The sequence below is a fragment of the Arthrobacter endolithicus genome, from assembly GCF_026627425.1.
Taxonomy (GTDB): domain Bacteria; phylum Actinomycetota; class Actinomycetes; order Actinomycetales; family Micrococcaceae; genus Arthrobacter_M.
In genome coordinates this window covers 1-57,671 of the sequence record NZ_JAPNLH010000007.1, presented here as the reverse complement: position 1 = coordinate 57,671, position 57,671 = coordinate 1, and the positions used below count along the sequence as shown (strand labels likewise).

The 57,671-nt window shown below is 63.9% G+C and carries 49 protein-coding genes, 1 tRNA gene, 2 pseudogenes and 2 riboswitches (1 of these 54 running past the window's edge); of the genes and pseudogenes, 25 read left to right on the top strand and 27 right to left on the bottom strand.

Annotated features, from left to right (window positions below; genetic code table 11):
• Both OS914_RS07980 and OS914_RS07975 read right to left on the bottom strand, forming a co-directional pair.
• Window positions 1-148, bottom strand: partial view of an aromatic ring-hydroxylating oxygenase subunit alpha gene (locus OS914_RS07980; RefSeq protein WP_267545532.1) — the start only. It extends 995 nt beyond the left edge of the window; 148 of the gene's 1,143 nt are visible here — the first part of the coding sequence; the start codon lies at window positions 146-148; the stop codon falls past the left edge of the window.
• 67 nt (window positions 149-215) lie between these two features.
• Window positions 216-1,481, bottom strand: coding sequence for an NAD(P)/FAD-dependent oxidoreductase (locus OS914_RS07975; protein ID WP_267545531.1), 1,266 nt, complete (start codon window positions 1,479-1,481; stop codon window positions 216-218).
• 298 nt (window positions 1,482-1,779) lie between these two features.
• On the opposite strand from OS914_RS07975, the gene OS914_RS07970 reads away from it, so the two are divergent.
• The 8 genes from OS914_RS07970 (at window position 1,780) to OS914_RS07935 (ending at window position 13,475) form a co-directional block, all read left to right on the top strand.
• Window positions 1,780-2,130 carry a bifunctional 3-phenylpropionate/cinnamic acid dioxygenase ferredoxin subunit gene (locus tag OS914_RS07970; RefSeq protein WP_267545530.1) on the top strand — a complete coding sequence of 117 codons (351 nt, stop codon included), beginning with the start codon at window positions 1,780-1,782 and terminating at the stop codon, window positions 2,128-2,130.
• A 75-nt stretch (window positions 2,131-2,205) separates the two neighbouring features.
• The gene (gene purU / locus OS914_RS07965; RefSeq protein ID WP_267545529.1) at window positions 2,206-3,177 is read left to right on the top strand and encodes a formyltetrahydrofolate deformylase; all 972 of its coding nucleotides are present in this window, start codon (window positions 2,206-2,208) and stop codon (window positions 3,175-3,177) included.
• 94 nt (window positions 3,178-3,271) lie between these two features.
• Window positions 3,272-5,788 (top strand): GcvT family protein, encoded by a 2,517-nt coding sequence (locus OS914_RS07960; protein ID WP_267545528.1) that lies wholly within the window; start codon window positions 3,272-3,274, stop codon window positions 5,786-5,788.
• A gap of 78 nt (window positions 5,789-5,866) precedes the next feature.
• Window positions 5,867-7,684 (top strand): choline dehydrogenase, encoded by a 1,818-nt coding sequence (gene betA, locus OS914_RS07955; RefSeq protein ID WP_267545527.1) that lies wholly within the window; start codon window positions 5,867-5,869, stop codon window positions 7,682-7,684.
• Entirely contained in the window at window positions 7,681-9,210 is a 1,530-nt protein-coding gene (locus OS914_RS07950; protein ID WP_267545526.1) for an aldehyde dehydrogenase family protein, read from the top strand. Before betA ends, OS914_RS07950 begins: the two co-directional genes overlap by 4 nt.
• On the top strand, window positions 9,207-10,376 hold the full coding sequence (locus OS914_RS07945) for a quaternary amine ABC transporter ATP-binding protein (RefSeq protein WP_267545525.1): 1,170 nt from the start codon (window positions 9,207-9,209) through the stop codon (window positions 10,374-10,376). The genes OS914_RS07950 and OS914_RS07945 overlap by 4 nt, the downstream gene beginning before the upstream one ends.
• Complete coding sequence (locus OS914_RS07940; protein WP_267545524.1) at window positions 10,376-12,400, top strand: ABC transporter permease; 2,025 nt, start codon at window positions 10,376-10,378, stop codon at window positions 12,398-12,400. Before OS914_RS07945 ends, OS914_RS07940 begins: the two co-directional genes overlap by 1 nt.
• Window positions 12,401-12,500: 100 nt before the next feature.
• Window positions 12,501-13,475 (top strand): ABC transporter substrate-binding protein, encoded by a 975-nt coding sequence (locus tag OS914_RS07935; protein WP_267545523.1) that lies wholly within the window; start codon window positions 12,501-12,503, stop codon window positions 13,473-13,475.
• A 98-nt stretch (window positions 13,476-13,573) separates the two neighbouring features.
• On the opposite strand, the pseudogene OS914_RS07930 reads toward OS914_RS07935, so the two are convergent.
• Both OS914_RS07930 and OS914_RS07925 read right to left on the bottom strand, forming a co-directional pair.
• Window positions 13,574-13,732 (bottom strand): annotated as a pseudogene (locus OS914_RS07930) (nucleoside deaminase); the annotation flags it as partial.
• Window positions 13,733-13,809: 77 nt separating this feature from the next.
• Window positions 13,810-15,315, bottom strand: a complete 1,506-nt coding sequence (locus OS914_RS07925; RefSeq protein WP_267545522.1) for a PucR family transcriptional regulator — start codon at window positions 15,313-15,315, stop codon at window positions 13,810-13,812.
• Between the two features lie 164 nt (window positions 15,316-15,479).
• On the opposite strand from OS914_RS07925, the gene OS914_RS07920 reads away from it, so the two are divergent.
• From OS914_RS07920 to OS914_RS07895, 6 genes are all read left to right on the top strand, one after another.
• A complete protein-coding gene (locus OS914_RS07920) occupies window positions 15,480-17,012 on the top strand; it encodes a purine-cytosine permease family protein (RefSeq protein WP_267545521.1) in 1,533 nt (510 codons plus the stop codon).
• An 81-nt stretch (window positions 17,013-17,093) separates the two neighbouring features.
• Entirely contained in the window at window positions 17,094-17,891 is a 798-nt protein-coding gene (locus tag OS914_RS07915) for a creatininase (RefSeq protein WP_267545520.1), read from the top strand.
• 267 nt (window positions 17,892-18,158) lie between these two features.
• Window positions 18,159-19,469 carry an MFS transporter gene (locus OS914_RS07910; RefSeq protein WP_267545519.1) on the top strand — a complete coding sequence of 437 codons (1,311 nt, stop codon included), beginning with the start codon at window positions 18,159-18,161 and terminating at the stop codon, window positions 19,467-19,469.
• Window positions 19,470-19,525: 56 nt separating this feature from the next.
• The gene (locus OS914_RS07905; protein ID WP_267545518.1) at window positions 19,526-20,782 is read left to right on the top strand and encodes an aminopeptidase P family protein; all 1,257 of its coding nucleotides are present in this window, start codon (window positions 19,526-19,528) and stop codon (window positions 20,780-20,782) included.
• A gap of 132 nt (window positions 20,783-20,914) precedes the next feature.
• Window positions 20,915-21,718 carry an IclR family transcriptional regulator gene (locus tag OS914_RS07900; protein ID WP_267545517.1) on the top strand — a complete coding sequence of 268 codons (804 nt, stop codon included), beginning with the start codon at window positions 20,915-20,917 and terminating at the stop codon, window positions 21,716-21,718.
• A gap of 61 nt (window positions 21,719-21,779) precedes the next feature.
• Window positions 21,780-22,190 carry a cupin domain-containing protein gene (locus tag OS914_RS07895; protein ID WP_267545516.1) on the top strand — a complete coding sequence of 137 codons (411 nt, stop codon included), beginning with the start codon at window positions 21,780-21,782 and terminating at the stop codon, window positions 22,188-22,190.
• 54 nt (window positions 22,191-22,244) lie between these two features.
• Here the strand turns inward: OS914_RS07895 and OS914_RS07890 are convergent, their stop codons facing one another.
• From OS914_RS07890 to OS914_RS07870, 5 genes are all read right to left on the bottom strand, one after another.
• Window positions 22,245-23,387: an LOG family protein gene (locus tag OS914_RS07890; RefSeq protein ID WP_267545650.1), complete on the bottom strand. Its 1,143-nt coding sequence runs from the start codon at window positions 23,385-23,387 to the stop codon at window positions 22,245-22,247.
• A 175-nt stretch (window positions 23,388-23,562) separates the two neighbouring features.
• Window positions 23,563-24,465, bottom strand: coding sequence for a succinate--CoA ligase subunit alpha (gene sucD, locus OS914_RS07885; RefSeq protein ID WP_267545515.1), 903 nt, complete (start codon window positions 24,463-24,465; stop codon window positions 23,563-23,565).
• Window positions 24,466-24,477: 12 nt separating this feature from the next.
• A complete protein-coding gene (gene sucC / locus OS914_RS07880) occupies window positions 24,478-25,647 on the bottom strand; it encodes an ADP-forming succinate--CoA ligase subunit beta (protein ID WP_267545514.1) in 1,170 nt (389 codons plus the stop codon).
• A 205-nt stretch (window positions 25,648-25,852) separates the two neighbouring features.
• Window positions 25,853-28,267 carry a DNA helicase PcrA gene (gene pcrA / locus OS914_RS07875; RefSeq protein ID WP_267545513.1) on the bottom strand — a complete coding sequence of 805 codons (2,415 nt, stop codon included), beginning with the start codon at window positions 28,265-28,267 and terminating at the stop codon, window positions 25,853-25,855.
• A gap of 49 nt (window positions 28,268-28,316) precedes the next feature.
• Entirely contained in the window at window positions 28,317-29,252 is a 936-nt protein-coding gene (locus OS914_RS07870; RefSeq protein WP_267545512.1) for an inositol monophosphatase family protein, read from the bottom strand.
• 49 nt (window positions 29,253-29,301) lie between these two features.
• On the opposite strand from OS914_RS07870, the gene OS914_RS07865 reads away from it, so the two are divergent.
• Window positions 29,302-30,003: a hypothetical protein gene (locus OS914_RS07865; protein ID WP_267545511.1), complete on the top strand. Its 702-nt coding sequence runs from the start codon at window positions 29,302-29,304 to the stop codon at window positions 30,001-30,003.
• 6 nt (window positions 30,004-30,009) lie between these two features.
• On the opposite strand, the gene OS914_RS07860 is transcribed toward OS914_RS07865, so the two are convergent.
• Window positions 30,010-30,792, bottom strand: coding sequence for a DUF998 domain-containing protein (locus OS914_RS07860; RefSeq protein ID WP_267545510.1), 783 nt, complete (start codon window positions 30,790-30,792; stop codon window positions 30,010-30,012).
• Window positions 30,793-30,883: 91 nt separating this feature from the next.
• Here OS914_RS07860 and OS914_RS07855 point away from each other — a divergent pair.
• Window positions 30,884-30,957, top strand: a tRNA-Arg gene (locus OS914_RS07855).
• Window positions 30,958-30,967: 10 nt separating this feature from the next.
• Window positions 30,968-31,399, top strand: coding sequence for a DUF6314 family protein (locus tag OS914_RS07850; protein WP_267545509.1), 432 nt, complete (start codon window positions 30,968-30,970; stop codon window positions 31,397-31,399).
• A gap of 114 nt (window positions 31,400-31,513) precedes the next feature.
• Here the strand turns inward: OS914_RS07850 and OS914_RS07845 are convergent, their stop codons facing one another.
• The gene (locus OS914_RS07845; RefSeq protein ID WP_267545508.1) at window positions 31,514-33,412 is read right to left on the bottom strand and encodes an ABC transporter ATP-binding protein; all 1,899 of its coding nucleotides are present in this window, start codon (window positions 33,410-33,412) and stop codon (window positions 31,514-31,516) included.
• 210 nt (window positions 33,413-33,622) lie between these two features.
• Between OS914_RS07845 and OS914_RS07840 the strand changes: the two genes are divergently transcribed.
• The 3 genes from OS914_RS07840 to OS914_RS07830 are packed head-to-tail and all read left to right on the top strand — an operon-like array spanning window position 33,623 to window position 35,977.
• The gene (locus OS914_RS07840) at window positions 33,623-34,432 is read left to right on the top strand and encodes an amino acid ABC transporter substrate-binding protein (protein ID WP_267545507.1); all 810 of its coding nucleotides are present in this window, start codon (window positions 33,623-33,625) and stop codon (window positions 34,430-34,432) included.
• 20 nt (window positions 34,433-34,452) lie between these two features.
• A complete protein-coding gene (locus OS914_RS07835; RefSeq protein WP_267545506.1) occupies window positions 34,453-35,118 on the top strand; it encodes an amino acid ABC transporter permease in 666 nt (221 codons plus the stop codon).
• Entirely contained in the window at window positions 35,105-35,977 is an 873-nt protein-coding gene (locus tag OS914_RS07830) for an amino acid ABC transporter ATP-binding protein (protein ID WP_267545505.1), read from the top strand. Before OS914_RS07835 ends, OS914_RS07830 begins: the two co-directional genes overlap by 14 nt.
• Window positions 35,978-36,005: 28 nt before the next feature.
• Here OS914_RS07830 and OS914_RS07825 read toward each other — a convergent pair whose 3' ends face one another.
• The 11 genes and pseudogenes from OS914_RS07825 to OS914_RS07775 all read right to left on the bottom strand — a co-directional run bounded on the left by OS914_RS07825 (window position 36,006) and on the right by OS914_RS07775 (window position 47,247).
• A complete protein-coding gene (locus OS914_RS07825; RefSeq protein ID WP_267545504.1) occupies window positions 36,006-39,119 on the bottom strand; it encodes an alpha-mannosidase in 3,114 nt (1,037 codons plus the stop codon).
• 10 nt (window positions 39,120-39,129) lie between these two features.
• Entirely contained in the window at window positions 39,130-40,062 is a 933-nt protein-coding gene (gene fdhD / locus OS914_RS07820) for a formate dehydrogenase accessory sulfurtransferase FdhD (protein ID WP_267545503.1), read from the bottom strand.
• Between the two features lie 16 nt (window positions 40,063-40,078).
• Window positions 40,079-41,353, bottom strand: coding sequence for a molybdopterin molybdotransferase MoeA (locus tag OS914_RS07815; protein WP_267545502.1), 1,275 nt, complete (start codon window positions 41,351-41,353; stop codon window positions 40,079-40,081).
• Window positions 41,353-41,631, bottom strand: coding sequence for a DUF6457 domain-containing protein (locus OS914_RS07810; RefSeq protein WP_267545501.1), 279 nt, complete (start codon window positions 41,629-41,631; stop codon window positions 41,353-41,355). The genes OS914_RS07815 and OS914_RS07810 overlap by 1 nt, the downstream gene beginning before the upstream one ends.
• A 101-nt stretch (window positions 41,632-41,732) precedes the next feature.
• On the bottom strand, window positions 41,733-42,509 hold the full coding sequence (gene mobA, locus OS914_RS07805) for a molybdenum cofactor guanylyltransferase (protein WP_267545500.1): 777 nt from the start codon (window positions 42,507-42,509) through the stop codon (window positions 41,733-41,735).
• On the bottom strand, window positions 42,502-42,900 hold the full coding sequence (locus OS914_RS07800) for a VOC family protein (RefSeq protein WP_324290632.1): 399 nt from the start codon (window positions 42,898-42,900) through the stop codon (window positions 42,502-42,504). Before OS914_RS07800 ends, mobA begins: the two co-directional genes overlap by 8 nt.
• Before the next feature lie 31 nt (window positions 42,901-42,931).
• The gene (locus OS914_RS07795) at window positions 42,932-43,432 is read right to left on the bottom strand and encodes an HNH endonuclease (protein WP_267545498.1); all 501 of its coding nucleotides are present in this window, start codon (window positions 43,430-43,432) and stop codon (window positions 42,932-42,934) included.
• 198 nt (window positions 43,433-43,630) lie between these two features.
• Complete coding sequence (locus OS914_RS07790; protein ID WP_267545497.1) at window positions 43,631-44,524, bottom strand: NlpC/P60 family protein; 894 nt, start codon at window positions 44,522-44,524, stop codon at window positions 43,631-43,633.
• A gap of 146 nt (window positions 44,525-44,670) precedes the next feature.
• Window positions 44,671-45,501, bottom strand: a complete 831-nt coding sequence (locus OS914_RS07785; RefSeq protein ID WP_267545496.1) for a C40 family peptidase — start codon at window positions 45,499-45,501, stop codon at window positions 44,671-44,673.
• A 4-nt stretch (window positions 45,502-45,505) separates the two neighbouring features.
• A riboswitch (cyclic di-AMP (ydaO/yuaA leader) is annotated at window positions 45,506-45,692 on the bottom strand.
• Window positions 45,693-45,828: 136 nt separating this feature from the next.
• A pseudogene (locus OS914_RS07780) lies at window positions 45,829-46,077 on the bottom strand (M23 family metallopeptidase); the annotation flags it as partial.
• Window positions 46,078-46,236: 159 nt separating this feature from the next.
• A riboswitch (cyclic di-AMP (ydaO/yuaA leader) is annotated at window positions 46,237-46,449 on the bottom strand.
• A 102-nt stretch (window positions 46,450-46,551) separates the two neighbouring features.
• Complete coding sequence (locus tag OS914_RS07775; RefSeq protein WP_267545495.1) at window positions 46,552-47,247, bottom strand: iron-dependent transcriptional repressor DtxR; 696 nt, start codon at window positions 47,245-47,247, stop codon at window positions 46,552-46,554.
• A gap of 168 nt (window positions 47,248-47,415) precedes the next feature.
• Between OS914_RS07775 and serC the strand changes: the two genes are divergently transcribed.
• On the top strand, window positions 47,416-48,543 hold the full coding sequence (serC, locus tag OS914_RS07770) for a phosphoserine transaminase (protein ID WP_267545494.1): 1,128 nt from the start codon (window positions 47,416-47,418) through the stop codon (window positions 48,541-48,543).
• Between the two features lie 42 nt (window positions 48,544-48,585).
• Here serC and OS914_RS07765 read toward each other — a convergent pair whose 3' ends face one another.
• Window positions 48,586-49,131, bottom strand: coding sequence for a DUF3027 domain-containing protein (locus OS914_RS07765; RefSeq protein WP_420713894.1), 546 nt, complete (start codon window positions 49,129-49,131; stop codon window positions 48,586-48,588).
• Window positions 49,131-49,511 carry a cold-shock protein gene (locus OS914_RS07760; RefSeq protein ID WP_267545493.1) on the bottom strand — a complete coding sequence of 127 codons (381 nt, stop codon included), beginning with the start codon at window positions 49,509-49,511 and terminating at the stop codon, window positions 49,131-49,133. Before OS914_RS07760 ends, OS914_RS07765 begins: the two co-directional genes overlap by 1 nt.
• Window positions 49,512-49,724: 213 nt before the next feature.
• Between OS914_RS07760 and OS914_RS07755 the strand changes: the two genes are divergently transcribed.
• The 4 genes from OS914_RS07755 (at window position 49,725) to OS914_RS07740 (ending at window position 55,118) form a co-directional block, all read left to right on the top strand.
• On the top strand, window positions 49,725-49,979 hold the full coding sequence (locus OS914_RS07755; RefSeq protein ID WP_267545492.1) for a hypothetical protein: 255 nt from the start codon (window positions 49,725-49,727) through the stop codon (window positions 49,977-49,979).
• A gap of 99 nt (window positions 49,980-50,078) precedes the next feature.
• Entirely contained in the window at window positions 50,079-52,511 is a 2,433-nt protein-coding gene (locus tag OS914_RS07750) for a helicase-associated domain-containing protein (RefSeq protein WP_267545491.1), read from the top strand.
• Window positions 52,511-54,157 carry a DNA repair helicase XPB gene (locus OS914_RS07745; protein WP_267545490.1) on the top strand — a complete coding sequence of 549 codons (1,647 nt, stop codon included), beginning with the start codon at window positions 52,511-52,513 and terminating at the stop codon, window positions 54,155-54,157. Before OS914_RS07750 ends, OS914_RS07745 begins: the two co-directional genes overlap by 1 nt.
• A gap of 70 nt (window positions 54,158-54,227) precedes the next feature.
• Window positions 54,228-55,118 carry a methyltransferase domain-containing protein gene (locus OS914_RS07740; RefSeq protein ID WP_267545489.1) on the top strand — a complete coding sequence of 297 codons (891 nt, stop codon included), beginning with the start codon at window positions 54,228-54,230 and terminating at the stop codon, window positions 55,116-55,118.
• Window positions 55,119-55,167: 49 nt separating this feature from the next.
• Here OS914_RS07740 and OS914_RS07735 read toward each other — a convergent pair whose 3' ends face one another.
• The 3 genes from OS914_RS07735 to OS914_RS07725 all read right to left on the bottom strand — a co-directional run bounded on the left by OS914_RS07735 (window position 55,168) and on the right by OS914_RS07725 (window position 57,504).
• Window positions 55,168-56,037 (bottom strand): sugar phosphate isomerase/epimerase family protein, encoded by an 870-nt coding sequence (locus OS914_RS07735; protein WP_267545488.1) that lies wholly within the window; start codon window positions 56,035-56,037, stop codon window positions 55,168-55,170.
• Between the two features lie 50 nt (window positions 56,038-56,087).
• Window positions 56,088-57,059 (bottom strand): Gfo/Idh/MocA family protein, encoded by a 972-nt coding sequence (locus tag OS914_RS07730; protein WP_267545487.1) that lies wholly within the window; start codon window positions 57,057-57,059, stop codon window positions 56,088-56,090.
• A gap of 76 nt (window positions 57,060-57,135) precedes the next feature.
• Window positions 57,136-57,504 carry a VOC family protein gene (locus OS914_RS07725; RefSeq protein WP_267545486.1) on the bottom strand — a complete coding sequence of 123 codons (369 nt, stop codon included), beginning with the start codon at window positions 57,502-57,504 and terminating at the stop codon, window positions 57,136-57,138.
• Between the last annotated feature and the right edge of the window lie 167 nt (window positions 57,505-57,671).

Here is a 57,671-nt window from a genome sequence, read left to right as displayed (position 1 = left end):
CCGGTTTGGCCAGGTCAGCGGACAGCACGGCGCAAAACCACATCTTCTCAAAGATCTGTTCCTGCTCCGCACGGAAGATGTCCTCGTCCACGTAGGTGCGTCCCGGCAGGGTGGGGATCAGGGATGGAGAAATTACTTCGGAGGTCATTCTTTTACTCCTCAACAGCGGTGGTGGACAAAAGCGGTGGCGGGAGGGCAACAGCCGTGCCGGACGGCTAGCAGACCGGGCTCAGCGACGTCGCGTCGGTTTCCTTACCGGGCAGCACGCGTTTTTTCGGGGTAGCACCGGTGAGGGCCTTGCGCCATCTGGTAAATAGGCGGGGCTGATTCACGCCCAAAATGGCGACCGCCTTCCCGGCACGGTAATAGACAGCCAGGAAATTATGTTCGGCGGGGTCACCGGCTTCAATTTCCACGCTGTCGGCGTCGCTCGCGCTGCCGGTGAACTGGAGCCTCGCACCGTATTGATCAGACCAGAAGTACGGCAGATCCAGCGCGCCGGACCCAGTGGCCGGCGGTGCACCATGAGCCGTCGCGGCATCAGCCAGCAGGGCAGCCACGGCGCGGCCGGGCCGCTCCATGGCTCCGGTCCAATGTTCGTCCCGCACGTAAGCTCCCGATCGGTCGTCAAACCAGGCGGAGCAGTCGCCCACGGCAAAGACGCCGCGGACACCGGTCCGGCCGGCCGCATCGCACCGGATCCCGTCAGTCAGATCCAGCCCGGAACCTGTGAGCCAATCGGTATTCGGCATCGAGCCCAAGCCAAGGACAACGACGTCGGCCCGGACCGTGCGTCCGTCGGCCAGCCGAACGGCGCTGGCCGTCCTGGCCTTCCCGGCCATTGCGTCTTCGCAAACAAAAGATGCAACCCGGGCGCTGCCGATCAGTCTGACACCATTGTCCTCGTGCAGCCGGCCGATCAAGGCGCCCATTTGTAGGCCGAGCGGACTGCTGAGTGGGAACGCCCCGGACCCGATCAAGGTCACCTCCATCCCGATGCCTCTGGCCGTCGCGGCGACCTCGGCTCCGACGAAGCCGGCACCGACCACCACAAGGCGGCGGCCCGGGGCAAGCTGCTTCTCCAGACGCTCAGCATCTTCAAGGGTCCGCAGGGTGTGGACGTTCCCGAGTCCCACCGCAGCCGGCAGCATCCGCGCCCGGGCGCCGGTGGCAATAATGGCCGAGTCATAGGCAACCGTGCGGCCGTCACGGCAGGAGATGACGCGTCGCCGCGTATCCAGCCCGGTTGCGGCGACACCAAGGAACCATTCTGCTTCCAGCGCCTCATCGTCCGATTCCAGCGCGAGGTCCACGGCAGTGATCCGTCCGGTGAGAAAGTTCTTGGACAGCGGCGGCCTGTCATAAGGCCGCCGCCCTTCGTCCCCGATGATCACCAGGCGGCCGCGGTATCCCTGCGCTCTGAGGGCCCGAGTGGCCGAGATGCCCGCCAGCGAGGCTCCCACAACAGCGATAGTGGTCATGCGCTTTCCCTCCTCAGGGAACAAAAACGTGACTCAGGGATAATCCTCGAAGCTACGATTATTGCGTCTTGCGCAACGAAGATCGTCATGTGGAACAGAATGGGCGCTGAAATATGGGTTGTCAAGGGGTCGCTCCGGATGCCCCGACCCCTTGACAAGCGATGTGAGATGAATCACGATGTTCCGTAATGCGAGTTACGTTGCAGAGTGCGAAACGACAGACCTCGGCGAAACGACCTGCGGGGATGCGGTTTGCACGGATAGCTCAAAGAATTATTGAGGAAGCAGAGGTTCGCCCATGCATGCAGCATGTCCACTCAGCGCTCTTGGCCCCGGCGATGCCCTGCGGCTGGAGACGACCCCACCCATTGCCGTCTTCCACACGGAGGATGGAGAACTTTTTGCCATCGATGACACGTGCACGCATCAGGATGCCTCCCTGGCGGACGGCTGGGTGGAAGGCTGCGAGGTCGAGTGTCCGCTGCACGCGTCCCGCTTCAATCTGCGTACCGGTGCCGCAGACGCTCCTCCGGCCAAGTTGCCTGTCCGTGTTCATGCCGTGTCGGTGATAGACGGGACCATCATGGTCGCCGAGTCCGGTGAGGTGCCAAACCTGCCGCCGGGATTGAGCCTCCACGGCCACGCTTGATGCCACCGCACCCACCCACACGCAACGCTTTGCCCGTCCGGAACGTCTGTTGAGAACGTAATTTGGGAGTTGATCATGACAAGAGCGCAGGTCCTGATGCAGGAAGCACCGGCAGAGTTCGGGGCAGCCGTCGGCTCCCCGACCAGTTCCGCAATCCACGTCCTGACCCTGAGCTGCCCGGAGCGGCCGGGCATCGTTCATGCCGTGACGAGTTTCCTGGCTGAGGGTGGTTTCGACATCGTCGAACACCAGCAGCTGGATGATCATGTCTCCGGCACTCTGTTCCTGCGCACAGCCTTCCGTTATGAGGCGCTGCACGGGGACAAAGCCGAGCCGGGACCGCCCGCCGTGGGGATGGCGGCCCCGGCCCTGACCGCGTCGGATCTCACCCAACGCTTCGCAGCGACCGCGGAAAAATTCTCCATGACGTATCAGATCAGCGACGGGCGCAGGGAGCGGCTGCTGGTCATGGTCTCCAAATTTGGGCACTGCCTCAATGACCTCATCTACCGGTGGCGCTCCGGCTGTCTGAGTGCGGACATTGTGGCGGTCGTTTCCAACCATGAGGATCTCCGCCCGATGGCCGAGGCCGCAGGGCTGCCCTTCATCCATATTCCCGTCACGGCAGAGACGAAGTCCGCCGCGGAGCACCGGCTGCTGGAAGTCATTGCGGATTACCGGATCGATCTGGTGGTTCTGGCGCGTTACATGCAGGTCCTCTCGGACAGGCTCTGCGGGGAGCTGGCTGGCCGGGCGATCAACATCCACCACTCCTTCCTGCCGGGATTTAAAGGGGCTAAACCGTACCATCAGGCCTACGAACGGGGGGTGAAGCTGGTGGGCGCGACCGCGCACTATGTCACCGCGGACCTTGACGAGGGCCCGATCATCGAGCAGGAAGTTATCCGGGTGGACCACTGCCTGGATCCGGAATCGATGGTCGCCGTCGGCCGCGACGCCGAAGCCCTCGCACTTTCCCGCGCGGTGGAATGGCACTCCTCGCGCCGCGTGCTGCTCAACAAAACCCGCACCGTCGTCTTCCAATAGCCGGCCGCAATCAAGCCCGCGCCCGCCTCGCCTGTCCCTCAACCATTCCTGCGCCTGCCGGTCTGCGCAGCCTAAGCCCCTTGGAGATTATTCAATGACCACCTCACCCCGCGTCGTGATTATTGGCGCCGGCATTGTCGGAGCGAACCTGGCCGATGAGCTGGCCAGCCGCGGCTGGACCAATACGACCGTCGTCGAACAGGGTCCCCTGCACCTTGCGGGCGGCTCCAGCTCGCATGCACCGGGACTGGTTTTCCAAACAAATGCGTCCAAGACCATGAGCACGTTTGCCGGCTATACAGTGGAGAAGCTGCTTTCGCTGCGCGCCGACGGTATGAGCTGCTTTAACCAGGTGGGCGGTCTTGAGCTGGCGACCACCGAGGCCAGGCTGGCCGAGCTGCACCGCAAACTTGGCTATGCGACCTCCTGGGGCATCGAGGCGCGCGTCATGGATGCGGACGAATGCGAAAAACACTATCCGCTCCTTGGCCGGGACCAGATCTTGGGCGGGCTCTATGTGCCCACCGACGGGCTGGCCTCCTCGGCACGGTCCGTCCGCCTGCTGATCGAGCGGTCCGCCGCAGCCGGGGTGACCTTCGTCGGTTCAACGCCCGTTCTTGCCATTGAGCAGCGCGGCGGCAAGGTCACCGGCGTCCGCACCCCGGATGCTCTGATTCCCGCCGACATCGTTGTTTCCTGCGCCGGCTTTTGGGGACCGAAGATCGGCGACATGGTCGGTATGGCTGTGCCGCTGCTCCCGCTGGCCCACCAATATGTGACGACGACGGCGCTGCCGGAGCTGGCGGGCAGGAACGAGCTGCCCGAGGGCGCACAGCTGCCGATTCTGCGGTATCAGGACAGGGACCTTTATTACCGCGAACACGGCGACCGGATCGGCATCGGTTCCTACGCCCACCGTCCCATGCCGGCGGATCTGGACCGGCTCCCGCGCGTCGGCCCGGCCGAGATGAATGAACGCCTCATGCCCTCGCGGCTGGACTTCACCGAAGAGGATTTCCTGCCCTCTTGGGCGGACAGCCAGTCGCTAATGCCGGCCCTGCAGGGGGCGGCAATCGCCGACGGCTTCAACGGCATCTTCTCGTTCACTCCCGACGGCGGCCCACTGGTGGGAGCCTGCGCGCAGGTGGAGGGCTTCTACTTGGCCGAGGCCGTCTGGGTCACCCATTCGGCAGGTGTGGCACGGGCCGTGGCGGAACTGCTGGTCGAAGGCCAGTCCCGTACCCCGTTGCACGAATGCGAGGTTTCGCGCTTCGAGGAAGTGCAGACTGCCGAAAGCTACGTCGGTGAAACCTCGCAGCAGAACTTCGTGGAGATCTACGACATTCTGCACCCGTTGCAGCCCCGGGTCTCCCCCCGGGAATTGAGGGTGAGCCCGTTCAACGTCCGGCAGAAGGAACTCGGGGCCTTCTTCCTGGAATCCGCCGGCTGGGAGCGTCCACACTGGTTCGAGGCCAACCGCGGTCTACTCACCGAGCTGCCGGTCGAATGGCAGCCGCCAGAGCGCGAGCCATGGGCCGCCCAATTCTCCTCCCCCATTTCCGCCGCCGAAGCGTGGAAGACGCGCACCGCCGTCGCCCTTTACGATATGACCCCGCTTAAACGTCTGGTCATTTCGGGGCCCGGGGCGCTGGCGCTGCTGCAGCGGCTGAGCACCGGCCAGATCGCCAAGAAAACAGGAGCTGTGACCTACTGCCTGCTGCTGGCCAACGACGGCGGTATCCGCAGCGACATCACGATCGCCCGGCTCGACGAGGACACCTTCCAAGTCGGCGTAAACGGCAACATCGACCTCGATTACTTCAGCACCGAGGCGCGGAAACAGACCGCCGCGGACGTGGCCCAATGGGTCCAAGTCCGGGACAGCACGGGCTCCACCTGCTGTATCGGGCTCTGGGGGCCTCTGGCGCGGACGGTGATGTCGAAGGTCAGTGCGGACGACTTCAGCAACGACGCGCTGCGCTACTTCCGCACTAAACACGTGCGCATCGGCGGCGTCCCGGTGACCGCGATGCGGCTCTCCTACGTTGGCGAGCTGGGCTGGGAGCTGTACACGACGGCGGAGAACGGGCTCCGGCTCTGGGACGTGCTCTTCGAAGCGGGGCAGGAGCATGGCATCATCGCGGCCGGCCGCGGAGCCTTCAACAGCCTGCGGCTGGAAAAGGGCTACCGGCTCTGGGGCACCGACGTCACACCCGAGCACGATCCGTACCAGTCCGGTCTTGGCTTCTCCGTCAGCAAAGCCAAAACCGGAGAGGACGACGGCGGCAAGGCCGTCGATTTTGTCGGCACCGCAGCGCTGGCGCGCCGCCGGGAAAAACCCGCGGCCCAGGAGCTGCGCTGCCTGACGGTCGACGACGGCACGTCGATCGTGCTGGGCAAGGAACCGGTATATGTCCACGGCGAACCCGTTGGGTATGTCACCAGTGCCGCCTACGGCTACTCCATCGGCAAACCGATTGCCTATGCGTGGCTGCCCGCAGCGACCGCCGTGGGGGACGCGGTCGAGATCGAATACTTCGGCCGCCGGATCCGGGCCACGGTCACCGCCGAACCACTGGTGGACCCGGGCATGGAACGCCTCCGCGGCTGACACGGCAACCGAGCAACCGGCTCCGCACATCACCACATCCGGCCCGATTATTTTATCCCGTACGAGGAGACCCGCATCATGACGGACAAGAGCTACGACAGTGTTGAGGACGACGGTGTTCAGGACGACGATGTTGAGGATAACGGCGTGGTTAAAACCAACGCTGTGAAGCATGACGGTGTTAGCTATGACTTTGTGATTGTCGGCGGCGGCAGCGCCGGTTCGGTGCTGGCCGACCGGCTCAGCGCCAACGGCACCCGAACGGTCCTGGTCCTGGAGGCCGGTCGCAGTGATTACCCCTGGGACCTGTTCATCCAAATGCCGGCGGCGCTTACCTTTCCCAGCGGAAACCGGTTCTATGACTGGCGCTACCAATCAGACCCCGAACCGCGCATGGCCGGACGGAGGGTCGCGCATGCGCGGGGGAAGGTGCTGGGCGGGTCAAGCTCGATCAACGGCATGATCTTCCAGCGCGGCAATCCTTTGGACTACGAGCGCTGGGCCGCGGATCCCGGGATGGAGAGCTGGAATTACGCGCATTGCCTGCCCTATTTCAAGAAGATGGAGAACGCCCTGGCTGCGGCCGGGGACGACGAGCTGCGCGGACACGATGGGCCACTGGTGCTTGAACGCGGGCCGGCCCGGAACCCGCTGTTCCAGGCCTTCTTCCAAGCAGCCCGGCAGGCTGGCTACCCACGGACCAATGATGTTAATGGGTACCGGCAGGAAGGGTTTGGCCCCTTTGACCGAAATGTGCACAAAGGACAGCGGCTCTCCGCATCCCGGGCCTATCTTCGCCCGAACCGCCGCCGAGACAACCTCAATGTGCTCACCCGCGCGTTCGTCACGAAAATCAACTTCACCGGCACGGTTGCCACGTCGGTCAGCTACCGCAGGAACGGGCGGCGACACACCGTGCACGGCGCGGAAATCATCCTGTGCGGCGGTGCCATCAACACACCGGCGCTGCTGCAGCTTTCCGGCGTGGGCGATGCTGCGCACCTACGGCAGCTGGGCATCGCGTCCGTGGCGGACCTGCCCGGCGTGGGCGAAAACCTGCAGGACCATTTAGAGGTCTACATCCAGCATGCCTGTACCCAGCCTGTGTCCCAGCAGCCGAGTCTAAGCCTGTGGCGCTACCCGTTCATTGGTCTACAGTGGCTACTGGGCCGCACCGGACCGGCCGCTACCAACCACTTTGAGGGCGGAGGTTTTGTCCGCTCCAACGAGGACGTCGCCTACCCAAACCTGATGTTCCACTTCCTGCCCGTCGCGGTGCGCTACGACGGGCAGAAAGCCGCCGCCAAACACGGCTACCAGGTGCACATCGGACCGATGTATTCCGATTCCCGCGGCAGCGTGAAAATCCAATCCACGGATCCGCGCCGCCATCCGTCGTTGAAGTTCAACTACCTCTCCACCGCCCAGGACAGGCGCGAATGGGTTGAGGCGGTGCGCATTTCCCGGGACATTCTGGGCCAGGCCGCCATGGGAGCGTTTGACGGCGGCGAGCTCTCCCCCGGACCGAAGGTACAGACCGACGACGAGATCCTCCGGTGGGTGGCACGGGATGCCGAGACCGCGCTGCACCCCTCCTGCACCGCCAAAATGGGACCGGCATCCGACCCAATGGCGGTCGTAAATCCGCTGACCATGCGGGTTCACGGCACCGGCGGCCTGCGGGTGGTCGATGCGTCCGCGATGCCCTATGTGACCAACGGCAATATCTACGCTCCCGTCATGATGCTCGCCGAGAAGGCGGCCGACCTGATCCTTGAGAAGACTCCGCTGCCGGCCCAGGCCGCAGACTTCTACCGACACCCCGGGCACGGACCCGCACCGGCGGAAACAGCATCGGCGGAAACGGCTGCCACCCTCGACAGGACGAAATCATGAGCGCGGCGCAGTCCGTGGACCTCGGGGTCCAGCTGGCCCGCGGCATCTACGCCGGCGGAGCGTGGCTGCCCTCCGCTGACGGCGGCGTTCGGCTCATCAGCTGTCCCGCGGATGGCACAGCCGTTGCAACAGTGGCCGAGGGCAGCACGGCCGACGCCGAAGCAGCCATCGCCAGCGCCCGACACAGCTTTGACGACGGCCGCTGGCCGGCGACGCCCGAAAAGGAACGCGGACGAATCCTGGCGTGTGCGGCGGATCTGCTCGGGCGGGACAAGTCTGCCTATGCCAGGGCGGAGGCCTTGGATACCGGCAAGCGCTATGCCGAGGCCGAATTCGACATCGACGACGTCATTTCCTGCTTCCGGTACTACAGCGGCATCGCCGGCACGGACGCCGGCCGCGTGATCGACACGGGCCAGCCCGGGGCCATCAGCAGGATCGTGCATGCGCCCATCGGCGTCTGCGGCCTGATCACACCTTGGAACTATCCGCTGCTGCAGACCTCCTGGAAAGTGGCACCGGCCCTGTTGGCGGGGAACACGTTCGTGCTCAAACCCAGTGAGCTGACGCCGTCGACCGCAATCCTGCTGATGGAGACACTGGCGGAGGCAGGAGTTCCTGCCGGCGTGGCCAACCTGGTGACCGGCTCCGGACCGGTGGTCGGCGCCGTGCTGGGCACCGATCCTCGGGTGGACATGGTCTCATTCACCGGCGGCCTGGCAACGGGCAAGCTTTTGATGGCAGCCGCGGCCGACACCGTGAAGCGCGTGGCGCTCGAGCTCGGCGGCAAGAACCCGAACGTTGTCTTTGCCGACGCCGATCTGGACGCCGCTGTCGACCACGCGCTGACGGCCGTTTTCCTGCATTCGGGCCAGGTCTGCTCCGCTGGTGCACGGCTGATCATTGAAGAGTCGATCCACGCCGACTTTGTAACCGAGGTCACCCGGCGGGCACGGCTGATCCGTCTCGGCGGTCCGTTTGATGACAACGCCCAGACCGGTCCGCTGATCTCCATCGCCCATCGGGCCAAGGTGCACTCCTATGTTCAGGACGGCCTGGCCGAAGGCGCCCGCTTGCTCTGCGGCGGATTCATTCCGGACGACCCGGACCTGATGGGCGGAAGCTACTACCCGCCGACCATTCTCGATGGCTGCCACAGCACCATGCGCGTGGTGCAGGATGAGTCCTTTGGCCCGGTACTGACGGTGGAGACCTTCAGCACCGAGCAGCAGGCCATCAGCCTGGCCAACGACACCATCTACGGGCTCGCGGGTGCGGTCTGGACCAAGGATGGTGCGCGCGCCCAGCGTGTGGCGTCCGCACTGCGGCACGGAACTGTGTGGATCAACGATTATCACCCCTACGTTCCGCAAGCGGAATGGGGCGGCTTCGGCCAATCGGGGAACGGACGGGAACTGGGAGTTGCCGGCCTCGCGGAATACCGGGAAATAAAACACATCTGGCAAAACATTGACCCGGGTCCCGGCAACTGGTTCGACCCATCGACGGCAGGAGCACAGCGATGAACAGCCCCGTTATTTCGGTCCGCAATCTGTGGAAAGTCTTCGGTTCCGGAGGTGAAAAGGTTCCCGGAGACGCCGGGCTGTCCGGACAAAGCTCCGCTGAGCTGCTCGAACGCACCGGCTGCGTGACGGCCGTGCGGAACATGAATTTCGACGTTGCCAAAGGCGAAGTGTTCGTAGTGATGGGGCTTTCCGGATCGGGGAAGTCAACGCTGATCCGCTGCCTCACCCGGTTGATCGAGCCAACATCCGGGCAGGTACTGGTAGACGGCAGGGATGTGCTTCAGGCCGGTACTTCGGAACTGCGCGAGCTGCGCCGGCGCAAGATCTCCATGGTGTTCCAGCATTTCGGCCTGCTCCCGCACCGCACAGTGCTGGACAACGTCTCCTATGGCCTGCAGATCCGGGGTACGGCAAAAAACGAGCGGTACAACACGTCCCAGGAGATCATTGACCTCGTGGGCCTCACGGGCTACGAACAGCACTATCCCGACCAGCTCTCCGGCGGCATGCAGCAGCGCGTCGGATTGGGACGGGCCTTGGCCGGCGACCCGGACACCATCCTCTTCGACGAACCCTTTTCAGCCCTGGATCCGCTGATCCGCCGCGATATGCAGGCCGAGGTGATCCGGCTACACAAGGAAATGGGAAAGACCATGGTCTTTGTCACACACGACCTGTCCGAGGCGCTCAAGCTCGGTGACCGGATCCTGATCATGCGCGACGGCGAGATGGTCCAGGTGGGCTCCGGTGACGAACTCGTGGGTTCCCCGGCAGACAGCTACATTGCTGACTTCGTCTCCGAGGTACCGCGGGCCGACGTCCTGACGCTCAAATGGATCACCAAGACGGTGGCGCCCAGCACCGCCCATGATGCTCCCGTCTTATCCGTTGGGACGTTGATCAGGGATGCCATTCCCGTGGTGATGAGCACCACCTCGCCGGTGTTGGTGTCCAATGGCGACGGAACAATTCTGGGCCAGATAGACCGGGACGCAATCCTGTCGGTTATCCACGGCTCCGGCAGCCGTACGTCCGACGGCCCGGCGTCCGGCAACCGTACTTCCGTCGACGCCGCCTCCCCCGCCCCGGGCAGCCACCACGATGAGGCCGTCCCCATTAAGGAACTACCCCGGGAAAAGGTCTCCGGCCAGGAAGCAGTGGTCTGATGGCTACCCTGCTGCGGGACCGCCCGATCGCGGCGGGCAGGGCCACCGGTGGCCCCGCGAGCGCCCACCGGTTCAGCCGCCGTACCCGGCTGCTGTTGGCGGCCGCAGTCCTGTGGCTGCTCGGGTTTTTGTTGCTGCGGGGATCCGGCACGCTGGCACTGCCCGCCTCGGAGCTGACGGACCTGCACCGGAGCCTTAACCTCTTCAATGGCTGGATCGCGGAGAACCGCGACGGAAATCCCGTCTTCATGTACATCCTCACCCCCCTGCGCAGCGCCGTCGGGCTGGTCGCCGGCTTCTTCATGGCCATCTTTGCGGCCAGTCCCACCGGCGAAGTCATCCCCGTCCTGGGTTGGCTGGGTACCGTCGCCGTGCTGACCTGGATCGCGTTCGCGATCGGCAACGTTAAGGTCGCGCTGCTGACCGCCGTCGTCTTCACGTTTTTCGGGGTCCAGGGATTGTTCATCGATGCGGCCAACACCTTTGCCCTGGTGCTCACAGCCGTACTGTTGACTTTGATCGTCGGGATTCCATTGGGGGTGCTGGCCGGGACCAGCAACCGGGTGCAGAAGGTCCTCACGCCGGTGCTGGACTTCATGCAGACGATGCCCACGTTTGTGTACCTGGCGCCGCTGGCACTGATCTTTCTGATCGGCCCCGCGTCTGCGGTCATCGCCACCGTCATCTACGCCGCTCCGCCGGTCATCCGGCTTTCCTCCCACGGCATCCGCAGCATCCCCGAGAACACCAGGGAGGCCTCCGATTCGCTCGGCACCACCGGCTGGCAGCGGCTGTACACCGTGCAGCTGCCGATGGCACGCCGGACTATTGTGATGGGCATCAACCAAAGCACGATGGCCGCCTTGTCCATGGTGACCATTGCGGCCCTGATCGCCGCCCCGGGACTGGGTCAGGTCGTCGTCGTCGCCCTGCAGTCCCTGGACGTGGGAACTGCCGTCAACGCCGGGCTCGCCATCGTCCTGATGGCCATCGTATTGGACCGCGTCACCACGGCGGCCAGCCAGCGGGCCGAGCCAAGTGCCCGGCGGGCGAGAAGGCTCTCCGGGCGGGCCCGGTACATCGTCCTGGCAGGCACGCTGCTGCTGACCCTCGGGATCGTGCAGGTTTCCCGCAGCGTACTGTGGGCAGCCGTCTTCCCTGCGCGCCTGAACATGGGGGCGGCCATCAGCGACGGCGTCACCGCCGCCAGCGGCTGGCTGCAGACGAATCTGTACTTCCTGACCCATTCCTTTCGTGAGTCGGTGACGGTTGGCATTTTGAACCCGTTCCAATCGCTGTTGACCGAGACGCCGTTTTATCTCCTGGTGGTCGTGATTGCCATCGCCGCCTACGCCATTGCCGGTTGGAAGCTGGCAGCTGTGACCACCTTCTGCCTGGCTGTGATCGTCTCCCTGGGCCTATGGAACGATGCCATGGTCACGCTCGCCAGCACCCTGCTGGCGACCGTGATCGTGATGCTGCTGGGCGTGGTCTTCGGCGTGGCGATGGGACGGTCGCGTCGGATAGATGCGGCCATGCGGCCGATGCTCGACGCCGGTCAGACCATGCCGGCGTTTGTTTATCTGGTTCCCTTCCTCGGATTGTTCGGTGCCACCCGCTTCACGGCCATCGTTGCCGCCATCATTTACGCCGCTCCGGTGGCCATTAAGATCACCGCCGACGGCATTGCCGCCATTTCGCCCACGGTGGTGGAGGCGGCCGTTTCCAGCGGCTCCACCCCGTGGCAGGTCATCAGCAAAGTCCAGCTCCCGATGGCTCGGAAAACGCTTGCACTGGCCGCCAACCAGGGTCTGATGTATGTCCTGGCGATGGTGGTCATTGGCGCCCTGGTCGGCGCCGGCGGTCTGGGCTATGACGTGGTCGCGGGCTTCGTCCAGAGCTCGGTCTTCGGGAAGGGCCTGGCGGCGGGACTGGCCATCGTCTTCCTCGGTATCCTGCTGGACCGCATAACCCAAGCCGCCGCTTCGACCCCGGGCAGGAAGCCGGGTGCCCGAAGGACCTGACCCCAGGCATTCCGACCCCAGCATTCCCCCCGGATGCCGACCCCAGTTTCCACCGATGGCATTTCCGGCAGTACCGCCCCCACCGTAAAGAGAGAGAACAATGTCCAGAACCGCAGGGCTCCTCAAACGCAGTCTCCCCGCCGCCGCCGCGACAGTCGGGGCGCTCATGCTGCTCACCGGCTGCGGCAGCGCAGCAGTGAATCAGGCGGCGCCCGGCGCCGCGGCCAAAACCGACTGCGGGACGGTCAACGTCGCTTTGAACGCCTGGGTCGGCTACACCGCCGATGCCGCGGTGTACAACTACGTGGCCACCAACAAGCTCGGCTGCACGGTGGTGGAAAAGAACCTGAACGAGCAGATCTCCTGGCAGGGATTCGCCTCCGGCCAGGTGGACGTCATCATGGAAAACTGGGGTCATGATGATCTGGCGAAACAGTACATTACCGATCAAAAGGTCGCCGTCGACGCCGGCCTGACCGGGAACGTGGGCCACATCGGCTGGTACGTACCGCCGTGGATGGCGGCAAAGTATCCCGATATCACGGACGGCAAAAACCTAAACAAGTACGCGGACCTGTTTAAAACGTCCGAGTCCGGGGGCAAGGGGCAGGTCCTTGACGGCGATCCGGCCTTCGTGACCAACGACGAAGCGCTGGTGAAGAACCTCAACCTGAACTACAAGGTGGTCTTCTCCGGCTCCGAAGCTGCGCTCATCCAGTCCTTCCGGACCGCGGAAGCGAACAAGACGCCGCTGCTGGGTTATTTCTACGACCCTCAGTGGTTCCTCTCGGAAGTTCCACTGGTCAAGGTAGAACTCCCGGCCTGGACTCCCGGTTGCGACGCCGACCCGGAGAAGGTCGCGTGCGACTACCCGGAGTACAAGCTGAACAAGATCATCTCCCAGAAGCTCGCCGACAGCGGCTCGCCGGCAGCGAAGCTGGCCACGGCCTTCACCTGGACCAACGAAGACCAGAATTCCGTGGCCAAGGATATTCAAGGTGGCATGAAACCTGACGCGGCCGCCAAGAAGTGGGTCGATGCGCACGGCAGCGTCGTGGACGGCTGGTTGAAATAGATCGGTATATCCGAGTGACGTGTGGGTCCACCCGGCGACGGGGCGGACCCTCGCGTCGCCGGCATCGTACGGGGTAAAACGCCACCATCCGCTCGGCTTTAGTCAGCGATGTCCTCGGCCCAAAGTTCCGGATGGTCGCGTTGGAAGCTGCGCATCATGTCGATGCAGCGCTCATCGTCCAGGACCACCACCTCCACTCCGCGGGCGCACGGTGCGAGCGTGGACTACAGCACCGTATCGCGGTAGCTTTTTTGCCTCAAATGCCGGATCGGTCATCTGCCTTCTCCTTGCTCGTGATGCGCAACATTTTTCGTCCAGCAGTCACGCCATGCCGTCAGCGCAGTCGTGAAGCGTGCACGTGATGCGGGAGGGCTGCGGCTAGCCGAACGGCCAGATGCAATCCAGCCATCTTGCCCGTGCCGCGAGGATCTCCGCCCAGCAACTCGAATATCCTGGTGAGCCGATTGTGCATGGACTGGCGCTCCAGAAACAGCATCCGGGCCGCTTCCGCCGTATTACAGCCGGTTACGAGCCACTGGTCGAGGGTTTCCAGGAGCCTGGTACCCCGGCGTTTATCGTACTCGAGTAGTTCGCCGACCAATTCCTGGGTCAGGTGGGCCACAGTCAACGCCGGCAGCGCACCGGCGGCCAGCCGCTCCACCACAAAGTTTTCGCTGTCCCACAGGTTATTGCCGACCTTGGACGCCGGACCTAGGGAATGCGCAAGCTTGGCCTCGCTCAAGGACCAATGCGCCAAGGTGGCATCGACGACCGTTGGGCCCATGACCCCAGTGACGGCAATTTCGGCGAGCTCCTTCTCCAATGTCTCCAGTATGCTGAACCGTCGCTGCCGGGTCCCTGCGTTTCCCAACGGGATCAGGGCATAGACGTTTCCGCCCTCCTGATAGGTCCGCACACCGGGGCAGCACCGACGCACCGCGCGTTCCGCGCTCCCCTGGATATTGGCCAGACCTATCCTCCGGAACTCCATCATCAGCACGGACTGGTCGGTGGGGAATCCGGCTATCGCGCAAAACTCCTTCACCTGCGCCGCCCCGGAACCATCCAACACCGCCCGCATCAGGGTCGTGTCCGCGACCTGGGACAGCGTCGGCTGGTAACGCTGCGACAGGGCCAGAGCCAGCGTTCCGCTGAGCCGCTCACCGATGGTCCGGAGCACGGCAGCGTCGCTGCTGGCCCGGCGGTGGATGGCCAGTTTCGCAGTCGCGATGCCACCGATGAAGATTTCCACCTCAGTGAGTTCGGCCTGTTCCATCGGCTCACCAGCCGTTTCCAGAACGGCTCCGTGCAGATCCATCAGCACCACCTGCGTCTTCAGCGATTTCGCCAGGAGGTCCATCAGCGTCGACAAGGTGGCGCCGGAGGCCAGCGCTTCCATCAACTGCTGGGCTATGGAGTCGGCTGTCTGCAGGGCGGCAATCTGCTTCGAGACGATGCGTCGGTTAATGTCTTCGGCCACGTCCACGAACGGGACAACTGATTGAAACTCGATGAGGGGCAGGGATGATTCTTCGGCGGCCTGAACCAGTTCCGGCGAAAGCTTACGGCTTAATCCGGCCGTTTCGATGACAAGGGCGCTGATGTGCCGCTCGGCCAGTCGGCGGATGTAGTCCTGCTGTGCAGCTGGCTTAAGTCCCAAGAGAGCTGCTCCTCCCGTCAGCAGAAGCTCTTCCCCGCGCAGGAGCGGGGCGATTTGCAGCACCTCACTTGAATGGACCCAGCGGACCGAGTTCACCGCGATCATCTCCTTGCCAGCGCGGATACGCGGGCGGCCCGCGCGCACGAGTTCGTTGTCCAGCACCTCAGCCAGAGGAAGCATCACTCATTCCCTTCGTTAGCCGCAGGCGGCTTGAAAACAGCCCGGCGATGGACACTGTGTCAAGTTCCATCGGAGGCAATGTGGACACTTGTAACATATCATGTGGTGTCGATCACACGTAAACTTCTGCAGGGACCTTCAATCAGCGGCGGAAAGAGTAACCAGTGAAACAAAGATCGGCGACTAAATCTGAAGACGCCACCCAGGAAGTAGAAGACATTCTCCAGCCAGTGCCGGAATCGGCGCGGACTACAAAACTCTCGGGTCAGTTCTGGATCTGGGCAGGTGCCAATGTGGCCCCCATCAACTGGATCCTCGGCGCACTGGGAATCCAATTGGGGCTCGGCCTTTCCGATACGCTCTTCGTGCTCATTGTCGGAAACCTGATCGGCATGCTGGGTTTCGGCTTCTTCGTCATCTTGGGCCAGAAAACCGGTGCCACAGGGATGTTGCTCTCCAGAGGCGCCTTCGGGCGCCGGGGCGCCTACCTGCCAGCGGCAATCCAAGCCACGATTGCCATCGGATGGGCGGCTGTGAATACCTGGATCATCCTGGACCTGGTCATGGCCCTCTTCGCACTGATCGGTTGGGTGGACCCGGCGGCTTCAAATTTCGGCTGGCGCATCGGCACAGCCGGCGTCATCATGAGCATCCAGGTCATTATCTGCTACCGCGGTTACCACGCCATCGCCAAGTTTGAGCGCTGGACGATGCCGCCCACGATCGTGGTCCTCATCGCCATGTCCATCCTCGCGTGGACACACTTGAACATCGATTGGTCCTACGCAGGCCCGGCAGGAGAAGTCCTCACCGGAATGCCCCGCATCGCCGCGATGTCCGGCGTCATGACCGCCATCGGGATCGGCTGGGGAATTGGCTGGTTCACCTACGCACCGGACTATTCGCGGTTTGTGAGCAAGAAAATACGACCGTCGAAACTGTTTACTGTCAGTGTGCTGGGCCAGTTCCTGCCGGTCGTTTGGCTCGGCATCCTGGGCGCCAGCCTCGCCACCAAGAACGGAAGCGCGGACCCGGGGGCTCTCATCGTGGAGAATTTCGGCACGTTTGCCATTCCTGTCATCCTGCTGGTCATCCATGGTCCGATCGCCACCAACATCATCAACATGTACACCTTCGGTGTCGCGGTGCAGGCGCTCGATGTCAAGGTGTCCCGCAAGAAACTGTCCATCCTGGTCGGCGTCCTTTCTATGCTCGCCGTAATCGGCTTCATGTTTGCCCGCAACTTCGGTGAATTGCTGGACACTTGGCTGATCGCGATAGTGGCGTGGGTTGCCACCTGGGGGGGCATTATGGCCGTGCACTATTTCGTCTTTGAACGCCGGCACAAGAACTTCAGCTATCTGTTCCTCCCCCCGGAGAAAACCCACCTCAAGGCGTTCAATCCGGTCGCATTCATCGCATTCTTCGCCGGGATCGTGATGACCTGGATGTGCATGTACGGCGCGATCCCCGCCCTACAGGGACCCATCGCCACAGCCTTGGGCGGAATCGATTTTTCCTGGTTGGCCGGCACCATCACCTCCGCGGGCCTATATTTCGCGCTCGGCTACCCTCGCTTCCGCAGGCGCATCCGGGCAGGTGTGCCCTTAGGCGTCCGCCTCGACCTACAGGACGATGCCGTGCTGGCAGAGCATGGCGATGCCTGCGCGGAGAAAATCCCGGAACCCGTGGCCTGAGCCCGCACCTCCGCTGCGGCGGCCATTTCACCCGCCGCAGCGTTCGTTTTTTGCACGCCGCACCCACCAAGGAGCACCACCATGGGCACGTCAGTATTTCTGGAAGACCTGGACGCCTTCGCCTACCGCAAGGCTTTGGCGTCCGGGGAGGCAATTGTCCTCATCCCTGTCGGGTCGCTGGAGCAGCACGGGCCGCATTTGCCGCTGGGGACGGACACAATCCTGTCCACGCATTTCGCGCAGGCGGTGGCCACGCGACTGGGGGCGCTCGTTGCCCAGCCCATCGCCTACGGCTACAAGTCCCAGCAAAAGTCCGGTGGCGGCAACCACCTCTGCGGCACCACCAGCCTCGATGGTGCCTCGCTTATTAGCGTGGCGCGCAACCTGGTTAAGTCCTTTTTGAACCAGGGGGTCCGGCACGTGGTTTTCGTGAACGGGCACTTCGAGAACTACCAGTTCCTCTATGAGGGGATCGACTTAGCCTTGGAGGAACTCGGGATCGGACCGGGCGCGAAGCCAAGCGTGCTGCTGCTGTCCTACTGGGACTTTGTCGCCCCGGACACGCTGGCTCAGGTCTACCCCGACGGCTTCCCCGGGTGGGAGATCGAGCATGGCGGGGTTCTGGAGACCTCGCTCATGCTCTACCTAGAGCCGGCCAGAGTGGCCATGGACCGTCTTGTCGATGGTCCGGCCGCGGTGCTGCCGCGGTTTGACCGACTCCCCGTGGTGCCGGACCGCACGCCCGCCACTGGCTGCCTGTCCTCAGCAGCCGGGTCGAGTGCGGCCAAGGGTGAACTGCTCCATGACCAGGTGGTTGACGATCTGGCCATGGACCTGGCCAGCGAACTGGTTCTCGAGCCCGCAGGTGTGCCGGCCTAGCGGCGCCCTTTCCTGTCCGCGGCGCAAATATCCGCCCTGCGACGTCGGTGCCGCAACCAGATACTTCCGGCCGCGGCGCGGTTTTCGTAGGCAATCGGCAAACGCAAGCCGTGATCCCTTGACAGTGATCCGCACCACACATAGTCTGGTGCAACAGCGTTGCATTCAATGCAACCCCAAAACCTTTTGGTGGACTTCATGACTAATCACAAATCCTCAAGTGTCGGGCGGTCGGCAACTGTGTCTGCCGCGGGCGGGTCGACGAGCGTGACTGAACCAACTACCCCGCAGGCACCCCACACCATAGATCCAGGCATTCGCCGCCGGGTCATTGGTGCCAGTTTCATCGGCAACTTCGTCGAATGGTTCGACTACGCCGTCTATGGCTACCTGGCCGTCACCATCGCCGGGGCATTTTTCCCCGAGGCGGACAAGCAAACAGGTCTGCTGCTGACCTTCGGACTGTTCGCGGTATCCTTCTTCGTTCGCCCCTTGGGAGGATTCGTTTGGGGTCACATTGGCGACAAGGTGGGCCGCAAGAACGCCCTGTCGCTGTCTATCCTGATCATGTCCGCCGCCACGTTCGCGATCGCCCTCATCCCGGGCTACAACGCCATCGGCATCTGGGCGCCCATTACCCTGTTGGTAGTGCGCGTTGTGCAGGGCTTCTCCGCCGCAGGCGAATATGCCGGAGCCTCGGCCTTTCTGGTCGAATACGCTCCGCCGAACCGTCGCGGCCTGTACGCCGCGGTGGTCCCGGCCAGCACTGCCGCGGGCCTGCTCCTGGGCTCCTTGCTTGCCGCGGTCCTATCTCTGACCCTCAGCCCGGATCAAATGAACGGATGGGGATGGCGGCTACCGTTCCTGCTGGCCGCCCCGATGGGCCTGATCGGCCGCTACATCCGCGTCAAGCTCGAGGACACCCCTGCATTCCGGGCCTTGGAGAATGAAGATGATGTTATCAAAGCCCCGGTCATGTCACTTTTCAAGAACCACTGGAGGTCCCTGTTGCTGGCCGTGGGCGCTGTGCTGCTCAACGCCGTGGGGTTCTATGTGATTCTCAGCTACATGCCCACCTACCTCAGCACGGAACTGCACTTCGGGGCGACGGAATCCTTCCTGGCCACTACGATCGCCCTGCTGACCTACATTGGCTTCATCTTCCTCACCGGCCTCGCCTCGGACCGCTTCGGCCGCAAACGGGTGCTCATCACCGCTTCGATACTCTTCGTTGTTCTCACCGTCCCGCTTTTCATGCTCCTGGACACCGGAAGCTTCGCTGTGATCCTCGTCGTGCAGATCGTGCTCGGCGCCATGCTGACGCTCAATGACGGCACCCTTCCGAGCTTCCTGGCCGAGTTGTTCCCGACCAGGGTCCGCTACAGCGGCTTTGCAGTGAGCTTCAACCTCTCCAACGCCATCTTTGGCGGCACTGCCCCGTTTGTGGCAACGGCGCTGATCGCCATGTCCGGATCCAAACTGGCACCGGGCTGGTACCTGATGGCGGCAGCCGTCGTCTCGCTGATCGCGGTGGCCTGTGCCAAGGAAACTTCCAAGGCCCCTCTTCAGGCGAAGTAGCCACACCTCCCGATTCTCCCCTCAGTTTCACAACGCACTATCTATAAGGAGCAACAATGAGCATCAGCACTCCCGTCAACGCCACCTCGGTATCCGAGCTGGAACGCCTCAAGGTCCTGCACAACGGCGAGAAGGTGCAGTTGACCTTTTCCAACGCCGAAATGGAGCGGCGGATTGCCGGTCTTCGGGAAATCATGGCAGCGAAGGAGCTCGATGCCGTTGTCCTGACCAGCTACCACAGCATCAAGTACTACTCGGACTTCCTCTTCACCTACTTCGGCCGCTCCTACGCCATGGTGGTCACTGCTGACGACACCGTCACCGTGACGGCGAACATCGATGCGGGCATGCCGTGGCGGCGCAGTTACGGCGACAACGTGGTCTACACGGACTGGCGCCGGGACAATTACATATTTGCGATCCAGGAGGCCCTTCGCACCCGCGGTGTTAACGTCCGCCGGCTCGGCGTCGAGGACGACTCCCTGCCGTTGGATATCCGCAACAAGATCCAGGCCGCCTTCGGCGGTGCCACCCTGGTGGACGTGGCACAGGCCGCCATGCGCCAGCGCATGATCAAGTCCGCGGAAGAAATCGCCGTGATCAAGCACGGTGCCCGCATCGGTGATCTGGGCGGCGAAGCCATCCGCAACGCCATCAAGGTCGGCATTACCGAGTATGAGGTCGCCCTGATCGGCACTGAAGCCATGGTGCATGAAATTGCCCGCACGTTCCCCGACTCCGAGATCCGCGATACCTGGGTCTGGTTCCAGTCCGGCATCAACACCGACGGTGCCCACAACTGGGCCACCACGCGCAAGCTGCAGGAACACGACATCCTGTCCCTGAACTGTTTCCCGATGACCAGCGGCTACTACACCGCGCTGGAGCGCACCCTGTTCCTGGGCGAGCCCGATGCACGCTCTTTGGAACTGTGGAACGTCAACGTCGAAGTCCACAAGCGTGGACTGGAACTGATCAAGCCCGGCGCCGTTTGTAAAGATATTGCCGCCGAGCTCAATGAGATCTACGTGGACCGCGGCCTGCTCGCCAACCGGACCTTCGGTTATGGGCACTCCTTCGGCGTCCTGAGCCACTACTACGGACGCGAAGCGGGCCTGGAACTGCGTGAAGACATCGATACGGTGCTTGAACCGGGCATGGTGGTTTCGATGGAACCGATGATCACCGTGTTGGACGGCCAGGCAGGCGCCGGCGGCTACCGCGAACACGACATTCTGGTGGTCGGCACGGACGGCGCGGAGAACATCACCAAATTCCCGTTCGGTCCTGAGCACAACATTGTGGGAGCCTAAGACAGGAAACTAGGCGCAGGCCGGTCTGGACAGCAGCGCAGTCCGGACGGCAGCGCAGCACGAATCGACCGGTACATGCGGCGCCACGTTTCGGTGGCGCCGCATTCGGCCGGTAAATTCAAAGGGGAAGTCATGACTACCACCGCAATCCGGGATTCCGCCGAAGGCGAAGGCCGTGGAAGCTCCGTCATTGTCAACGCGATTGCGGTCCTGCGATGCTTTTCCACGGAGGAACCACTGCTGGGCGTCACGGAGATCGCCTCCCGGGTCGGCCTGCACAAGAGTACGGTTTCACGCATCATGGCAACCTTTGAGGCCGAAAACCTGGTGCGTCAAGATCCAGAAACACGTCGCTACACTTTAGGACTGGGCCTGATCGCGGTCGCGGGCCCTCTGTTGGCAGACCTGGAGGAGCGGCGCGTCGCCTACCCCGTGCTGCAGGAATTGACCGAACGGACCGGTGAAACCAGTGCGCTGATGGTCTGGGATAACGATGAATCCATGTGCGTGGAGCAAATTGCCAGCCGCCATCAGGTCAAGCACACCACTCCCTTGGGCACCCGTTACCACGATTGTTTCAGCTCATCAATCCAGGTCTTTCTGGCGCACGAACCCGTTGAACGGGCGCGCAGCCTGCTCACCAACGGGACTATTACCTTCCCGGGAATGGATGACGAGGCCCTGGAGGCCTACCTGATCCGGCTCAAGGAGACGTCCGCCCGAGGCTACGCCACCAACTATGGAGAGACGTCCGTGGACGAAGCCAGTGTGGCCGCCCCGGTTTTTGATCACCGCGGGAATGTCGTCGCCGCGGTGTTGATACCCGCCCCGAGATTCCGCGTCTCGATCGAAACGCTGCATATCCTCGCCGCCGCCTGCACAGATGCCGCAACTAAAATCACTACCCGGCTCGGCGGCGTCGTTCTCCGCGGTTGAAAATTCACACCCGCCCACATGGTCGGGCTGCCGGCCACAATCGAAAGGGCCCTAACACCACATGATTGAACATTCCGGCGAACATGCCTTTGACTACCGGCTGCACGGCGGCTCTCCGGTCCGCATGCAGTGGCTTTTCTTCGACCAGTCGAACCTTGGGATTGCCGTCCAAACCTGGGAGCTCCCGCCCGGCGGCTGCGAAGGAATGCATGCCCACACGGACGACGATATGGCACTCGAAGAAATCTATATTGTCACCGAAGGAACCGGGCAGATGGAGGTCAGTGGTGAGACATTCGACATCTCTGCTGGGGACTCGGTATTGGCCAAAGTGGGTGCCAGCCATGACCTGCGCAACACCGGTACCGGTCCACTGAAACTCGTGGTCGTTTGGGGAGCGCCCGGAGCCTCGGATTTTTCGGGTTTTGGCTCAGCGCAGCTGGCCCGACAAGTGAGGCAAACCACACCATAGCTGACTGCATGGTAACTCCTTACCGGAGGCCAGCGAGAGCACTGGGTCCGGAATTTACCGGACGCGGCCGGCGCGCCGTCTCAGGACCGCCAGCGCGTCATCCGGCGTTTCGACCAGATGCAGGTGGCCTTCCATGGGCCGCCCCTTGGCCAGCAGCTGGAGCAGTGGCCAGACGGGAAGGGTGTTTTCCCAGTACTCCTGGCCGACCAAGATCATCGGTGCCACCGCTTCTGGCGCGGCATAGTAGTTTTCACAAGCGTCCTGGAAAATTTCCTGCACGGTTCCGGCGGCCCCCGGAAGGAAAACAATGCCACCCGTGCAGCGGCTGAGCAGCACCGCCTCCCTGATCGAATTGGCAAAAAACTTCGCTATACCGGTGGCAAAAACGTTGGGCGGCTCGTGACCGTAAAACCACGTCGGAATGCCCAAGTTGGCCGTTCCGGAAGGATAACGATCGACGACGGCGAGGGCAGCAGCTGCCCACGCCGAGACCGATGGACGGAACCCCGGGACCGCCGCCAGGGACTCCAGCGCACCGTCCAGATCGCCGACGACGTGCGCGGAGAGGTACGCGCCCAGATTCGCCGCCTCCATGGCGCCCGGTCCGCCGCCGGTGGTGACCACAAATCCCGACAGCGCCAGCAGCCTGCCAAGGCGGGCGGCGTCGTCGTACTCCTTGCTGCCGCGAACTGCCGCGTGCCCACCCATCACGCCGACCAGTTTCCGCCCGGCCGACGGCCCGCTGTGCGCGGATGAATGGTCCGGCACGCTGTTGCCGAGGAGTCCATCGAGCGCATCGCCGATCGCATGGTCGTGCATTGCCGTGGCAAGGGTGGCATCCAGCCCGGGATGCGCACCGGACCGTAAGGTCCACTGATAGATGCGGGCATCCAGCGTCTGCTCATAGGTGCTGGTCTTCACACCGGCATACAGTTCCGCTCCGGTGTAGAGGCGGCCCCGGTACGAGTCGAAGGGAATTCCGGGAAGGAAGGGAAAAATCAAGGCACCGCGTGAGCGAAGATCCGACTCCGCGCCGGCGGCGAAGCTGCAGCCGAGAAACACCGCACCGGCCGCGTCCATTCGGGCCAGGACCGGGGTGCGGCCACGCAGATCGAGGGACTGCAGGTGCCAGCCGTGCATACTCGTGGCACCTGCTTCCACCAGTTTGTCGAATCGAAGCAGGTCGGCAACTTCCATGCTGCGGGGTTTGGACGAGATCGGAGCATTCACCGGTACAGCCTACTGGCAGTCCGCGGGGATCGTGGCCGTGCCGACCATGTCCTGACCCTGCAACGCGAAACCCCCGCCGTCCGGCCGGAAACGGCGGACAACGGGGGTTGGCGTGCGGTGGCCGCGCTCGGCCCGGGGTAAATCAGAGGGCGGCGTAAACCTCGCGCAGCAGGGCGGCCGTCTCGGAGGGCGTTTTGCCGACCTTGACTCCGGCAGCTTCGAGAGCTTCCTTTTTGGCCTGCGCCGTGCCCGCGGAGCCGGAGACGATGGCGCCGGCATGGCCCATGGTCTTGCCCTCGGGCGCAGTGAACCCGGCAACGTAGCCCACAACCGGCTTGGTCACGTGGGCCTTGATGTACTCGGCAGCGCGCTCTTCTGCATCGCCGCCGATTTCACCGATCATCACGATGGCCTTGGTGTCCGGATCCGCCTCGAAGGCGGCCAAGGCATCGATGTGCGTGGTCCCGATGACTGGGTCTCCGCCGATGCCGATGGCGGAGGAGAAGCCCAGGTCACGCAGTTCGAACATCATCTGATAGGTCAGGGTGCCGGACTTGGAGACCAGGCCGATCGGTCCCTTGCCGGTGATGTTGTTCGGCGTGATGCCAACCAGAGCCTCCCCGGGGGTGATGATGCCGGGGCAGTTCGGCCCGATAATGCGGGTGACCTGATTCCCGGAAGCGTCAACCTTGGACTGGGCCAGTGCCCAGAACTCAGCCGAGTCCTGGACGGGCACGCCTTCGGTGATGACAACGACGAGCGGCACGGATGCCTCGATGGCCTCCACGACCGCGTCCTTGGTGAAAGCCGGGGGAACGAACACGATGGAGACGTCGGCGCCCGTTTGGGCGACGGCTTCTGCGACCGTGCCGTAGACGGGCAGCTCAACAGCGCCATGCCTGACGGTGGTGCCGGCCTTGCGTGCGTTCACGCCGCCTACAACCTGGGTCCCGGCTTTGAGCATCAGGGCGGTGTGCTTGGTGCCTTCGCCGCCGGTGATGCCCTGGACGATGACCTTGGAATCTTTGTTCAAGAAGATAGACATGTCTGCAAACCTCTACTTCGAAGCGTTGGCGAGCTCGGCAGCCTTGTCGGCGCCCTCGTCCATCGTGGCGGCCAGGGTGACCAACGGGTGGTTGGCCTCGTTGAGGATGCGGCGGCCTTCCTCGACGTTGTTGCCGTCGAGGCGGACTACCAGCGGCTTGTTCGCGGCGGAGCCCAGCTCGGCCAGTGCACCAACGATGCCCTTGGCGACGGCGTCGCAGGCGGTGATACCGCCAAAGACGTTCACGAACACGCTCTTGACCTGCGGGTCGTTGAGGATTACGTCCAGGCCGGCAGCCATGACCTCGGCGGAGGCTCCACCGCCGATGTCCAGGAAGTTGGCGGGCTTGACGCCGCCGTGGTTCTCGCCGGCATAGGCGACAACGTCAAGGGTAGACATGACCAGGCCGGCGCCGTTTCCGATCACGCCTACCTCGCCGTCGAGTTTGACGTAGTTCAGGTCCGCTGCCTTGGCCTTGGCCTCGAGCGGGTCGGCCGCTGCGGCGTCCTCCAGGTCAAGATGGCCCGGGTGGCGAAAGTCGGCGTTCTCGTCCAGGGAGACCTTGCCGTCCAGGGCGAGGATATCGCCGGCACCGGTGCGCACCAGTGGGTTGACCTCCACAAGCGTTGCGTCTTCTTTCTTGAAGACGTCCCACAGCTTGATGATCACGGCGGCGACCTTCGGGGCCAGCTCCGCGGAGAACCCCGCGGTCTCAACGATCTCGTTGGCCTTGGCCTGATCGATACCGATTTCCGGGTCCACGGCAACCTTGGCCAGCGCATCGGGGCGCTCGACGGCCAGGACCTCAATCTCCACGCCGCCTTCAACTGAGCACATGGCCAGGTAATTGCGGTTGGCGCGGTCCAGCAGGACGGAGAAGTAGAACTCCTCGGCAATGTCTGCACCCTGGGCGATCATGACCGTATTGACGGTGTGGCCTTTGATATCCATGCCGAGAATCGCGGAGGCATGCTCGAACGCTTCATCAGCGGTCTTTGCAACCTTGACGCCGCCGGCCTTTCCGCGGCCGCCAACCTTTACCTGAGCCTTGACGACCGTGACGCCGCCAATTTTTTCGGCTGCCTCTTTGGCCTCTTCCGGGGTGTGCGCCACGATGCCGGCAAGCACGGGAACACCGTGCGCCTCAAACATATCGCGCGCCTGATATTCAAACAGGTCCACAGGTTGCGTCCTTCTACGTCGAAGTAGTGTTTATTTCATTCTTGCGACTGCGGAGCGCCCGGCCTGCTCGTCCGGAGACGGATTACAGACCTGCTGCCCCACTGGAATTTTAGTCCAGGGCTGCGGTCCACCAATACAGACTACCCGCTTCGTGGGAAAGCACACACGGACCGCTGCCCGAGGCCGCCGCCGGAGCCTGCGGGCGTCAGTGCACCTTGGTCAGCGGCGCGTAACGCAGCAGCAGGCGTTTCTCGCCGACGTCGAACTTCACCTTCGCGACCGTCTTGTCTCCGGCGCCCTCCACCGAGAGAACCGTGCCGTTGCCGAAGCTGGTGTGATTGACCTTATCGCCCACGCAGACGGCAACCACCTCCTTCTGCGGCTGCACCCGGCCGGCGACGCTGCGGGCCGAAATACTCGGCGGGAGCTGCCCGGAGTCCCGGCCGCCTACTGAGCTGCCCGCTCCCCAGAAGGAGCCGCCGTAGCGGTTGGCACCGAATCCCTCGGAAAAGCCACCCTGGGACATGGTCCGGACAGTGCCTTCGCGCTTCCATTGGATCAGCTCGGCCGGGACTTCCTCAATAAACTGGCTCGCCGGGTTGTACTGGCTCTGCCCCCAGAGACTGCGGACTTCCGCCCGGGTCAGGTACAGGCGTTTGCGGGCACGGGTCAGGCCCACATACGCAAGCCGGCGTTCCTCCGCCAGTTCGGCCGGATCCGAGGCAGAGCGCGAGTGCGGAAAAATCCCGTGTTCCATCCCGGTCAGGAACACCACGGGAAACTCCAGGCCCTTCGCGGTGTGCAACGTCATCAGCGTGACAACGCCCAGCCGCTTGGCTTCGGCCACCGCCGCTGCCGCTTCTGCAGCAGTTCCTCCCGGGGCATCCGGGATCTGGTCGGCGTCCGCGACCAGGGAGACCTGCTCCAGGAACTCGCCGAGGGTTCCCTCCGGATGATCCCGCTCGTATTCGCGCACCACGGCAACCAATTCCGCGAGGTTCTCCACCCGTGACTCATCCTGGGGATCCGTACTGGCGCGCAGACCGGCCAGGTATCCGGTCTGCTCCAGCACTGCTTCCAACGCCGCGGCCGCACCGGATCCGGCGGCCACCACGGCCAGATCATCCATTAACTTCACAAATCCGGTCACCGCATTCACACTTCGGGTGGCCATCGCCGGGGCCTCATCGGCCCGCCGCAGGGCGGCCATGAAGGAGATCCGGTCCCGTTGCGCCAAAGCGGCCACCGCGCCTTCGGCCCGATCCCCGATGCCCCGCTTTGGCTCGTTGACAATACGCCGAAGGTTTATGTCGTCATCGGCATTTACCAGCACGCGTAGATAGGCCAGAGCGTCCTTGATTTCCTTGCGTTCATAGAACCGTGTGCCGCCCACCACCTTGTACGGAAGTCCCACCCGCAGCAGAATTTCCTCGATTGAGCGCGACTGCGCGTTGGTGCGGTAGAAAATCGCTATGTCGCCGGGTCGAAGCTCCGTTGCGTCCTGCAGCCGGTCAATCTCCTCCGCAATGAATCGTGCTTCCTCGTGCTCGTTCTCCGCGACGTAGCCAACAATCTTCTCGCCGTCGCCCTCCGCGGTCCAAAGCCGCTTTTCGGGCCGGTTCGGGTTCCGCGAAATCACTGCGTTGGCGGCGCTGAGGATGTTTTGCGTGGACCGGTAATTCTGCTCCAGCTTGATGGTCTGCGCGTTCGGGTAGTCCTTGGCGAACTCCACGATATTGCGGATATCGGCGCCGCGGAAGGCATAAATGGACTGATCTGAATCCCCCACCACCGTCAGTTCCGCCGGGGACGGGGCCAGCACGCCGTCCTCCACCGGCAGGGTCAACTCGCGCACCAGCGCATATTGGGCGTGATTGGTGTCCTGGTATTCGTCCACCAGGACATGCCGGAAGCGCCGGCGGTAATAGTCCGCGACGCCCGGGAAGGCCCGGAAAATGTAGACGGTCTGGGCTATCAGATCGTCGAAGTCCATGGCGTTGGCCTGCCGCAACCGCTGGGTGTACCCCTTGTAGACCTCGGAAACCGCTTGCTCAAAGGGATCATTGTGGTTGGCCTCGGTCGAGTACTCATCGTCATCGATGAGCTCGTTTTTCAGCGCTGACATCTTGTGCTGGATCGCTTTCGGGGCGAACCGTTTTGGATCCAGGTCCAGTCCCTTGGCCACCAGCGTGATCAGCCGCAGTGAATCCGCGGAATCGTAAATGGAGAAATTGGAGTTCAGCCCCACGTTGCCGGCCTCGCGACGCAGAATCCGCACGCAGGAGGAGTGGAACGTTGAGATCCACATGCTCTTGGCCCGTTCACCGACCAGCGAACCAATCCGTTCGCGCATCTCCGCGGCGGCCTTATTGGTGAAGGTAATGGCCAAAATCTGCCCGGGATGTGCCTTGCCGGTAGCCAGCAGGTAGGCGATCCGATGGCTGAGCACCCGGGTCTTCCCGGATCCGGCGCCAGCGACGATCAGCAGCGGCGAACCGGTATGCCGTACGGCCAGTTCCTGCTCGGGATTGAGTCCAACGAGCAGATCCTCGGCGCTCGGCAGCGCTGGGGCAGAGGTGGACGCCTGGGGCGTGGGGCGAGGGTCAAACAACATATCCATGGTGATCTCAAGTCTAGGCGCTGCCCCTGACATGGACCTTCGCTGCGGGCTATAGCGCCGCGGACCGCAGCGCCGCAGCTACTTCCCGGACCGCCGTCGGACCGCCGCCAATACACCAATCCAGGCCATTGACCCGGACGACGGCGGTGGCCCCGCCTGCTGCCTGGACGATTGCTTTCCCCGGCAGCCAGTCCCACTCGGGGCAGCTGTGCTGGAACCAGCAGCCCAGCTGCCCGTCTGCTACGCGGCCCAGATCGCAGGACCCGGAGCCGAGCATGCGGATCGTGGCGGGCAGGATCGCGGCGGCATGCCACGGCATCGCTGCAGGCGGCTGCACCAGCCAGGACGGGTGAATGTAGGTGCCGGCGCTGAGCTGCCCAATGCTGGCATTCGACGGCGGCCGCAACAGCCGCCCGTTCAGCGTTGCCGGGTGGTCCACCCCGCCAAGCCAGAGTTTGTCCTCCTCCGGCTGATAAATTGCGCCCAGGAGCACGTTCGGATCCCAGGCCGCCCCCGGGCCGGCGTGTCCGTCGGGATGGACGCCGTCGGGATGGACGCCGTCGAGCCTTAGGGCCAGGGCCGAGCACCAGTAGCTGGATCCGCTGAGGAAATTGTAGGTCCCATCCACCGGGTCAATCACCCAGGTGCGGCCGCTTGTGCCCGCATGCGCTGCGCCTTCCTCCCCCAGGATGCCGTCCGCCGGGCGGCAGCGCAGCAGCTGCTCCACGACGAAACTCTCCGCCGCGCGATCGGCGGCTGTGACAACGTCGGACACGGACGTTTTCTGCTCGGCCAGCAGCCCGTCGGCACGCATCCGCCGCGCCAGTTGGCCCGCGCGGCGGACCAACGCCGCAGCCAGCTCAAGATCCGTGAGCGCAGGGTCAAAAGCAGCCGGGTCTAAAACGGCAGAATCAAAAACGGCGGAGCCAGAAACGGCGGGGTAGGTGGTGGCGGACTTATCGGATCGAGCGGATTCGGGGGCCATGGGCCCAGCCTACCGATTCTCTCTCCCACTCCGCGTGGATAATGGGGCTATGGCCAAAACTCCCGCGCAGCGCGCTGCCAAACACGGTGGTCCGGCCGCCAGCCCCACCCAGCCAGCCGTCGTCGCCCGTCCCGGCTCCCCGGCTGAGCTGGCCAAGGCTACCGGAAACGGCAACCTCCTTTTGCTGGCCGCCAGCGTGGCCACTGTGCTCCTTTTCTGGTATTTCCACCTCCTCACGCTCGAGCAGATGACCCAGCTCTCCAACGGCCAGCCCATGCCGGATTCCCTGTTTGGCGGGTTTGACCGGGCCTACATCCACCAGTTGCGCGGCTCGATGGATGCCGATGCACGGGGCCAGCTGCAGTTTGTGCATAAGACAGCAGGCACGCTGTTTCCGCTGGTTTTTGGATTTACCTGGCTCATCCTGATCGGGGTCAACGTCCGGCGGCCAGCCGTCCGGCGTGCACTGTGGGCCGCCCCGGCGCTCTTCGCCGTCGTGCAGCTGTGCGCGAACTTTGCCGTCGACGGCATGCTCGCGAGTGAGACGCTCGCCGGCGGTCAGGTTGCCTTGGCCAGCTTCCTGGTCGTCGCATCGTGGGTGCTGCTGCTGGTATCGCTGCTGGCAGGTGCCACGGCCCTCGTTCTCGGCTGGCGCAGAAAGCGCAACAGCCGCGGAAACGGTGCCAACGCTGGTGCCGGCGGCAGTCCAAGTGCTGGTGCCAACTCGCCCCGCGGCAGCTCTCCCAAGTGAAAGAACTCAGGCTACGGCGTGCTCCCGGACAGCCGCGCGAGCCTGCTGGGATCCGCGGGCCATCACCATGCCCACCACGGACAGCCCGATCGTGATGGGGTAGGCCATCAGGCGCTCCACCGTTCCGACTTCGAGGCCGGGACCCAGCGCAAACACCACGGTGGAGATCAGCGAGACCACACCGCTGAGCAATAAGAACGCGCTGATCAGCCGCCGCCGACGCCAAGTCCAGCCCAGTACCACCAGCGCCAAGCCACCCGGGATGAAGAAGAGCAGCGCACCGGTATAGTGCAGGCCGGAAATCGTGTCTTCCGGGACCAGCCCCACCACTATGGTGCCGAGCCCCGACACGCCAATCAGCACGCGTACGGCAACGGGCCACCCCGCGCGCTCGGTCGCCGGCGGCAGACTCGGCTTGCCGGCAACCCGGAAGAGCACCGAGCTCAGCAGCACCGCGCCGACGATCATTGCCAGGCCTTGAGCTATGAAGGAGGCGTCCATCAGCCGGTGCAAGGGCGAGCACACCGACCGGCCGTTGTATACCCCGCAATATTCGGCGCCCAGATCACTGATGACATTGAAACGTCGGCTGTAGGCGTGCGGACCAGCCCAAGCGGCAATGACCACCGCTTCGACAATGAAATACTGCAGAATACTGATCTTGGCCCACGCCCCGACGAGGGTTCGCATCCTGGCCAGCTGCGCGGTGGAGAGGACAGCCAGCGGCACCGCCGCCGTCGTTCCTTCTCTGTACGGCTCGGATGTGGGCTGCGAAACGGATTCGGTCACGGCTTCACTTTAGCGGTGGCCGCAGACATCGCGCGGGAACCGGTAAGGTAGTTTCCGCACCGGTTTGCGAATACGTTTCCAAATGGTGCGGGCGTGAGTAGCTCAGCAGGATAGAGCATCCCTCTCCTAAAGGGAAGGTCGCGGGTTCGAATCCCGCCTCGCGCACGTGGAGCCCGTGTCCGTCGCCGATCTGCGCGCCTATCTGGCCGGGAGCTGGCGTGTTAAGCGCACGCTGCTGGACCGTTCCAGCGGCACCCGCGGGTGCTTCGACGGGACGGTTCTGTTCGAGTCCGAGGACGGCGGGCTGGGGCAGCGTGAACGCGGCACCATCAGCTGGCCGACGCATACCGGTCCGGCCACGCGCGACTATCTTCTCCGCCCCGCCGCGGAGCCCGCGGCCCTGGACATCTACTTCCCCGACGGACGCTTCTTCCATACGCTGAATCTGTCCGCCGGCGAGTGGACCACCTTGCACAGCTGTGCACCGGACACTTACTACGTCACCTACCACGTAGTCTCGACCACGCGGCTCGATTACGAATGGACCGTCATCGGACCGGACAAGAATCTCCTGCTGACCACGTCGTTGTTCCGCAGCACCGGTTAGCTGACCGCAGCCGGCGCCTCAGGTCCGGTAAATCTGGACGACGGCGCGGCCCGGGTGCGCTCCGTGCCCTCACTGGTCGAGGCTGGAAACCCCTCCATCATGAAGCGCCGAAGCCTAAACCTTGGAGTCGTGCGCTTCCACGACGGCGGCCACAGCCTGCGCAAACTGCGTGTCATGCAGCTCCGCGTAGCGCCCACGAGCGGCCAGCAGGTCCTCATGCGTGCCCTGTTCCACGATACGCCCGGCCTCGATGACCAAAATTGTGTCCGCGGCCCTGATGGTGGAGAGCCGGTGCGCTATGACTATTGCCGTACGGTCCTGCAGCGCTTCCCCGAGCGCGGCCTGCACCGCGGCCTCGTTCGTCGAGTCAAGGGCCGCCGTCGCCTCATCCAAAATGACAACGGCGGGCTGCACCAGCAGCAGCCTGGCAATCGTCAGGCGCTGACGCTCGCCGCCGGAGAGCCGGTAACCGCGCTCCCCCACCACGGTGTCCAGCCCATCGGGCAGGGAGGTGATCATTTCCTTGAGCCGCGCGCGGCTCAGCGCATCCCAGATCTGTTCGTCGCTGGCGTCCGGTTTGGCCAGCCGCAGGTTGGAGCGGATGGATTCATGGAAGAGGTGCCCGTCCTGGGTAACCATGCCGATGCTCTGGCGCAGCGAGTCAAACGTCACGTCGCGCACGTCCGTTCCGGCGAGCCGGACCGCACCGGAATCGACGTCGTAGAGACGGGACAATAGCTGCGCGATGGTGGACTTTCCCGCCCCGGAGGACCCGACGAGGGCAATCGTCTGTCCCGGTTCAGCGCGGAAACTGATCCCATGCAGCACTTCCTCACCGCCTCGGGTATCCAGCGTGGCCACATCCTCCAGAGACGCCAGCGAGACCTTGTCCGCGGAGGGGTAGGCAAAGCGGACATCGTCGAACTCCACGGCTACCGGTCCACGGGGGATCACGCGCGCGTCGGGTTTTTCGGCGATCAGCGGTTTTAGATCCAAAATTTCAAAAACCCGGTCGAAGCTGACCAGTGCACTCATGATGTCCACCCGGGCGTTGGCCAACGCGGTGAGCGGCGCATAGAGGCGGGTCAACAGCAATGCCAGGACGACGACGTCGCCCGCGGCCAGCTGCCCGCGGATGGCGTAGTAGCCGCCCAGACCATAAACCAGGGCAAGGGCAAGCGAGGACACTAGCATCAGCGCGGTGAAGAAGACAAACTGCATGACGGCTGTCCGGACGCCGATGTCCCGCACCCGGGCAGCCCGTCCGGTGAATTCGCGGGATTCCTCCGCCGGCCGGCCAAAGAGCTTGACCAGGGTCGCGCCAGGGGCAGAGAAGCGCTCCGTCATCTGGGTGCTCATGTCAGCATTCAGATCCGCCGCTTCCTTGCGCATGCCCGCCAGCCGGGAGCCAAACCTCCGGGCCGGAATCAGGAAGACGGGCAGCAGGACCAAGGCCAGCACGGTCACTTGCCAGGACTTGCCGAGCATTACCACGAGCGTCAGAATCAGGGCCACGGAGTTGCTGACTATGCCCGACAGCGTGCCGCTGAAAGCCTGTTGCGCGCCGATCACATCATTATTCAGCCGACTGACCAGGGCGCCGGTCCGGGTCCGGGTAAAGAAGGCAATCGGCATCTTCTGCACGTGATTAAACACCGCGGTGCGCAGGTCCAGGATCACGCCCTCACCCAGGTTCGCCGAGATCCAGCGGATCACCAGCGAGAAGCCGGCATCCAGCACCGCGACCAGCGCGATCAGCAGGGCCAGGTTGATGACCACCTGCACATCGGAGCGGGCGATAATGGCATCCACGACCCGCCCGGCGAACAGCGGCGTGGCTACGGCGAGGACCGCGGACGCCACGGACAGCAGCACGAAAATCACCAGCCGGCCGCTGTACGGCCTGGCAAAAGCGAGTGTTCGCCTCGGGGTGTCTTTGGAGATCCCGCTGCCGCTCTTGTCCGAACGCATCGAGCTCCAGAGCGAGCTCCAGGCTGCGCCTTCCATACTCATGGTGGTTCCTTTGGTTTTGCTGTGTCCCGCACCGTATCCGAGAATCAAGCCTAGGGCCTGCAGCGTGCGGCAGGTTAACGTGGCCTGCATCAAAATGTCTTCACGGGAGGAAATAAGAGCTCTCCGTAAACGCGTTGACGCTGCTATGGTCGCAATCTGTGGCCGCGGACAGACACCTGGCCGCCTCATTCTTTCAAGAAGGACATCCTCATGAACCGCCGCCGTTTTGCCCTTGTTGGTTTGGTCGCAGCTTCTTTGGCTCTGGGAGGCTGCTCAACAGGCTCGGGCTCCAGCTCCGCGTCCGGCAGCACCGACACCTCGTTAAGCGACGTGACCTCCAAAGGTACGCTCGTGATCGCCACCGAGGGCACCTACAAACCCTTCACCTTCCATGCCGACGGTTCCGGCCAGCTGACCGGCTACGACGTAGAAATCGCCCAGGCCGTGGCGGCCAAGATGGGTGTCAACACGACGTTCCAGGAAACCCAGTTTGACGGGATTTTCGCCGGACTCGACGCCAAGCGGTTCGACATGATCGCCAACCAGATCTCCATCAACCCGCAGCGGAGCGCTAAGTACGATTTTTCCACGCCGTACACCGTCTCGCCGGGGGTTATCGTGACCAAGGCCGACGATAACTCCATCACCAGCTTCGGCTCTCTCAAGGGCAAGACCACCGCGCAGTCGCTGACCAGCAACTATTACACTCTGGCCCAACAGAACGGCGCAAATGTCCAGGCCGTTGAAGGCTGGGCGCAGGCCATTGCACTGCTGCGCCAGGGCCGCGTGGATGCAGTGGTCAATGACAAACTGACCTACCTTGATTACGCGAAGACCAATCCCGACGCAGGCCTGAAGATAGCTGCCGAAAGCCCGGACAAGTCCGAGAATGCCTTCGCCTTCCGTAAGGGCTCCACCGCATTGGTCAAGGCCGTGGACAAGGCGTTGGCGGATCTTCAGGCCGATGGGACACTGGCTAAAATTTCGCAGAAGTACTTTGCGGCGGACGTTTCCAAATGACCGCCCCGCTAAGCTAAGCGATGAGTGTTAACTGGGACTTGGTCTGGAGTTCGCTGGGGCCGCTGATCGGCGGCGCGATCAAAGGCACCATCCCGCTGACCCTCGCCTCCTTTGTGCTGGGTTTGATCCTGGCCCTGATCGTGGCGCTCATGCGGCTGAGCCGGAACGTGGTGCTGGCCGGCATTGGACGCTTTTATGTTTCAGTGATCCGCGGCACCCCGTTACTGGTGCAGCTTTTCGTGATCTTCTATGGCCTGCCGACCATCGGCGTCAGGCTGGATCCGTGGCCCAGTGCGATTATCGCTTTCTCGCTGAATGTGGGCGGCTATGCGGCCGAAGTGATCCGGGCCGCGATCCTGTCGGTACCGAAGGGTCAATGGGAGGCCGCGCACACCATCGGCATGTCCCGCGGGCAGGCACTGCTGCGGATCATTTTGCCGCAGGCCGCCCGAGTCTCCGTTCCGCCGTTGTCCAACACTTTCATTTCGCTGGTAAAAGATACCTCGCTGGCGTCGTTGATTCTGGTGACGGAGCTGTTCCGGCAGGCCCAGCAGGTTGCGGCCTTCAGCCAGGAATTCATGGCGCTGTATTTGGAGGCGGCCGCTGTGTATTGGGTGATCTGCCTGGTCCTGTCCACTGCACAATCACGGCTCGAAAAGAGATTGGACCGCTATGTCGCCCACTGATGAAGCACCGGTGCTCACGGTCAGAGGACTGACCAAGTCCTTCGGCAGCAACGCGGTTCTCCGGGGCATCGATCTGGACGTATCCAAGGGCAAAGTCGTGGCGCTGATCGGACCCTCGGGGTCCGGGAAGACCACCGTTCTGCGTTGCCTGAACGGACTGGAGATGCCCGACGGCGGTACCGTGGCCCTGGGCGGGAACGGAACCGGGGAGCTGCGGCTGGATTTTGGCGGCCGGATTTCCGGCGCGGACGCGGGTTCGCGCAAGGACGCGGGTTCGCGCAAGGACGCGGGTTCGCGCAAGGACGCGGGTTCGCGCAAGAGCGCGGTATCGGGAAAGAACATCGCCGCGCTCCGCGATCGCAGTGCCATGGTGTTCCAGCATTACAACCTCTTTCCGCACATGACGGTTCTGCAGAACGTCATTGAAGGACCGGTCAAGGTCCAAAAGCGGCCACGGGGGCTCGCCGTCGAAGAAGCCGAGCGGCTGCTGGCCCGTGTCGGCCTGCTGGAAAAGAAGGATGCTTACCCGTTCGAACTCTCCGGCGGCCAGCAGCAGCGGGTCGGAATCGTGCGCGCTCTGGCCCTGCGGCCCCAGTTACTGCTCTTCGATGAGCCGACGTCCGCCCTGGACCCGGAGTTGGTTGGCGATGTCCTGGGTGTCATCAAGGAACTCGCCGAAGAAGGTTGGACCATGGTGATCGTCACCCACGAGCTGGGTTTTGCCCGCCAAATGGCCGACGAAGTAATCTTCATGGACGGAGGCGTCGTTGTGGAGCGCGGCCCCGCATCGGAAGTTCTGCGCGAGCCTCAGCAGGAACGCACCCAGCAATTCCTCCAGCGACTGCTGCACGAGTTCTAGCCTGCCGCAGGGCACCGGACTTGCCCGGTCAGCGGCGGAAGCGCAGGGTGAGCAGCTGGAACGGCCGCAGCGTCAGCTGGACCGAATCCGGGCCCAGCGTAACACCCGGCACGGCGGCAACCGGAACTTCCAGCAGATCCGTGGCCTGCACCCCGAGAACAGGAAAGTTCGCAGTGATGAGCCCTACCGAACGTTCTCCCAGCGATTCATACAGCCGGACAATGACGTCACCCGAGCCGTCCTCGGCCAGCTTCACCGCTTCGATCACCAGCGCCGCGTTAAAAACAGTGAGCAGCGGGTCGGCGCCGTGCGCGCCCAGCACCAGACGTGGCTCCAGGTTGGTCCGGTAGCCTTCCTCCACAGCATCGGCTATCCCGGCACCGGGGCGGATAGTCACCGTCAGTTCGTGCCGGACCTGGTCGGTGAACGGATCCGGGCAGCGCGGCGCGCGCAGCAACGAGAGCCGGACCGTCGTCGTCGTGCCCTCCGATCCCGACACGCCCCCCGCGCGGACCGCCCGGGTCACGTCGTGTCCATACGTCGAACCGTTGGAGATGGCCACGCCGTAACCCGGCTCGCCGACGTGGATCCAGCGGTGCGCGCAGATTTCGAATTTGGCCGCCTCCCAGGAGGTGTTGCTGTGCGTGGGACGGTAGATGTGGCCGAATTGCGTTTCCGCGGCGGAGCGGTCAGCCCGCACATCCAACGGGAAGCTGAGCTTGAGCAGTTTCTCGCTTTCCTGCCAGTCCACAACGGTACTGATAACCAGCGACGGCGCGCCGGCGGCCAGCCGGATCCGTTGCGTTACCGGCGAGGAAGCGACGAGGCGTTCTACCACGACGACGGCGTCCCAGCCGGCGCGTTCGAGGGTCACCGAGCGGGCTTGTGCATAACTGGTGACATTGCGGCGGTAGAACTCGTCGATGTCCCAGGCGTCCCAGGCATTGGGAGTGTCGCGGTGCAGCTGAAGGTGGTTGCCGAAGCTCCCCGGGGCAATGGCCTCCCGACCGGTGGCATAGTCCATCAGAGAGGTCAGCAGTCCGTTGCCGTCCAGTACGGCCCGAATGATTCCGTTGTCCAAAATGTACCCGCCGTCCCGAGCTGTGACATCGACCGGCAATTCGGGGACGGATGCCGAGGTCGCCGCGAGCGCAGGAACGCCGGAACGCTCATGCGGGGCAGCATTCAGCAGGAATTCCGTCTCCCCCTCCCCGAGCAGAGCCCGTGCCGAGGCAGCGATGAGGGCTTCCAGATCACGGGCGACGGCGGCATAGTTGCGTTCGGCGTCCTGGTGGACCCAGGCAATGGCGCTGCCGGGCAGGATGTCATGGAACTGCTGGAGCAGGACCAGCTGCCAGAGGCGTTTGAGTTCCGCGGCCGGGTACTTTGCGCCGGTGCGCACCTGGGCCGTCGTGGCCCACAGCTCGGCTTCCCGGAGCAGGTGTTCACTCCTCCGGTTACCCCGTTTCATATTCGCCTGGCTGGTGTAGGTGCCGCGGTGCAGTTCCAGATATATTTCGCCCAACCAGAGTGGAGGGTCCGGGTACTCGGCCTGCGCCTGCTCAAAGAACTGTGCTGCGGTTCCCATCACCACGGTGGGTGAGCCCTCCAAATCCGATGACCGGTGCGCCGCCGCAATCATTTCGCGGGTGGGGCCGCCGCCGCCGTCGCCGTAGCCAAAGGGAACCAGCGACAAGGTGCCGCGCCCCTGCTCACGGTAGTTCCGCTGCGCGTGCGCCAGGTCCGCCGCGCCCAAGTCCGAACTGTAGGAGTCCACGGGTGGGAAATGCGTAAAGATCCGGCTGCCGTCAATGCCCTCCCAGAGGAAGGTATGGTGCGGCATCTTGTTCACTTGGTTCCAGGAGATCTTCTGGGTCAGGAACCATTTCATTCCCGCCGCCCGGGCGATCTGCGGGAGCGCTGCAGAATAGCCAAAGGAATCCGGCAGCCACGTCTCCTTGCAGTCAATGTCGAACTCCCGCCGGAAAAAATCCTTCCCCTCGACAAACTGCCGCGCCATCGCCTCCCCGCCGGGCATATTTGTATCCGACTCGACCCACATGCCGCCCACCGGAACAAACTGCCCGGCGGCCACTTTGGCCTTGATCCGGCCAAACAAGTCCGGGTAGTACTCCTTCATCCACGCCAGCTGTTGGGCGGAGGAACATGAGAAGAAGAAATCGGGGTGGTCATCCATCAGGGCCAGCACGTTAGCGAACGTCCTGGCACATTTACGGATGGTCTCGCGCACGGGCCACAACCACGCCGAGTCGATATGGGCATGGCCGGTTGCCACTACGCCATGCGCGGATGCGTACGCCGGTCTGTTGAGCACTCCGGCCAGCACGCTCCTGCCGACCAGGGCGGTGCCCGCGACGTCATCCGGGTCCATCACGTCCATCATGGTTTCGAGCGCACGCAGAATCTCGGAGCGGCGCGGCAGGTCCGTTGGCAGTTCAAGCATCAAGCCGCTGAGGGCAGCGACATCCTGGCACAGTTCCCAGACCTGCAGATCCCGCTCGGCCAGCACAATCGGCCCCAGCCGATACTGCGGCAGCGTGCCCGCCGTCGCCTTGTCCCCCAGGAGACTGGGGGCGAAGCTGAAACCCGCCGCCACGTCGGGATTGGCTGCCGCCTCTACGTAGAAGTCCACAGCCCTGCCAACGTCCGCACTCGCCGGCCCGGCCTCCGCGCCGCCGGCCTGCTGTCCGGCCTCCGCTGCGCCGGTACCGGCGAGTAACTCCAGCGCTACGTGCTGATTGCGTGGCGAGATGGCTTTCGCGATGGTTCCGTCCTGCCGCCAGGCGATGCCTTCGCACTGGAATCCGGGGAGCTCAGTGGTGAAACCCAGATCCACCACGACTTCCAACGCCGTGCCGGCCCTCCCCCACCCCGCCGGTACCAGTCCGGTGAGGTGCAGCCAGGTCGTGGACCAGGGCGCCCCCCATGCGGCGCCCGGTGCGACTGGAACGTACTCCCGCACTGTGGCCGGCGCCGTCGCCTCGCTGAACGGAACGGGCTCGCCGGGAACGGTCCAGCCGGTGACGGTCAGCGGGACGCTGCGGGTGTAGACGCCGGGCAGCAGCCGATCCCGGACAAAGCGGCTCAAGCGGGCCTCGGTCAGCAGTCTGTCATCCTGCACTGGATACTCCTCAATGGATGGATTGGTCGAGGACCCGTTCCGGATGACTGTAAACGTTCAGGCTGCTGCCCCGGCTGAACCCGACGAGCGTCAAAGAGGAGCTTTCGGCCAGTTCCACGGCCAACGACGACGGCGCGCTCACCGCCGCGAGGATCGGCACTCCGGCGAGGGATGCCTTCTGCACCAGCTCAAAGGAGGCCCGCCCGGAAACCTGGAGCACAGTTGAGTTCAGGGGCAGTCTGCCTTCCCGCAGGGCCCACCCCACCACCTTGTCCACGGCGTTGTGCCTGCCAACGTCCTCACGCAGACACAACAGTTCTCCCTTTGCACTGAACAAACCGGCGGCATGTACTCCGCCGGTCCGGTCGAAGAGTTTCTGCCGCTGCCGCAGCTTATCCGGCAGCGAAGCCAGCAGTTCCACCCCCACCAACGGCACCCCGGGCACCGGTGCGTCCGGCGCGAAGTGGGAAGATTTCCGCACGGCGTCAATGGATGCCGTGCCGCAAATTCCGCAGGAACTGGTGGTGTACACGTGCCGGGCCAGGCCCGTATCCGGCGGTTCAACATCCGGTCGCAGCTGGGCCTGGACCACGTTGAAGGTCTGCCGGCCGTTCTCGTCCTCGCCGGCGCAGAACCGCAGCGATACCAATTGACCTGGTTCCCAAATAACGCCCTCGGAGACGAGGAACCCTGCCACCAGGTCGAAGTCATCACCCGGAGTCCGCATCGTCACGCTGAAGGGCACGTCCCCCAGACGGATTTCCAGCGGCTCCTCCACCGCCAGGGTGTCCTCCCCATGATGTTCGGCCGCCCGGAAGATGGAAGCCGCCGGCACCGTTCCGTGCGTCGACGAGCCATGGGTCGCCGATCCTGCGCGTGCCGTCGCCGTCGACGTCGACATTCGGACTTTCGTCATTCGGACGCGTTGCGTCAGCCGTCCCATAGAGTCTCCTTATTGATCATGGCCGTTGCCACGGCAGCGGAATCGCGGTTATGGCCTCGCCCATTTTGGCGCCGTGCGGCGGCACCAGCATCACGCCGTCGGCCGCCGCCAGACCGCGCAGCATGCCCGAGTCCGCAAATTTTGTCGGAGATGCCAAGCCATAGACCAACCGGTACGGCAGCAGACGTGTCCGTCCCGGGCTTTCGCCAATGGGTGAACCACAGAATACCTCCCCTGTTACCGGCAGCTCACGGCTGCCGAGCCGGGCCAGCAGCGGCGCCGCAACGGTCAATAGGCCCATCATCGCCGCGAGCGGATTCCCCGGCAGGCCCACCAGCAACCGGCCGTCCGGGAACTCGGCCAGCAGTGTGGGGTGACCCGGGCGCATGGCGATCCCATCGATAACCATCGTGCCACCGAGCCCGGCCACGGCTGCCCGCAGAAAATCAGCGCTGGAACGGCCGGTGGCACCGGTGGTGATAATCACGTCGGCAGGATCGTCCACACTATCTTCGAGTGCAGCGGTCATTGCCGCCAGACTGTCAGCGACGCGCTGCTGTTCCAGCACCGCGCCCCCGAGCATGCGGACCACCGCCGCCAACTGCGGGGAGAAGGTATCGCGGACCTGTCCCGGTTCCGGCAATCCGGCGGAGACCACCTCATCGCCGGTGAAGATCAGCTTCACCGAGGGCTGCCCCAACACCTGGACCTCGTCCAGCCCGGCCAGCGCTGCTACGGCAATATGAACCGGGTTGAGCGTCTGGCCGCTGCGTACCATAACCTCCCCGGCTCTGGCCTCCTCCGCTGGCCTGCGGATGTGCTGGCCCCCCTTGGGCTCTCCTGGGCGAGCACTTTCGCTGAGCACCAGTACCGGCAGCCCGTCCGCATCCCGGCTCAACTGCCCCGACTCGCTGCGCAGCACGGCCTTGGTCCCTGCGGGGATCAATCCGCCGGTCACAACAGGGGCGGCCTGCCCCGAAGAAAGCCGGTGTCCGGTCTCCGCCAGAATCCACGGAGGGCTGCCGGCAACCGACCAGCCGTCCATGGCCGACGACGCATAGTGCGGAATGTCCTGCAGGGCTGTAATGTCCTGCGCCAGGATCCGACCTATTCCCTGATCGAGGGAGACCGAATGTGCCGGCAGCGGAACCACACAGTCGTAGGCCCTCGCTCGTGCCTCGTCCCAGCTGTACGGCAAACTCACCCGCGGGCCGGGGAGCCCGGACGCTGCCGGGAAGACGGACGATGCCGGGAAGACGGACGGTGCCGGCGCCGGTTCGGCACTGGGCATTAGACGGTCCCGTCGGCTTCGGCAGCTGCCATTTTCCCCGCAAGCTCTAGGGCCGCCCGCATTGCCGCCGCCTCGGGTGCCTGGCCGGAGCCGGCCGCCAGTCCCGCGGCCAGACCGGCGATGAAGGTGGTCAACGGAGCGGCCGGCCGCACCACGGCATGTGCCGCCTCGCCGGCGACCTTGAGGATGGCGTTGGTGTCGATCGACAGCTCGGCGATCTCAAAGCCCTGCAGCAGTGTGTGCACCCAATCCTCCAGCAACTCTTCCTGGCTCTTCATGACGGCTCCTGATGTGTGAATACGTTCAAACCGAGACCGCAGGCGCGGTTTTGGTTCACCTGGGTTAAATCTATACTGCGCAACGGGCTGACAGTCCTCCGTCAGCCGCCGTCGGCTGCATCCGGTGGACTGATGCCGGGGATCCCGTCAACGCCCAACCTCGCGGCGTCTGCCCAACTGTCGACATCCGCGGTACTGCCGGCGGGGACCTCCGTCCGAGCCACCTCCAGACTAGCAATCAGAGAGAAGAGCGAAGCATTCGCCAACGCTCCCGCCCGCCGCGCCCTGTCAATGGCATCGCTTAAGGCGGCTATGCGGTAGACGGCGGCCAGCGGCTGGTCCCGCCCCTGATCGGTGGCAAGGACACCATCGGCGGCTATGCTGCGGTCCAGTAGCGCGGGGAGCACCGCCGACACCCTGGGCATATCGCAGGCGAGCACCAGGACATAATTGCCTGATCCCGCCAGCGTGATGAGGCGGCCCAACCCCGCGGCGAGTGCGGCAGCAGGGCCGGAGAAAGCGGGCTCTTCGCGCACCAGGATCAGCGGTTGTTCGCTACGATTCTCCGTCGGAGTCAGCAGCGCCGTCCCGGCCGCCGCGCAGGGCCCGAGCAGGGAGCGCAGCTGTTCCGCAGGTCCCACCACGATGAGGGGAACATTTGACACGGCCCGCTGCCTTGACCGCAGCGAGTCCCCGACCGCCGCCACGGTTCGCGCCAGCAGGCTGACACCGCCGATCGTCAAAGCCGCCTTCGCCGTACCGCCAAGACGGGAAGACCGCCCGCCCGCAAGGACAACGGCGCCCGCGATGCGGGATTCCCCGAGGTGAGGACTGTTGGCTGCGCCAGTTTGGTCTTCATTACCGGGTTGCTTAGGCAAACCCGAGACGTTCCTCGCCGGCGCCGTCGTCGACCGTCTCAGTCTTCATTTGTGCCAGTCCGAGCAGCACCCCGGCTGGATCCACGATGTAACTGGCTCCACCTGCCGCGCCCTTATCGAAGCGCGGATAAACTATCTCACCGCCGTTGGCGACAACGGCGGCCATCGCCGCGTCCAGGTCGGGAACGGCGATCACGGGGGTGGCATGCGGATCACCGTCCTGGGATGTCATCAGCCCGGTATCAATACCCGGCGCGCCGCTGTGCTCAGACATCAGGTAATCCGGCGTTCCGAACGGCTGCGGATCCCAGCCGAAGGTTGCCTGCATGAAGGTTCGTGTGGCAGCCATATCAGGACTGTGAATCTCCACGAACGTGACTGGCTGAATCATGACGCCGCCCTTTCTCGAAGCTTCCCTCAGCTTACGCCGCCGACTCCTGCCGAAGGAATGGCATCCACTCCGGCACCGGCGTGTCCAACTCCTTGATCTGCCGGAAACCCGACCGCGGGGGCTCCGGGCTGACCCGTAGCTTCCAGCCCATTTTGGCGAGCGTATGGTTCCCCTTCAACCCGTTGCACCGCAGGCAACAGGCCACCAGATTCTCCCAGCTTTCCGTTCCGCCATGGGAGCGGGGCTCAATATGATCCACCGTAGTAGCGCTCTTCCCACAGTAGGCGCATCGATGCTCATCACGGCGCAGCACGCCACGCCGGGTGACCGGAGCGGCTTGGTTATACGGCAACCGCACGTAACGGGTCAGCAGGATGACGGAGGGGCGGCCCAGGATTTCGGTGGGGCCCACCACTGGATCATCACTTTCGGCCAGGACACTGGCTTTCCCCGAAAGGACAAGGACCAGCGCCCGGCGGAAGGTCACCACCGCCAGTGGTTCGTATCCGGCATTGAGAATGAGAGTGCGCATGCACACGCTTCTTTTCGGCAAAGTCCGTCACCGCTGCGACAGAGCCGGCTGCCCTCCGCTGGTTTTCGAACCGTGGATTCTACGGATAAGACTAAACAATGAGCAGCCGATTCGCCCAATCCGACGCGCATTAAATAGCTTCGGCCCCCGCCGCAGGACGGGAGCCGAAGACTATTTGCCGTTGCAGCGGCTGGTGACCTAGTGGCCGATCGCGATGAATACCGGGCCGGAGCCCAGGTAGGCGCTGAACAGCTGCGTGTTGCCGCCGTTGAATCCGCCGTGGACTGCCTGGCCATTGCCAACATAAACGGCGATGTGCGGAACACCGGCGCCTGCGTTGTCGTAATAGATGAGATCGCCCGGCTGGGCCTCTCCGGCTGAGACGGTCCGGCCCAAGGACATGTACCCGGCCGGCCAGCCGTGGTAGAAGATACCCGCCGCGGCCAGCGCATTGCTGGCCAGCGCGGTGCAGTCCTGGTGGACTCCGAGCTGGGCGTAAGCCGCAGCAGCAATGGTGGCGCCGACGCCCCTGGCTACTGCCGGAGCGGGGGGACGCGTCGGTGCAACTGCGACTGGAGCCGGGGCAGCAACGGGGGCAGCAACCGGAGCCGGGGCAGCAACGGGGGCAGCAACCGGAGCGGCAACAGGCGCAACGGCTGCGACCGGGGCGGCCACGTGCGCAACGGCCGGAGCGGCAGCGACCGGAGCTTTCGTGGTGGCCTGCGCCACGACGGGGGCTTCCACTGCAGGGGCTTCCACTACAGGGGCTTCCACTACAGGGGCCGGCGCCGGAGTGGAGGCGTTGGCCGTCCTGGCGAACGCCATTTTGACCGTGGAGTCAGCCGTAACGGTCTGCGCCGCTTCGGCCTTGACGTTCAGTGTGGACGACGCATCGGATACCCGCGTCATTGTCGGTTCGGCGGCGTTTGCCGCGATGCCGGTGGTCAGAACCAGCCCGGAAGCGGCGGCGATGACCGCAGCCTGGCGGCCCATGCCGCCGGCATTGGAGCTGACGGCTTTAGCGATTACCGAAATCGAGCTGGTCTTTGACACCGCGGCGCGGTGCCGTGCAATGGGTGCACTGTTGGTCATGTGGTGCTCACTTTCAATGTCCTCAAGCTGATCGATCCTCAAGCTGATACAAATCGGCTTGGGGGGCTCAGCGGAATGATTTTCGCGGGCCGCCGGCCCGCGTGGAAGGCAATACCCGGGTATTTACCCGGGTATCTAGTTAGCTATTAAGGGAGCGTGTAGAAGACGGAGGTGCCCGTCGCGGTGGCCGGCAGGAGCACAGTTCCATCGCTGGGGTTGAGCGCGCTGATGATCATGCCGTTGCCGACATAGATTCCGACGTGGACGCCGCCGTTCTGGACAACCAAGTCACCGGGCTGCGGGTTAGAGGTCTGAACCATGCCAACCCACTGATTGATGCGCGGGATGGAGATGCCAGCCTGGGCGTAGGCCCACTGCACAAATCCGGAGCAGTCCCAGCCGGAAGGCGTGGTGCCGCCCCAGACGTAGGGGTGACCGATTCCGCCGTAGGCAGCTGCGGCAACACCGGAATGACCACTCCCGACCACGGGAGCTGCTGGTGCCGGGACTTCAACCTTGGCTGCGGCAGCGGGCTGCGCGGCGGCCCTTGGCGCCGGTGCCACTGCGGCGACAGTGTCAGCAGCAGCGACGTCAGCAGCGGCAACGGCGATCTTGGCAGCAGGAGCCACCGGGACAACGGCCACTGGCGCAACGTCTACCGGCGCAACGGCTGCCGGAACAACAGCCGGTGCAGAGCTGACGGTGGGACGGGCAAAGGAAACGGAGGCAGTTGCCGGTGCTGTGATGGAGAGCGGGGCAACTTGGACAGATGCAGAAGCGTCCGACGAAACGCGGCCGGTTTCAGAGGCCTGGGCCGGAAGACCGATGCTCAGGATCAGGCCCGAAGCGGCGGCAATGACTGCTGCCTGACGGCCCACAGTCCCCGCATTCGAGGAAACGGCTTTAGAAATGGCCGAAAGCGGGTTTGTAGTGGCCGTGGCCGCACGGTGGCGACCAAGGTTATTGACTGATGACACGACTGATGCCTCTCCCAATGCCTGCGAGGTAAGCTGTCGGATTCGGATGGGAGTCACCCGGCCGCCTTACATCCGACGTGGATCTCCTCCACTTCGACGCTTGGCGACTTAACCCCAAGGACTTCTTGCGAAGCCCGATATTGGTTCCCCCGCCCCTGCCAGACGATTGTTGCGAACGGACCGTGAGCGGTGGCAGAGCTAGGCAATCCACTCAAGGACGCCAACTTCTGTACAAGTTGGCGCGAGTAAGACGCTACAACAGATCCGATCCAATGTCACATTCAGGTCACGGTGACCTGTTGATAACTCAGCGACGACGAACGGTGCTCAAAGCCAGCCCAGCGGGTCAACAGGAGTGTCATCGACCATGACTTCAAAATGCAGGTGGCAGCCTGTGGATGCCCCCGTGGTGCCGCTCAGCGCGATCTGAGCGCCGCGCTCCAGCTTCTGCCCCACGATGACGCCGACCTTGGAAAGGTGGTTATATGTCGTCGCTAATCCGTTTCCATGCTCGACTACGATCCGATTGCCACCCCCAAACGGGTGCCAGCCTGTAAAGGTCACGGTCCCTCCGGCCAACCGCCGCCGTCACCGCCGGCTCAAGAACGGTGGAAGCATCGGTTACACTTCCGGCGAGGGACGCCGTCGTCGTCGGCACGGTCACGGCCAGCGCCAACCCAGCAGCTGCCAGGACCATTCCGGCCTTCTGGCTCAGCCCGGTGGAAACGAACCTGCTGACACGCCCCGGTGCCGCTGCGGAGTTAGCTGTCGGATTCGAGTCTGAGAGATGCTCTACAACTCGGCCCAGGTGGCTCAGTGCCGCTGCGACGGGGCGCTTGACGTGGACGCTTCATCGTGGGAAAAGTACCGCACAAGGCTTCACCCCAAGGCAGCCGCTGTCAGCTGCCGAAAGTGGGTCCCCCGTCCTTTCCAAGGGGTTTACACCTGCTCCGCCGGCAAGTTTTAATGACGGATCAGGTAACGCTTTGATCTCAGCGTGAGCTAATTTTTATACGCCAGAAACTCCGGCCGTGATGTATTCGTTATAACTCAGCCCAGCGAGACGAAAACATGTGCGGCGACCTCCGGTGGGAGCTCCAAAGCGCCGTCAATCTCCGGGACGCGCACTGAAATGTAACCGCCTACCAGGGCCAGCGATATCCGCGCGCCCGGCCGCAGCCCACCCTCATCGAACTGGGTCAGCAGCTCCGGATCCACCTGAATCCGCTCGGACAGCCGTCGGATCTCGACACGGGATTGCTCCGTATATAGCGGCATCGCATCCAGCAGATTCATCACCCCTTCGGTAAAGGAACCTGCTGTCCTGCCACCGAGTTCTTCGAGCCCCGGAATGGGATTGCCGTACGGTGACTCGTCGGGATGACCGAGCATCTCGTAGATGCGCCGCTCCACCCGCTCACTCATGACGTGCTCCCAGCGGCAGGCCTCATCGTGGACATAGGCCCATTCCAGCCCGATCACGTCGGAGAGCAGCCTTTCGGCCAGCCGGTGCTTTCGCATCACCAAGGTTGCCTTGTGCTTGCCCAGCTCCGTCAGCTCCAGATGCCGGTCCCCGGAGACAACCACCAGCCCGTCACGTTCCATCCTGCCGATGGTCTGCGAGACCGTCGGGCCGGAATGATGCAGCCGCTCCGCAATGCGTGCGCGCAGGGCCACGATGTTTTCCTCTTGCAGCTCCAGGATGGTCCGCAAATACATTTCTGTTGTGTCGATCAGGTCGGACAAGTCAACAGCCTCCTGGCGCTATCTGCCTGCATTAGTTTCTCTCTACGTTAGCGTGCCGGCCAGAGAGCGAAAAATTACGCGGACGGTTTCGTTCTGACGGCCGGGCTGCGGCAGAATTGTCACCAGCCGACGACGTCTGTCCACATCACACAATCCTTGGAGCTACCGGTGAGCCAATCCACTGCCCTGACCATCCCGGCGCATTTACTTCCCCGTGACGGACGCTTCGGCGCCGGCCCCTCGAAGGTCCGCGCCGAACAAGTGGCAGCGCTGGCCGCCGCGGGAGCGAACCTTTTAGGCACGTCCCACCGGCAGGCCCCTGTCAAGAACCTGGTCGGCGAAATCCGGACCGGCCTGAGCACGTTCTTCCAGGCTCCGGACGGGTACGAGGTGGTTCTCGGCGTCGGCGGCTCAACGGCCTTTTGGGATATTGCAGCCTTCGGCCTGGTGGAGCGTAAGGCCCAGCATCTGAGTTTCGGCGAGTTCGGATCCAAGTTCGCCGCGGCCACCAACAACGCTCCGTTCCTGGATGCGTCCGCCATCATCACTTCGGAGCCGGGCACGCGCCCTGCGCCGCACCCGCAGCCCGGCGTGGACGTCTATGCGTGGCCGCAGAATGAGACTTCCACGGGCGTTGCTGCGCCGGTACAACGCGTTTCCGGCGCCGACGAGGGGGCGCTGGTGGTCATTGATGCCACGTCGGCGGCCGGCGGACTCGACGTGGACATCAGCCAGACCGATGTGTACTACTTTGCGCCGCAGAAAAACTTCGCGTCCGACGGCGGCCTGTGGCTTGGGCTATTTTCTCCGGCAGCGCTGGAGCGGGCCGCAAAGATCGAGTCCGGCGATCGTTGGATCCCGGACTTTTTGAATCTGCAGACGGCGATCGATAATTCCCGGCTGAACCAGACTTACAACACTCCGGCGCTGGCCACCTTGGTGACGTTGAACGAGCAGATCAAATGGCTGAACAGCAGCGGCGGCCTGGAGTTCGCGGCCGCCCGGACCGCTGACTCCGCCAACAGGCTCTACTCCTGGGCAGAGCAGTCGGCCGTCGCGTCGCCCTTTGTAGCGGACCGTGCGGACCGTTCCAATGTGATTGTCACGATTGATTTTGACGACTCCGTGGACGCCACCGCGGTGGCCAAGGTGCTGCGCGCAAATGGAATTGTCGACGTCGAACCTTACCGAAAGCTCGGACGGAACCAGCTGCGGGTGGCAACCTTTGTCGCCATCGAGCCCGACGACGTCAGCGCCCTGATCTCCTGTATCGACTTTGTGATTTCCAACGGCTGAGTCGTTCCGCGCCGGCCTGCGTCGGTTCCAGTGACACCGGCCTCAGTTGTGCGTGTCGGCCTCGGCGTCCGCCGCTTCCTGATCCAACAGCTGCTCACGTTCGGATGCGTCATCGGCTGCCACTGCGTCTATTTCGGCAGTGATAAGGCCGGCGAGCTGGACGGCCTCGTCGTCGTCCCCTGGCCGCACGCGATCCGCCCACGGGACCCATTCCGGCGCGAGCACGGATTGGGCTGACGGCAACAGACCAATTTCATCTACGGTGACAGTCTTGGACCGGGAAACGCGGGTGAGGACCGCGAACCACTGCCAGCCGCCGTAGCCGGGCATTTTGCTCTCAAAAAGGTGCGTCGCAACGCGTTCGCCCTCGCTGCGGACTCCCAGATGCACACCGATCTGCCGGACCTCTGCAATTGAAAGGATGGCGTTGCGCGCTACATCGACGGCGGCAGCCAGGACGGAATCGGGCTTACCGGTGCGCCAGACCGGGACGCCGACGCGGATTTTAGGCCGCTTGGCCATCGGCACGTCCGCTTGGTCCGCACCAGCCGGGTCGTCGGCCGCCTGGGGAGTTGAAGAATCGTCCATTATGCGTCGAAGTTTTCGGCGACCTTGCGCAGCGCGGCTGCAATCCTGGCCGCATCGCCGTCCGGGTATTTGCCGTTAGTGAGCCCGCCGACAGATTTCTCCAGCATGCTCACCAGATCCTGCACAATCGGCGCCAGATCCTTCGGCGGCATCCGTTTGGCCTTCGCTACGGAAGGGGCCTTGTCCAGAATCCGGGCGGCCAAAGCCTGAGCGCCCTTGCGCCCGTCGGCGACGCCGAACTCCATCCGCATACCCACCTTGACGTCAGAAACACCTTCCGGCAGGGCGTTGGCGTGCAGGAAGACTTCCTTTCCGTCGTCGGTAGTCAGGAAGCCGAAGCCCTTTTCATTGTCATACCACTTGACTTTCCCGGTTGGCACTTAGGTTACCTCGTTCGTCGTCGTACTCGAATTGCGCCTGTTGCCGTCTGCGTCTTATTACGGGAAACCCTGAAAGGGAACCATAAAAGGGCGCGACAGCGTCAGGCGTGTTGGTCTGCTCTCTCTAGATTAGCTTGTTGCTCCCCTGCTCCCGTGCGTTTGGGCGAAGGCGGTGCTTTGTCGCACCCCATGTCCGCTGTTAGCGTTATGTGCATGACTGAGAATGACCGTAGCCGGAAAGATGGTAGGCAACAGGATTCCGGTCGCAACCGCCAGGTGTTCAATGCGCTGGCCGCGGCGCTCGCCATTGTCTGCGTCGCCTCCCTGGCAGCGGTCCTGCTGATCAAAGTCGCCGGCGGCCAGCCCTGGGTCGGGCTGGACTGGATCGCGATGATCGGGCTGCCGCTGGCCTTTATTTTGCTGGGAACCGCACTGCTGCGGGCTATTGCCCGCCGGCGCCAGCTCTAGCGCGGCGCACAGGCTCCTTCCAGACCGGAGCGTGTTCGCGCAGCGCCCCTTCCTCGGGCGCCGGCTTTAGATTAGGCACGCCGCGATACCGTTAGTGGGATGTCCTCAATTAGGATTCTGACGGCGGAACTGGCGGCGCGAAGCGACAAGTCCTTGCGCTCGCTCTTCGATGCCCGGCCGGATTTAATTTCGCCCCCGGTACCGGATTTTGCCGCCCTCGCTGCGCGTGCCTGTGCCAGAGTCAGCGTTGCCCGGGCCCTGGATGCGCTGAATAAGCCGCAGCTGCAGGTGCTGGAAGTACTGCACCTGACTACCAACGAGGATCTGGGGCAAAGTGCCCGCGCCGGATCGCTCAAACCACTGATCGCAGGCAGCACGCTGGCCGTGATTGAGGTAATTCTCAAGGAGCTGCACGCGCGTGGGCTGCTGTACAGGGATCCAGCCGGATCCGGCGGTTACCTGGCCGTCAGCAGCCTGAAGGATGTGATCGGACTGCACCCGGCCGGACTGGGCCGCAGTTACCCTGAGCTGGTGCGCACGCAGCCCTTGGTCGGGGCTCGCCTGCTGCAGACCGTTCAAGCCCTGCATCGGTTCGGGGCCGGCGTCGGTTCTGCTTCCACTGCGCTGGAAGCCGCGCTGGCGATGCAGTCATGGGTGAACGCTCCCGGTCTGCTCGATCAGCTCTTAGCGTCCGCTCCGGAGACCACGGCGGCCATGCTCGCACGCTTCAGCACGGGAGCGATGGGGGCCGTTGAGAATGCCCAGCGAGCCGTCCGGCCGGAGGCAGCGGACGCAACACCGGTGGATTGGTTGCTGGCCCGAGGACTGTTGATCCCGCTGGATAACGAGCATGTAGAGCTGCCGTCGGATGTTGCCATTGTGCTCCGCGGGCGCGTCATGATCCGGGACTTTACCGCCACCCCGCCCGCCGCGGAGCTCCAACGGACCAGGGCCTCGCTGCGCACCAACGCGGCGTTGGGGGCTATTGCGGAGCTGCTGCGGCTTGAGACAGAATTGCTCACGCAGATCCGGGACACCCCGCTGGCCACTCTCCGCGCGGGTGGGGTGGGGGTGCGTGAAATACGCAGATTGGCCGATGCCCTGCGGGTGGACACGGAACTGACCACGCAGCTCTTGGAACTGGCAGCGCTGTCATCGTTGCTGGTCCTGGACGTTGACACATCCCGATGGCAACCGTCGACGACCGGCTGGCAGCAACTGCCCCGGGAGCAGCAGTGGCTCTGGCTGGCAACATCCTGGCTCGCGGCGGACCGCGCACCATTCCTTGCCAGCCAGTCGGCTGCACGGAGCTCCGGCGCAGTCGGCGGAGCCGGACCGATCAATGCGCTGGCCGCAGAGGCCCACCGCCCCGATGCTCCTGTGCTGCGCAAGCAGACGCTCTTCGTCATGGCCGAGCTCAGCGCCGAAGATGCCGGTGGTCCTGATACCGCCCCCGTGCTCGGTGAGGCCGCCATCCTGGCCCGCTTCCAATGGCGGCGACCCCGGTTGGCCCGGCGGCTCCGCCGTCTCCTGCCGGGCTTTTTGCGCGAGTCGGAACTGCTCGGCCTGACAGGTTCCGGATCGCTCACCAAGGTGGGACACGCCGTCGCAGCCGGTACCCCGGAAAAAGCCGTGGGCATGCTGCGCGCTGCGCTGCCGCAACCGCTCACGCACGTCTTGCTGCAGGCCGATCTGACCGCCGTCGCCCCCGGGTATCTCTCTCCGGAGCTGACGGCGGAGCTGAACCTGCTGGCCGAGGCGGAGGGGCAGGGGCCAGCCACCATTTACCGGTTCAGCCCGGCCTCGATCCGGCGCGCTCTGGACTCCGGGCAGGACGCCGTGCGGATTCTCGATTTCCTGGGCCGGCATTCGGCAACCGACATTCCACAGCCGCTGCGCTATCTAGTGGAGGATACTGCCGCCCGGCACGGCAGGCTGCGCGTGGGGCCGGCTGTCAGCTTTGTGCAGAGCGAGGATGACGCCATGCTTCGGGAACTGACGCAGCTGCCCGCGCTCAAGCACCTTGGCCTGGTTCCGCTGGCCCCCACCGTTCTGATTTCCAGAGTAGGGGCGCGCGAGTCAGCCGCAGCGCTGCGCGCAGTAGGCATGTCCCCGGCCCTTACCGAGGCCGACGGCGGCGTGGTGAAAGTGCCAAAGACCGGTCCATCTGTGGTCCGGGCGTCCGGCCCGGTCCCGAGCAGTACCGGCGGGGAAGACCCGGCCGAGGCGGAAATTGCCGCCCAGCTCTCGGCATTGCGGAGCAAACCATCGTGGGCTCCAGCCGGCACAGAAACCGCTCCCCAGCTGGGGCTGGAAATATTGCGTCAGGCCATCCGGTTGAAGAAGTCCGTGAATATTTCAATTGTGGACAGCAACGGCAACCATGACCAGCAGGTGCTGGTGCCGCTCTCGGTCACTGGTGGCCGGGTGCGGGTCTACGATCCGGATCGTGAGATTGAGCGCGTGGTCTCGATTCACCGGGTGATGGACGTTGAGCTGGCGGATGAGACGGACGAGAAAAGGGCAACGTAATGACCGACGGGCCGCTGATTGTGCAGAGCGACAAGACCATACTCCTGGAAGTGGATCATCCGCAGGCCACCGAGGCCAGGCACGCGATCGCGGCGTTTGCGGAACTGGAACGTGCCCCGGAGCACATGCACAGCTACCGGTTGACGCCGTTGGGCCTGTGGAACGCGCGCGCCGCCGGGCTTGACGCCGAGCAGGTTCTGGACACCTTGCTGAAGTACTCCCGCTTCCCGGTGCCGCATGCCCTGCTGATTGACGTCGCAGAGACCATGTCGCGGTACGGCCGGCTCCGTCTGGAAAAGGACCCGGTACACGGTTTGGTGCTGCGCACCGATGACTTTCCGGTTCTCGAAGAGGTCATTCGGGCCAAGAAAATTGAGCCGCTCCTCGGCCCGCGCATTGACCCGATGACCGTCGTCGTCCATGCGTCCGCACGCGGTGCGCTCAAGCAGCTCCTGCTCAAGATCGGTTGGCCGGCGGAGGATCTGGCCGGCTATGTTGACGGGACCCCGCATCCCGTCGCGCTGTTGGAGGAGGATTGGAAGCTGCGGCCGTACCAGCAGCTCGCGGTGGAGAACTTTTGGGCCGGCGGTTCCGGCGTCGTCGTCCTTCCCTGCGGGGCTGGCAAGACGCTGGTGGGCGCTGCGGCGATGGCGGTCAGCGGCACCACCACCCTGATTCTGGTCACCAACACCGTGTCTGCGCGGCAGTGGAAGGAAGAGCTGCTCAAGCGGACGAGTCTCACGGAGGCGGAAATCGGGGAATATTCCGGCGCCGTCAAGGAGGTCCGGCCGGTCACCATTGCCACCTATCAGGTCCTGACCATGCGGCGCGGCGGCCTTTACCCGCACCTGGAACTACTGGATGCCAATAACTGGGGTCTGATCATCTACGACGAGGTGCACCTGCTGCCGGCGCCGATCTTCCGGATGACGGCGGATCTGCAGGCACGACGGCGGCTCGGACTCACGGCGACGCTGGTCCGGGAGGATGGCCGGGAAGGCGAAGTTTTCTCGCTGATAGGACCCAAACGCTACGACGCCCCATGGAAGGACATCGAGGCGCAGGGATACATCGCGCCGGCGGATTGCGTGGAGGTGCGGGTGGATCTGCCCCGCGACGAACGGATGGCCTACGCAATGGCCGATGACGGGGACAAATACCGACTCTGCGCCACCAGCGAAACCAAGACCGCCGTGGTGGAGCGGCTGGTCAAGACCCATCAGGGTGAGCAACTGCTGGTGATCGGGCAGTATATCGATCAGCTCGATGAAATTGCCGAACGCCTTGGCGCCCCGGTCATCAAGGGGGAGACAAGCGTTAAGGAACGGCAGCGGCTCTTCGGCGAGTTTCGGAACGGGACCATCCATACCCTGGTGGTCTCGAAGGTAGCAAACTTTTCCATCGACCTGCCCGAGGCGTCCGTGGCGATTCAGGTCTCCGGCTCCTTCGGATCCCGGCAGGAGGAAGCGCAGCGGCTTGGCCGGCTGCTTCGACCCAAGGCTGACGGGCGCTCAGCTCGGTTCTACACCCTGGTGGCACGGGACACCTTGGATCAGGACTTTGCGGCCAAGCGCCAGCGCTTCCTGGCGGAGCAGGGATACGCCTACCGAATTCTGGACGCCAAGGACATCGCCACGACCGGATAGAGCTGCCGGTTGGAGGGGACGCCGCCCGGGCAACCGGGCGTATGATCGGCTCATTATTTAGTTCTCAGGCGTGCTGTTATTCGACATGAATTTGTTCGGCGTGCAGAACAGGTTCGGGGACAAGGAGATCGTCGTGGATACGGAAGCCAATGTTGTCAAACACTACTCGCGCGGGGATCTGCAGGAGCGGCTTCTTCAGGCCCTGCAGACCGAGGGCCGTGACCCGGACCACCTGCACCAGGACGACCTCGCCGGTGCCGATGAATTCCACATTGGCGGCATCAAGTCCACCGAGGATCTGGCCCGCGGCGCCGGCATCCACAGCGATTCCCGCGTGCTCGACGTGGGCAGCGGCATCGGCGGCCCCGCCCGCCTGTTTGCGCAGCGTTTTGGGGCAAAGGTCGACGGCGTCGACCTAACCCCGGAATTTGTCCAGGTCGCCCGATCACTGACCGAGCGGACCGGGCTCAGCGGACAGGTGACCTTCAGCCAGGGCAGCGCGCTGGCGCTGCCGTTTGGCGCCGACGAATTTGACGTCGCCACCATGCTGCATGTCGGGATGAACATCGATGAAAAGGCTGCGCTGTTCGCCGAGGTTTTCCGTGTCCTCAAGCCCGGCGGCGTTTTCGCCGTCTACGACGTGATGCGGATGAGCGACGACGAACCCACCTTCCCGCTGCCGTGGTGCACGGTGCCGGCCGACTCCTTCGTCAGGACGCCGTTGGAATATTCCGAGGGGTTGGAAGCGGCAGGCTTTGCGGTCGACTCGGAGCGGAACTGCCGCGAATTTGGCATCGCTTTTATGGAGCGCGGACAGGCGCGGACTGCGGAAAAGGGTCCGTCGCAGCTCGGCCCGCTGCTCGTCCTGGGACCGGATGGGCCGCCGCGGATGGCCAATCTGCTGGCAGCGTTCCGCGCTGGCGTCCTGGCCCCCGTGGAGATCTTCGCCCGCAAGCCATGAGCGGCTGCGCATCCCTGCGCGTCGAGTCCTGCGGCTTTGATTCCGTGATCTAGTCCGCTGCCAGTACCTGCTGCAGGGCTGCCAAGGCTTCCGGAAGGTCAGGCAGCTCCGGGTGCCAGGCCTTCTCCCATTCCAGCGAGAACCACGGATCGCCGTTGCCCTGCGCTGCCGACATGGCAATGGCCAGCCGCGCCATTTCCCGCAGCGGAACGCTGCCCTGCCCCGGCAGCCGGAGCGTGACATCCGTCGGCGCGGAGCCGATGTGTGCGTCCTTGAACTGGGGGTAGGCGAAGTACGGTGCAACGTGCCGCGCCGTCTCCTCCGGGGCCTCTCCATAGCGCCACGGGTGCAGCACATCCCAGATGATGCCGACGCCGGACGGGTCTGGTTCGGCGTCGGCCGCAACCGCGGCCAAATCCGCCCCCTGGTCATCAACCAGCGCCACTATACGCACCACATCCGCTCCCCGGGGGTGTGAATCGTGCGTCTCCAGCAGCAGCCGGACCCCCATCTGGCGGGCCTCGCCCAGCACCGCCGAAAGCCGCCGGGCACCTGCACCATCGAAGCCCGACATGTCCGCCGTCGCCAAGGGATCGACCCCTGCGCCGGGGAAAACGCGCATCCCTGCCGCCCCCAAATCCGCTGCCAGCTGCAGGTTCTCCCGTAGGCCAGCCAGGACGTCCTGATCCGGTCCCGGCGCACAGATCCGGACGTAGCTCGCCAGCGCCAACACTTCCACCCCAGCATCCTCAAGTGCCTGCCGAAGCACCGCGCGCCCGGCCGCGGACAGCCCCAAAGGCGCTATGCCGCCGTCGTCCACCCGTATCTCAAGCCCACGGACGCCAAACCGCCGCGCCCAGTGGAGCAATTGCGATACGGAAGCGTCGGGCGCTCCCAGGGTGGAAAATGCCAATCGCATACAATTCCTTCCGGCCTTGGCCGCTGGCGCCGAGTGCATCTGCGCCCACTTTATAGCGCAACCGCGGTGCCCGTAAGCGCTGAATCGTAGGCGGCCAGAATCACCTGCACTATGTGTCGGGCGTGCGTGAGGCTGACCTCAGGGGGCGCCCCTGCCACTACCGCCGCGAACTCCTGCAGTTGGAACAGGAAGCCGGTCTCAATGTCCTCGGGCCCTGACTCATGCAAGATGGTGGTTCGCCCATCGCGCTGCAGGAAGGTCCCCTTGCGGGGATCGGCAATTATTAGGCCGCGGTCGCAGACCACCCTGATCTCATCAACATGGCGCGGCATATCGGAGACAATCCCGATGGACACCGCCACGCCGTTTGCCAGGCAGAGCTCCATGTCGCCGTCCGTTTCCACAGGTGCGTCAAAGCGATTAAGCGTGCGCGCGTGCACAGAGATGGCAGGGGCTCCGCCAAACCAAAGGGAACGGTCCAGGCAGTGGCCGCCGATGTTCATGAACGCACCACCACCGGACATCGCGCGGTCAAAAAACCACGCCGAACGGTGACCGGGTCGGTAATCGGTACTCCGAAAGTCATGAATCATCAGCACCTCACCGAGCTCCCCCGCAGCCAAGGCGCGTTGCACGGCCAATTTCTCCGGCAGGAAATGCTGAATTTGTCCCACGAGAAGCGTCACGCCGGCCGCCCTGCATACGGCGGCCATGGCATTACAGTCCGCCACAGTGGTGGCCATCGGTTTTTCGACCAGCACGTCCAGCCCGCGGTCCGCTGCAGCCACCACCATTTGCCGGTGCAGGCCGTGCGGGGTATTCACTATCACCGAGTCAACCAATCCGCTGTCCAAGAGGGCAATGTAATCGGTGAACACCGCGGCACCACTGGGCCCGGCTACCGCGGCAGCCGACTCCAACAGCAGATCGCAAACAGCTGTTAATTTCATTTCCGGTATCCGGGCAGCTGCCGCGGCGTGATAACGAGCCACCGCTCCCGCGCCGATTATTCCGATCCGCATTTAGTTACTCCTTTGCTGGTTGGCCACGGCTTGGCTGCCCAGCGCTGAAAAACGGGCGCCGTGGCGCGGGAACCGCTCACAGCTCCTGAACAGAGCGGGATAATAGGCAGAATTCGTTCCCCTCCGGATCTGCAAGCACCACCCTAGTCACATCCGGGCCCTGCCCGACGTCGGTCCGGCTGGCTCCCAGCGCAAGCAGCCGATCCAACTCCTGGGACGTCGTCGCATCTTCCGCCCGAAGATCAAAATGCAGGCGGTTTTTGATGCCCTTGCTCTCCGGGACATGCAGAACATCGATTGACAGTCCGGAGCCGTCCTGGGCCGCGATGCTAATGCCGCCGGCGTCTTCCTCGATAATCTTCCAGCCCAGCACCTCGCACCAGAAGGCGGCGATCCTGCGGATGTCCTGGGCATCAATGGCTATGGTGGCAAGTCGGCTGGTCATGACTGTATTCTCGGCACGTTCTCCAAAGGACGCAAGGGTGCGACGAGACTCAGCTAAAGTGCTCGCGAAATGGGGTGCGTGCCGCATTTGGGATGTGCTCGCGAAATCTCTGGTGCATGGTCGGGTGCTTTGGTGTGCTGGAGGGATGGACTATGGGATGTCGTTGT

Coding starts and splice junctions, on each gene's coding strand:
- OS914_RS07975 (WP_267545531.1), bottom strand. CDS start 1,481: ATGACCACTATCGCTGTTGTGGGAGCCTCGCTGGCGGGCATCTCGGCC.
- OS914_RS07970 (WP_267545530.1), top strand. CDS start 1,780: ATGCATGCAGCATGTCCACTCAGCGCTCTTGGCCCCGGCGATGCCCTG.
- purU (WP_267545529.1), top strand. CDS start 2,206: ATGACAAGAGCGCAGGTCCTGATGCAGGAAGCACCGGCAGAGTTCGGG.
- OS914_RS07960 (WP_267545528.1), top strand. CDS start 3,272: ATGACCACCTCACCCCGCGTCGTGATTATTGGCGCCGGCATTGTCGGA.
- betA (WP_267545527.1), top strand. CDS start 5,867: ATGACGGACAAGAGCTACGACAGTGTTGAGGACGACGGTGTTCAGGAC.
- OS914_RS07950 (WP_267545526.1), top strand. CDS start 7,681: ATGAGCGCGGCGCAGTCCGTGGACCTCGGGGTCCAGCTGGCCCGCGGC.
- OS914_RS07945 (WP_267545525.1), top strand. CDS start 9,207: ATGAACAGCCCCGTTATTTCGGTCCGCAATCTGTGGAAAGTCTTCGGT.
- OS914_RS07940 (WP_267545524.1), top strand. CDS start 10,376: ATGGCTACCCTGCTGCGGGACCGCCCGATCGCGGCGGGCAGGGCCACC.
- OS914_RS07935 (WP_267545523.1), top strand. CDS start 12,501: ATGTCCAGAACCGCAGGGCTCCTCAAACGCAGTCTCCCCGCCGCCGCC.
- OS914_RS07925 (WP_267545522.1), bottom strand. CDS start 15,315: ATGCTTCCTCTGGCTGAGGTGCTGGACAACGAACTCGTGCGCGCGGGC.
- OS914_RS07915 (WP_267545520.1), top strand. CDS start 17,094: ATGGGCACGTCAGTATTTCTGGAAGACCTGGACGCCTTCGCCTACCGC.
- OS914_RS07905 (WP_267545518.1), top strand. CDS start 19,526: ATGAGCATCAGCACTCCCGTCAACGCCACCTCGGTATCCGAGCTGGAA.
- OS914_RS07900 (WP_267545517.1), top strand. CDS start 20,915: ATGACTACCACCGCAATCCGGGATTCCGCCGAAGGCGAAGGCCGTGGA.
- OS914_RS07895 (WP_267545516.1), top strand. CDS start 21,780: ATGATTGAACATTCCGGCGAACATGCCTTTGACTACCGGCTGCACGGC.
- OS914_RS07890 (WP_267545650.1), bottom strand. CDS start 23,387: ATGGAAGTTGCCGACCTGCTTCGATTCGACAAACTGGTGGAAGCAGGT.
- sucD (WP_267545515.1), bottom strand. CDS start 24,465: ATGTCTATCTTCTTGAACAAAGATTCCAAGGTCATCGTCCAGGGCATC.
- pcrA (WP_267545513.1), bottom strand. CDS start 28,267: ATGGATATGTTGTTTGACCCTCGCCCCACGCCCCAGGCGTCCACCTCT.
- OS914_RS07870 (WP_267545512.1), bottom strand. CDS start 29,252: ATGGCCCCCGAATCCGCTCGATCCGATAAGTCCGCCACCACCTACCCC.
- OS914_RS07865 (WP_267545511.1), top strand. CDS start 29,302: ATGGCCAAAACTCCCGCGCAGCGCGCTGCCAAACACGGTGGTCCGGCC.
- OS914_RS07845 (WP_267545508.1), bottom strand. CDS start 33,412: ATGAGTATGGAAGGCGCAGCCTGGAGCTCGCTCTGGAGCTCGATGCGT.
- OS914_RS07840 (WP_267545507.1), top strand. CDS start 33,623: ATGAACCGCCGCCGTTTTGCCCTTGTTGGTTTGGTCGCAGCTTCTTTG.
- OS914_RS07835 (WP_267545506.1), top strand. CDS start 34,453: ATGAGTGTTAACTGGGACTTGGTCTGGAGTTCGCTGGGGCCGCTGATC.
- OS914_RS07830 (WP_267545505.1), top strand. CDS start 35,105: ATGTCGCCCACTGATGAAGCACCGGTGCTCACGGTCAGAGGACTGACC.
- fdhD (WP_267545503.1), bottom strand. CDS start 40,062: ATGGGACGGCTGACGCAACGCGTCCGAATGACGAAAGTCCGAATGTCG.
- OS914_RS07815 (WP_267545502.1), bottom strand. CDS start 41,353: ATGCCCAGTGCCGAACCGGCGCCGGCACCGTCCGTCTTCCCGGCATCG.
- OS914_RS07810 (WP_267545501.1), bottom strand. CDS start 41,631: ATGAAGAGCCAGGAAGAGTTGCTGGAGGATTGGGTGCACACACTGCTG.
- OS914_RS07800 (WP_324290632.1), bottom strand. CDS start 42,900: ATGATTCAGCCAGTCACGTTCGTGGAGATTCACAGTCCTGATATGGCT.
- OS914_RS07795 (WP_267545498.1), bottom strand. CDS start 43,432: ATGCGCACTCTCATTCTCAATGCCGGATACGAACCACTGGCGGTGGTG.
- OS914_RS07790 (WP_267545497.1), bottom strand. CDS start 44,524: ATGACCAACAGTGCACCCATTGCACGGCACCGCGCCGCGGTGTCAAAG.
- OS914_RS07765 (WP_420713894.1), bottom strand. CDS start 49,131: ATGGACGATTCTTCAACTCCCCAGGCGGCCGACGACCCGGCTGGTGCG.
- OS914_RS07755 (WP_267545492.1), top strand. CDS start 49,725: ATGACTGAGAATGACCGTAGCCGGAAAGATGGTAGGCAACAGGATTCC.
- OS914_RS07750 (WP_267545491.1), top strand. CDS start 50,079: ATGTCCTCAATTAGGATTCTGACGGCGGAACTGGCGGCGCGAAGCGAC.
- OS914_RS07745 (WP_267545490.1), top strand. CDS start 52,511: ATGACCGACGGGCCGCTGATTGTGCAGAGCGACAAGACCATACTCCTG.
- OS914_RS07735 (WP_267545488.1), bottom strand. CDS start 56,037: ATGCGATTGGCATTTTCCACCCTGGGAGCGCCCGACGCTTCCGTATCG.
- OS914_RS07730 (WP_267545487.1), bottom strand. CDS start 57,059: ATGCGGATCGGAATAATCGGCGCGGGAGCGGTGGCTCGTTATCACGCC.
- OS914_RS07725 (WP_267545486.1), bottom strand. CDS start 57,504: ATGACCAGCCGACTTGCCACCATAGCCATTGATGCCCAGGACATCCGC.